Origin of the sequence: Photobacterium makurazakiensis, from assembly GCF_050336715.1 — a bacterium.
In the GTDB taxonomy this organism is placed as follows: Bacteria; Pseudomonadota; Gammaproteobacteria; order Enterobacterales; family Vibrionaceae; genus Photobacterium; species Photobacterium makurazakiensis.
The window spans coordinates 1-40,449 of sequence record NZ_JAKJSJ010000059.1 but is presented as its reverse complement, the minus strand read 5'-3'; the positions used below and the strand labels follow the sequence as shown (position 1 = coordinate 40,449).

Here is a 40,449-nt window from a genome sequence, read left to right as displayed (position 1 = left end):
CACATATTGAGCTATGATTATTTTGTTTTTAAATCATAAAAAATAGTGTATTTTTGTTTTAGGAAGATAATTTCACTATTTAACTCAGCGTACAAGCGTTAGCTAGAAATATATGTACACGTGTACGCTGAACGGCTAAGAAAATATAAACAAACGTGTACACGTGTACGCTGAAAATAACTTTTTCCTATTCACGTAACGACAAAGCAGTGTATTTAATGAGCATCTTTAGCGCTTTTACACTAATCACAAATTTTAAATAACATGCTGATATTTAAGGATATGATGTAGCTTAGCTCCACTAAAAACGAGATCTAGGGCACATTTTCCCTTTTCTTATTTTAATTAATCATTACAATACATCGCCTTGTTCCAGTTATGAACAGTATTTATTAAGGTTTAGCCATGAAAGTTGTCGATTTTTTAATGCAAAAACGTGATGGTCTGTCATTGCATTCGTTTGAGCTAAAAGATTTACTCTCACCGTCTCTTCGTGAACATTGGCTTGATTTTGTTAATAAAGCGAATAAGTCGCAGTTAGGGCTTTTGATTGCTGAAAAGAAATCGGCGTCTAATGATGATATCGCTGAAATCTCTACTGTTGAGCACCCCTCTCCTAAAGCAGAGTCAGCACCAAAAGAAATGACAATTGTCATGAAGCCTGAAGCTGAAACTCTTTATCATGAGCTAACAGCAACGCTTGGTGAAGTGATTCATACTGGCCAATGGCTAGCCGTTGATCAAGACCGTATTAATAGCTTTGCTGCTGTTACAGGTGATCACCAATGGATTCACACCGATCCTGAACGTGCTGCTGCTGAATCACCGTTTAAGACCACCATCGCTCATGGCTTTTTGACATTATCATTACTCTCGGTATTAACCGACAGCGTTGATCCAGAAAAGCAAAAGTTTCCAACGGCTAAAATGATGGTCAATATGGGCCTGAACCAAGTCCGTTTCCCTTACCCTGTAAAAGCAGGAAACCGCGTACGTGCAACGACTAAGATTGAGTCAGTTACCCCAATCAAACGTGGGTTAGAAATTGTGCAGGTTTTAACGGTTGAAATCGAAGGTGTTCGTCGCCCAGGCTGTGTAGCAGAATCTGTGATCCGCTTACACTTCTAGATATACCGTAGTTCACGCCCTCATTTTAGAACCAAAGGCCATGCCTTTGGTTTTTTATTTGCATGCTAAAAAAACCCGCAAATACGTTACTCCCTATCCAATCGCCTTCTCACAAATAAAAGTGCTATCAACACTTTACACAAGCATATTTTTTACTATTAAATCCCACGCAATAAAACAATATTCAAAACAAAGATAAAACAAGGAATCATTCACCAGGCTAATGCCAGAGTGATTTTTTAAAATTACAAAGGGAAGTCAATGATTCGACTTGTTATAGCCATTACAGTCCTCGCCATAGTTTCGTTAACCGCATATTTGAAAATGCTCAATATTCAATCAGATGCCAGGCGTGCAACATTACAGACAGTGGTAAGCAATATGCACACTATGTCATCAATAGTTTATACAAAATCACTGGTTAATGGCTCAGAGAGGCGTTGTTACAGTATTAGCGAAGATGCAACTGTCGAGAACAGTTTCATTTTCATTGATGATATCTATACCTGCAATGGGTATCCAACCGCTCATATTGATAACGTCAAAAGGGCTTTTGATATTGATGATGACCTTTTCATCACCAATAGAGGGGGTGACAGTGACGGCCGTACCGCCTCTATCTCATTTAATCAATCTGAATCACTCAACAATCAGTGTTTCGTCAGTTATACCGATGCTGTTAATACAGGCATGTACATTGTTAAATTTAAAGACAGTGGCTGCTAAAAACTTGCGCGCCTTGTTATGAGGCGCACATATAAGTCATCTTACAATTATGGCCATTAAGCAATGGCCTCTAACTGGGTAATAAATGATTCAGCATCTTGTTGGAAAAGTGGCAAATGTTGAGCGATCTTTTCATCAGGCCAATCCCACCAAGCTAATGCACTAAGGCGCTCCCCAATCGACTCATCATCAAATCGAAATCTCAATACACGTGCAGGATTACCAACAACTATCGACCAAGGCGGGACATCTTTAGTCACGACACTACCCGCTCCAACGATAGAACCATTACCGACAGTTACACCCGGTAAGATAATAGCACCATGACCAATCCATACATCATGCCCAATTATTACTTTGTCTTCAGCTCGCCAGGCGAATACATCGTCATCGAGATCGGTAGGATTGTCTCCAAGCTGGTATTTTCCTGGGCGGTAAGTAAAGTGGTGCAATGTTGGACGCCACCAAGGGTGGTTACTTGGGTTCACCCTTACGCTCGCAGCAATGGAAGTAAATTTACCAACCTCTGTAAACATCAAATTTGAATCATTTTGGATATAACTATAATCTCCAACTTCGACATTATTCAGAACACAGCGATCACTTATCTCGACCCAACGGCCAAGCTGAGTATTATGCATTTGACAGCTATCAGCCACCTTTGGCTCAGCGCTAAGTGTCGGTGATAACGGCTGAGATATTAGCCTATCCATAATTGAATTCCTGTCCATCGGAAACTAAGAAGAAGGTATGGTTAAAATATTGAGGGTTATCCATTGCCCAGCTTTCAAAGCTATGACCTATATGGATCAACCCCATTCTTGCTACATTGCATGAAGATTGAATCTGCTTAGCAAGAGTAACGTCATTATGATTTTGTGGTTGTTCGCCTACATCTCGGTTAACAGGGGGAAAGCTACAATCAATCAACACCAAATCAACTGGGTTTTCCAGTAGCCATTGTTTAACCTTTTCATGCAGATCAACTGTATCGGTCAAATACGCTATTCGCTTTCCCTGCCATTCAAAGCAATACCCCATACAAGGCTTTGAATGGATCATTGGCAATGGGGTAATACAAATACCTTGCCAATTGAATGGTTTAAAGGCCACTTTCGGTAATTGAAAATCTAAAATCCCCGGATGTTTAAACAGATCATCACAGCCCGCAGGATCATCAGGCCCATCGACAGGTATTGTTACGTTCACTCCCCATCGTAAGTCAAACAACGCATGAACATGATCCATATGGTAATGAGTCAGTAGGATTCTATCAATTTCACCAGCAGGAAAACGAGTGAGCAAGTTCTCAGCATTGGCATCAATCAATAACTGTTTGTTGTTAACACTCAATACTGCAGACGTTTTTCCGCGGCGATACTGAGGTTCAACTTTAGCTCTATGACAGGCTTTACAACTGCAACCGTAAACAGGCAACTGACTAGCATTTCCTGTCCCTATCACCGTTAATTTCATTTTGCCACTTCCCACAAATTCGTGACGTATATCGTCAGACATCCCTAATAGAAAGGCATTGAGTAAATTGCTTCATGGTACTTTCCAACGTGTCGCTGTTATCAATTACAATCCCTTCTTCAGGGCATTGTCGGCGATATTGCTCAGCCCTTGCCATCCGCTTTACAATTTCACTGTCACTTTCTCGCCCTCGTTTATAAAGCCGTTGCTCTAGCACCGCAGGCTTCACATCAATCACGACAGGAATAAGTTTATCGCCGTACAAAGAAATTGCGGTATCAAGGTAGGCACGCGAACCATTGACAATCACATCGACACCTTGCGACAGCCATATATCGATTTCTTTTCCCACACCGTAGCTATAACCATTTGCCTGCCAATCCATAGCAAAAAAGCCTTGCGATTTACGTTGCAAAAACTCGGCAACAGAAAGCTCAACATGGTTCTCGCCGCCCGCTTCGGCAGCACGTGTAATATAGCGATGTGCAACCATCATTTTATCTGGCCACAATTCACGTGCTGCTTGTAATACGCTATCTTTCCCTGCGCCGGATGCGCCAATTACATAAAATAGCCTTGCGCTTTTATTTCGCACTCTCACCCTCCCGATTTTGCCATCTCAAGTGATACTGAATCTAAAACACCTGACGGCCTTCTCGCCAAACACGTGTTACATAAGTATGATCATGCAAGTGATGAGCCAACACCAAATCTGCACGTTTTCCCTCAGCAATCACACCGCGATCATTAAGCTGCAAGGCTTGGGCTGGATTTAATGTTGCTAATTTTGTGGCCGCAGCTAGATCAAGGCTATTACGATCGTCTTCCACTAATTTGAAAATAGCATCGAGTAAGCTACTCGGGTAATAGTCTGACGATAAAATGTCTAACACCCCCTGTGCGGCAAGTTCATGAGCAGCCACGTTTCCAGAATGAGACCCACCTCGAACCACGTTTGGTGCGCCCATCAAAACTTGCAAACCGAGTTCATGAGATGCTTGAGCAGCCGCTACCGTTGTGGGAAATTCGGCGATAACCATGCCAAGATCATGCGACTCTTTTACATGTTCAAATGTTGCATCATCGTGGCTTGCCATTGGAATACTATGCTCACGACACTGGCAAGTAATTTCAGCACGATTAATGGCTGACCAACGCTCAGAACGTGCCCGTTGTTCAGCTTCGAACTGATGCATTTTCTCGTCGCTGAACTTATATTTGCCTTGATAATACTCACGGTATTTCTGAATATTGACGAACTGACGCTGCCCTGGCGCATGATCCATCAAAGACACTAAATGAACGGCAGGTACATCCCTATAACGTTCAAACATATCGACTGTGGTTTCATGCGGGACTTCACAACGTAGATGTAAAAAATGCTCTGCTCGATTAACACCACGTTTTTCACTTTCAACAACCGTATCAATTAAATGATCGAGGTTATCTTGTCGTTTTCCGCCTTCTCGGTAGTCACCCAAAGCAACGGCATCCAACACTGTGGTGATACCCGAACCAATCAACTGAGCATCATGAGCACTCATAGCAGAAAAAGGTGGCCAATCCACTTTAGGGCGAGGTGTGAAATACTTTTCTAAATTATCGGTATGAAGCTCAATTAGCCCCGGCATCAACCAACCCGCTTCACCATTATAAGCTTGGGGTAATTGACTTGGTGTATCTGACATTGCTTTGATAACACCGTTTTCCAACTCAACAGAGCCATTGACGACTTGATCTTCAAGTACTAAGTGTACATTGGTAATAATCATTGTTTTCCCTTTCTCAGACTATTAAGCAACCTGACCAGTCGCTGTCGGTTTCATTTCATAAAGACGATCTGCCACTTGGCTTCTGACCTCTTCATCATGAAAAATACCCACAATCGCGGCACCACGGGCTTTGGCTTCTTCAATTAAACTCACAACGACAGCACTATTTGTTGCGTCGAGTGAGGCTGTTGGCTCATCAAGTAGCAATACGGGATAATCAACAATGAAGCCTCTAGCAATATTCACACGTTGCTGTTCACCACCAGAGAAAGTTGCTGGAGCAAGATGCCATAAGTGCTCAGGTACATTCAGACGTGATAATAGCGTTGCTGCCTTTTGTTCTGCCTCTTGACGACAGCCACCGATTTCTAGCATCGGCTGCATCACAACCTCTAGTGCACTGATACGAGGAATAACACGCAAGAACTGGCTAACCCAACCAACAGTATCGCGGCGAACATTCAAAATTGCGCGAGGAGTTGCAGTGGCAAGATCGACCCATTCACCATGATGACTGATCGTTATCGACCCTTCATCAATGACATAGTTGGCATACAACGCTCTTAGCAACGTCGATTTACCTGAACCGGAGTGACCGTGAAGTACGACACACTCTCCTTGATTAACCGTTAATTCTGCGCCTGTTAAAACGGGAAGCTCAATGCCGTTTTGGTTATGCAGAATAAAGGTCTTACTGACATTTTTTACATTTATCATTGGCTTATTCATGTCTAATACTTCCTTTAATTCTGTAATACCGACGAAACCAGTAGCTGGGTATAAGGATGTTGTGGGTCATCAAGCACTTGGTCTGTTAACCCTGTCTCAACGACTTTACTTTGCTTCATTACCATCAAACGGTGAGCAAGCAAGCGGGCAACGGCTAAATCATGCGTTACGATCACCACAGCTAATTCTAAGTCAGTCACTAAGCGGCGGAGTAAATCGAGTAGTTTGGCTTGTACCGACACATCAAGCCCGCCAGTAGGTTCATCCATAAAGATTAATTTGGGATGGGTAACCAAGTTACGAGCAATTTGTAAACGCTGCTGCATGCCTCCCGAAAACGTTGTTGGCATATCATCAATACGTTCAGCTGGAATTTCTACATCACCTAACCATTGCTCCGCCTTCTCACGGATTTCACCGTAATGGCTTTCACCAACCGCCATCAAACGCTCACCAATGTTCCCCCCAGCCGATACTCGACCTCTGAGACCATCCATTGGGTGCTGATGCACCACCCCCCACTCTGTACGCAACAAATGTCGTCGTTGACTTTCTGCCATGGCATACAAATCTTCAATTTGACTGATTTGTGAAACGGCATTTCCTCGTAAATACAAAACCTCACCATCATCCGGCGCTAAACGCCCCGAAATGGACTGCAATAATGTACTTTTACCTGAGCCCGACTCACCAACAATCCCAAGTACTTCACCGGGATACAAGTCAAATGACACCGATGAGAAACCCTTCCCCGGCGCATAGAGCTTAGTGAGGTCTTTGACTGAAAGAAGCGGCTGTTCCTGATTATTCACTGTTTTTATTCCATCATTCATTACGTCTTACCCTATTGCGCCTGCGCTGATTGTAGCTGTGTTTGTTGTTCGTTATTTTGACGACAATAATCAGTGTCAGAGCACACAAAAACACGATTACCTTCATCATCAATAACCACTTCATCAAGGAAGGCGTCTGTTGCACTACAAATACTGCACGGCTCATCCCATTGCTGAATTTCAAATGGGTAATCATCAAAGTCCAAGCTTTCCACTTTGGTGTAAGGCGGAATGGCATAAATACGCTTTTCACGTCCAGCACCAAACAACTGCAGCGCGGCCATTTGATCCATTTTCGGGTTATCGAACTTCGGGATCGGGGACGGATCCATGATGTAACGATCATTGACTTTTACGGGGTAAGCATATGCTGTTGCGATATGACCAAAGCGCGCGATGTCTTCATACAATTTGACGTGCATGATCCCGTACTCTTGAAGCGCATGCATTTTTCGCGTTTCTGTTTCTCGTGGCTCAATAAATCGTAACGGCTCAGGAATTGGCACTTGATAAACTAAGATTTGATCTTTTTGTAATGTAATTTCTGGAATACGGTGGCGGGTTTGAATAATCGATGCTTCTGTTGTGGTTTCAGTCGTCTTCACATCTGCAACAGTTTTAAAAAACTCGCGAATAGAAACAGCATTGGTCGTATCATCGGCACCTTGGTCAATCACTTTTAAAGTGTCATCTTGCCCTACTATCGCTGCAGTTAATTGAACACCGCCAGTTCCCCAGCCGTAAGGCATTGGCATCTCACGTCCACCAAACGGTACTTGATAGCCTGGTATTGACACTGCTTTCAAGAGTGCACGGCGGATCATGCGCTTAGTTTGCTCATCAAGATAACCATAGTTATATCCATGATTGGTTGAGTTTTGCGTTTTTTGAGACGTTGTATTACTTACCTGAGACATTTATTTCCCCTCACTATCTGACTTCTGTGCCATCATCTCATCGTGCTCTTTATGCATTTTGCGTAAAAGTTCCAGCTCTGCTTGGAAGTCAACGTAATGTGGCAACTTCAGATGGGAAACAAAACCTGCGGCTTCAACGTTATCGGCATGGGCAAGGACAAATTCTTCATCTTGCGCAGGGCCATCAACAAGCTCACCATACTCTGCACCTTGTAGCGCCCTATCAACCAGTGCCATTGACATCGCTTTACGCTCGGTAAAACCAAATGTCAGGCCATAGCCTCTCGTGAGCTTTGCTTTCTCTTGCTTACTGCCGATAAAACCATTGATCATCTGGCACTCAGTCAGTTCGATTTCACCAATATCGATATCAAAGCCTAACTCCTCCGGAACGAGTGACAGCGTCACCTTACCTGAGCGCATTTCACCCGCAAATGGATGATTTCGGCCATAACCACGCTGAGTTGAATAGCCAAGTGCGAGTAAGTATCCTTCATCACCACGGGCCAACTGCTGTAAGCGAGCCGAGCGGTCACACGGGTAATTAACTGGCTCCATCGTAATATCTTCTGGTAACTGACCGTCGTCGTTTTCTGTCACCATCAAATCAAGTTTTTCTAAAATACCCAGCACTTGTGGACAGGGCTCTTGTTCGGTCTGAATACGCTCTGGTGCAGGATATTCACCTTCAGCGAGCAAGCTGAAATCAAGTAAGCGATGCGTGTAATCATACGTCGGCCCCAATAACTGCCCGCCAGGCAGATCTTTATATGTGGCAGAGATCCGTCGCTCTATTTTCATCGCTGAGGTATCAACTGGCATCAACACAGCCAAGCGTGGCAATGTTGTACGATAAGCTCGTAGCAAGAAGATGGCTTCAACTAAATCCCCGGCAGCTTGCTTAATTGCTAACGCTGCCAACTCTTTATCGTAGATCCCGCCTTCGGTCATCACCCTATCAACTGAACCTGTCAGCTGCTCGCTAATCTGGCTAACCTGCAACTCCGGTATTTCTGGATTACCGCGACGTTTATGTGCCTGAAGTTGGTGTGCGGCACTGATTGCTTTTTCACCGCCTTTTACTGCTACATACATGATGAAACCTCCACCGATGTTGAACGTGGAATAGCAACGACTTGTTGCCCTGACACAAAGATAAAATCTAACCCTAGTGGGAACTGTTTGCCCTGCTCACAAAGGCGGTCTACTAATGAGGCCGGTAAATCGCCAAGTTGAACTGTTGTTTGGGTTTGAATACCCGGCCCACTTAATACAAAACTTGTACCTGCGGTAACACTGTCGGTTTCGATAATCACAGTCGTACTGCGATCTGGATATTCTTCATCACCTTCGTTAAAAGACAGTGAATCAAGGTGCAATGTAGCCAGATCTTGTTTGGCAATAACGGCAAAATTGGCTTTATTCGGCTCTGCGTTGGTGACTGCACCACTATGAAAGTGGATATTTTCGGTTGCTGAAGCATCTTGACTCAGCGATGTTGATAGCCAAAGCGGCGTGCTATTATCCGCCATAGCAAGTAGCACTTGGCTTGACGCAGGCATCATCGAGCCAAAGCCGTGACAACGGTCAAGTGTTACCACCACACCTGGTTCAGACATTGCAGTTAGCAATCGACGGAAGCAGGCTTGGCTGTCGTGAACGGCATCTGTAAAAGCCGAGGTAATATTACTCATGTATTTCTCCGTTAATCCTTTTCGGCTTTTAGTCTTCGCCACGTACCATGGTAAAAAAGTCAACCTTACTGCTTGCAACTTGTTGTTGAACTAATGTTTCTTGCTCTTTTTTGTCTGCAGCCAGCGGTGTAATCACCTGATTCATAATGGCTTCTCGGTACTGATCGGTTTGCAGCAAAGCATCGATAACAGCGGCAAGTTCAGCATGTTGTTTATTTCGTCCTTGTAGATAGCTATAACCCAATTCACCACTGGCTATTTGCACTACGGCTCTGGTGATCGTGACATCACCAATATTGAACTGACGGCCTGTTCCTCCCATTTTGGCTCTCACTTGCGCAAGACCAATTTCAGCTGGGCGAATAGTCTGATATTCAAGCGGTAGTGTCTGCATTGAATTCAATGCTTTCCAATGCTGTTCCAGTGTTTCAAAACTTGCTTTCGCTAGCACTGACATCCAGTGTTTTCTCTGGTCAGTCGTATCCATTTAGTGCTCCATGACTAATTCAATGACATCAGAACGGGTATTTGAGCTGGAATATTCAGCAATAACCTCGGTTCCTTTAATGACATTTGTGGTTCGTATTTTCAGTAAGGGTATGTTGGAATTAATTTGCAGTAGCCGACAATATTCCGAACTCGGCATTTGCGCCCTAAGCCGCGTATTTTTTCTGATTAATTCCACACCCAGTTCTTTTTTTAAAAACTGATGCAGTGATCCAGATTTAAAATATTTTAATATTGGCCACCACGTATATTCAGGCAAATAATGGTCAATGACAGTACGTGGAACACCATCTATTTTTCGGAACGTGCGAATATGAATAATTTTCGTCTCTTGTTCGCAATTTAATTTTTTTGCTAATGACTCACTGGCTAACAAGATGCGAGATTGCAATACCTCGCATCGAGGCAGGGAGCCTTGCTCTAACAAGTTCCCGGTAAAATGAGCGCCAGCATGAAGGTAATAATCAGCTGGCTGACTAAGTACCATATTCCCCTTGCCTTGGTGTCGCATAATTAAACCAGCAGATACCAGTTCATCAATCGCACGCCTTACAGTGTGGCGATTAACGGAAAAGAACTCAGCCAATTTAGACTCTGATGGTAAATAATCACCGCGAGAGTATTTATTACGAACGTCATCCTCCAGTTTTTTGGCAATTTCTAAATACACTCGCATGAATCATCCCTGTTTTATTTCCCATTCACTTATCTAGACATGTAAGCGTAAAATTTTTATTTATTCATTAATCTTCCATGAAGATTAAATGAATTTCTTACGAATAATTTGAGAAATAAAATCAATAATGCTGACAGTAACAATTACAATAAACATAATGGCTGCCGTTTGTTGCATCTGAAACCCAGATATAGATTGCCAAAGCAATACGCCAATGCCACCAGCACCGACCATACCAACAACCGTTGCAGAGCGAATGTTTGATTCTAACCGGTAGAGCGAGTATGAAATCCACAGTGGTAATACTTGCGGAATAACACCGTATAAAATAACTTCTAAAGAATTAGCGCCAGTTGCTTTAATCCCTTCTATCGGACCAGGTTCAATGGCTTCTACTGCTTCGGCAAACAACTTTGCCAATACACCCGTTGTGTGTATAAACAATGCCATTACACCAGCAAATGGGCCTAATCCCACCACTACAACAAACAACATGGCAAACACCATTTCATTAATGGCTCGTAGTGCATCCATTAAACGGCGAACGGGAAATGTCACCCATGTAGGCATTAAATTTTCAGCACTCAATATACCAAACGGTATTGCCAGTAAAATTGACAGTAGTGTGCCCCAAATACCAATCTGAATAGTGACTAGCATTTCGGATAGGTATAACTCGAGATCAGTAAAGTCTGGCGGAAAGAAGTCATTGAGCAATTGCACCATATTTTCAGGATGCTCAAGAAACATCATCGGTGCCATTTCAGCACCACGCCAAGCCCACATCAGTACACTTAGCACGATGACAGCTATCACTGCATTTTTAATTGATAGCTTAGATTGTGGCATCATTAGTTGAGTTTGCATTTATATCTCCTTTTCCGCAGAAAGAGCCATATTTGTTAAGAGCAGCTCTCTCTGCATTAATTCCTAATTAGCCTTCAAGTGCTTTGATTTCTTTTTCAAGTGCCGCTAGCTCAGCTTCATATTTAGCAATGCGTTTCGCTTTCTCGCTGTCACTTAAACGCGGATTATCTTGGGTTTCAACCAATGATTTATAAGCTTCCATTTGGCGGATTGGCAACAATTGGTTATTGTCTGCAGCGGAGAAACCTGACCAAGAAAGTAGCTTAAGTTTCTCTAGCTGGTCTTTATTGTCTTTACCGTAAGACAAGAAGAACTGCCGGGTTTTCTCTTTTAAGTCCGGAGATATATCTTTGCGCCATGTCATAACATCAGAAGGGATCAACGCTGACTGCCAAACTACTTTCAACTTATTAAACAAATCAGGTGTGCTGCTTTCTAAACGCATCAAATTCATCGTGTGATTCGTCGCAACATCCACGCGCTTGTTCGCTACAGCAACTGCATTTGCTGCATGACCCGCCGCTATGGTGCGTTTGAAGTCATGCGCTGAAATATGATTCTGAGCTAACGCATAGTAATTGGGAACGAGGAAGCCTGACGTTGAGTTTGGCTCACCATTACCAAACGTTAGATCCTTACGATTATCAATAACATCTTGCAGTGTATTGATCTTATCGTTCTCGCTATTGACGAGTAGAACACTGTAATAACCTTCAAGGCCATCTATATCGATATAGCGAGCAAATATTTCTGCATTAGCCCGATCAACAGCTTCCATTGCCGATTTATTACCAAAGTAAGCGAAATCAACCTTTTTGAAGCGCATCCCTTGGATGATCCCTGCATAATCTGGAGCAAAATATGCTTTAACTGGAATACCAAGTTCTTTGCTTAAATCATTCAACATTGGCTCCCAGCGCTGCTTTAAGCTTTGTTGGGCATCTGTGGTAATAATGCCAAAGTTAATCTCTTCAAGTGCTTCTGCGAATGTCGTCATCGGGGCCATAATACTTGCTGTAAACACCAACGAGCGGCCTAAGTTTTTAATCGTGCGTAGCATGATTCTTCCTCTATTATTCCGTTAGATTAATATGAAGGTGCCAATTCGGTAACGGGTAGCAAAGTGTCTGTTTCTGGCTTTTTCGCTGCATAGAGCGCATTCAATTTTTGTTCACTCAAATCAGTCGAGGCACCTTGATAAAACACCTCACCATCGCGTAGTGCGATGATCTGCTCGCAATACTTCAAGGCATGGTCGACTTGGTGCAAGGTAACAATTACCGGAATGCCTTCTTTTTTATTGATGTCTTCAAGCAGCTCCATCACGATACGTGACGACTCAGGATCTAATGAAGCAATTGGCTCATCCGCGAATATGATCTTAGCTTCCTGCATCAGCGCCCTAGCGATAGCCACACGTTGCTGCTGACCACCTGATAAAGTAGAAACTCGCTGGTAGGCGAACTGCTCCATACCAACCCGCTTCAAGGCTTGAAGTGCCCGCTTTTTTTGTTCGGTCGTATAAGTACCTGTTAATGTACGCCACTTTGGGGTAGTACTTAGCGCTCCAACGAGGACATTGGTCATCACGCTCAAGCGATTTACTAAGTTAAATTGCTGAAATATGTAGCCTGATTGGGCGCGGCATTGCCTGATCTGCTTACTGGCTTTTCCCTGACCTTGAACAGTCTCACCTAATACTTTTATCTCTGAAGCCGTCGTTTTATCCGCGATAATAAGACCACTTAAATGACGTAATAATGTCGATTTTCCAGAGCCAGAAGGCCCTAAAAGTGCAGTCATCGAGCGATCATTTATCGTAAGATTAATATCTTTCAGCGCTTGCTTAGACCCAAAAGTCTTACTCACATTGCGTATTGTTATGATGGTATCCATGTCCGTCATCTCATGTCTGATTCGAGATACACAGTGCAGGTTTTATATGACTGTTTTATTGATAAGACATGTCAGAATCATGACTAACATTACAGCTAATCAACTTGTTGAGTGGTCTACCTTATTGTTTATAAAGTAGATAAGTCGTGATATGAAATGTAATGAGGGAACTTGTCTAGATAAGAGGTTAAAAAAAGGTTCATTGTTTAAGCCCTCTCTAATTATTCCAAATTATTAGAGAGGGGCTTCTTACAYTCAGTAATAAATAACTAACCACACTTAGTTATAGGTAGGGAGAATATTTTAGCCATTCATTGACTTCATTAACCTTAATGAATTTAACGTTACTAATATTGTTCCACCTGCATCTGACAGTACTGCCCCCATTAACCCAGTTATGCCGAAAAGTGTAGTGGCAAGGAAAAAGGTATTGATACCCAGTGCAATGACGATATTTTGCCTGGTGATAGACGCAGTATTTTTTGATAACTGAATCATCATTGGCAGCTTTGTCAGCTGTTCATGCGTAATCGCAGCATCTGCCGTTTCCAGAGCAATATCGCTTCCACGGCCCATCGCGATTCCCAATTCAGCTGTTTTCAATGCAGGTGCATCATTAATGCCATCACCGATCATTGCAACCGCACCCTGGGTTTCATCTTGCAACTGAATAATCGATGTCACCTTATCTTCAGGCAAAAGCTCAGCTTTATAATCAATCCCTAATTCATTCGCAATTGATGCAGCTGCTCGACGATTATCCCCCGTAAGCATGACGCTCGCGATCCCCATCCTCTTTAATTCATCGATTGCTTGCTTCGCATCGTCCCTTACCGTATCAGCAATCCCGATCAGCCCTAGAACATTCTGATCTTCTAATACAACAACGACCGTATTCCCTTTTGATTCGAGTTCTTGCACCGTACTTTCACAATCGCTATTTGAAAGCACACCCTCAGCAACATAACGCGGTGCCAAAATTTGTATCTTTCGACCCTCAACATCACCAATAACACCTCGCCCGTTAATGACCTGAATGTTATTCGCTTCTACACGCTCTACCCCATTATCCTGTGAATACTCGATAATGGCTTTTGCTAAGGGGTGGCTAGAACCCTGCTCTACAGACGTAGCCAGCTTCAACAAGGTCGGCAGTGTTTCACCATAGGGTAAAACCGCTGTTACTTTCGGCTTACCTTCAGTTAAAGTGCCGGTTTTATCAAAAGCGAGCTTAGTAATATCTTTTAATTGCTCAAGCGATGCTCCACCTTTAATTAATGCACCAAACCTTGAGGCTGAAGTCAGTGCCGATGTTACTGCCGCAGGTATTGAAACAACCAAAGCACAAGGGCATGCAATCAGTAGTAATGCCAACGCTTTATATACCCAAGGCATCCACTCTGCACCGAACAACATTGGTGGAATAACCATTACAAGAGCGGCAAGTGCCATTACCAAAGGTGTGTACCAAGCACTAAAGGCATCAACCATCCGTGCGATTGGTGCTCTACGCTCTTCTGCTTCTTCGATAAGGGTGATTATTCGGTCAATCGCATTATTGCCCGCTTCTGATTCAACGGTTAGCCTTACAGGCTGGTCTTCAACTAAACTACCAGCAAGGATTTTTTCTCCCTTGTTTCTGCTAACGGGAATAGATTCACCCGTTAACGCACTTTCATCAAAAATGCCTAATTGACTGTCAAGTATGCCATCAACTGGAAGTCGGCTTCCTGGAAGCACTTCAATGGTATCGCCCGGATTCAAGAAGTCTGCTTGTACCTCAAATCGTTCGCCATTCTCGATTTTTAGTGCCGTATCTGGCGTCAAGTTCATTAAGCTTTTTATGCCGGCTTTTGCTTTTTGACTCGCGAACCCTTCCAACATTTCGCCAATGGAAAATAATAGAAGCACTAATCCAGCTTCAACGGTTTCACCTAAGATCAAAGCACCAATAGCTGCAACAGTCATTAGCGTTTCTATGCCGAACCATGTGCCATTTTTCATTTGCATAAAAGATTTATAGGCAAAAGGAACAACACCGACCACGGTTGCAATATAGAATCCTATTTTACCAAAGCCCGAGTCAATGGCGGTTAGTATGGTAGCGATCGTCATTAATGAAGCTAAGAGAGAAAAAGTGGTATAGTTTTTCCAAAATGGCAGTTCTTCATCCGAGTCATTCGTTTTTAATCGAAACCCCAGTTGATTCACCGTTTGCTCTATCAGGTCGGGATCGGCATCTTCATCTAAAGTAGCAATGAGCCGCTCGGTAGCAAAAGTAACTCTGACTTGCCTAACGGGTTTCATTGATTGCAGTGCTTTTTCTATTTTGGCAGCACACGCTGCACAATCCATTCCAGTAACACTATAGCGATAGCTCTTATTGCCTTTAATAGAAACTGCATTCGATCTGGTTACGGCTGCAGAATTACAGCACGACTTGCTTGCACATTCACTCATTTGCTTACTCCTTTAAAAAACTAAAGCAAGCATAACCCTTGAGTCAACTCCAAGGTCAAGGGTGTATTATTAAAAAACTAAAATTCACCAAATCATTGGCAAAAAAAAGCTGGGATATCCCAGCCAAAAGTCACACACTATTGATTCATATGTTGCCGAATCGGATTATGTTTCCATGTTAACACGGGGTCTATCTGGCTAATTTCAAACGACAGAGCACAAATGACCGCCCCTGTTTGATTAATAGGCTCTAACCACGCTTCTAACAGCTGGCATATATCGTCGCCAGCATGCTTTAACTGCTCTTGCGTACGACCAGAACCTACCCGGAAATTAACATGGATATACGCATATAACGGGTTACCATTTGTCACTCTAAAATGATTAACCGCAGTAGCTCGACTACGGCAGCCCGTTATAGGAAAGAACTCTGATTGCTCGATAAACCCATGCAACGAATGGAACAGTTCATCAAAACTCACATGCTTTTCAAGGTTTGGTGAATAATCAATAATAAAATGTGGCATCCTTTTCCTTCCTAATTTCTTTTCCCTAGCAAATCACTTCGGGCATTAAACCCTATGCCTTCTGATGCATTATGAATACAACAATTGGGGCAAGAACAGTGATATTTCAGCAATTACCATAACAAGTAATAAACGCACAATATCAGCACACCAAAACGGTGTTACACCACGAAATATTTCACTGGTTCTAATATTCTTTAATACTGCTTTCAATACGAAGACGTTCATACCGACAGGTGGAGTAATTAGGCTAATTTCAGTGACAATCACCACAACAATACCAAACCACACTAGATCAAAGCCTAGGCTTGCTACCAAAGGAAAGAATACTGGTACCGTCAACATCAGCATCGACAAGGACTCAAATACCATTCCCAAAACAATGTACACCGCAATGATCATTAGAATAACCATGGTCGGCGAAACATCATACGCCGAAACAAGATTCAATAGGTCGTCAGGCAAACCTGCACGATTGATAAAGTTTGAAAATATAAGTGCCCCAATTAACACGCCAAATAACATGCCAGTTGTTCTAGACGAATCACTCAACACGTCAAATAGCACACGCCAGTTTAAAGATTTACGTAAAATCGCGATAACAAATGCACCACCAGCGCCAATTCCAGCCGCTTCAGTTGGTGTAAAGATGCCACCATAAACGCCGCCCATCACTAAAATAAACAGACCAACAATGCCACGTACTTTCTTAATTTCTTGCCAGCGCTCAGACCAGCTCATTAACTCACCGCGAGGACCTGCACTTGGGTTACGCCAGACTACGTATTGCACAGCAGCCAAATAAAGCAACACACCTAACAAGCCCGGAATGAGCCCCGCTGCAAATAATTCTCGAATGCTCGTTTCTGTTAATAGGCCATATAAAACCAAAATAACACTTGGCGGGATCAGTATTCCCAGCGTACCACCAGCCGCAATTGATGCGGCAGCAAGGGAATCAGAATAACCAAATTTACGCATGGGCGGCATCGCGACTTTGGCCATCGTAGCCGATGTTGCTAAGCTTGAACCGCAAATTGCCGAAAAGCCACCACATGCAAGAATAGTTGCCATCGACAGCCCACCTCGGCGATGGCCCAACAATGCATATGATGCGGTATATAACTCTTGCGATAACCCGGAACGTGTAATCAAGTTACCCATTAAAATAAACAGCGGGATAACTGACAAGTTATAATCTTGCGCAGTATCGATAACCCGCCGCGATGCCATGGTTAATACACTTTTCCAACGAAACTCATTGAACGTTGAAAAATCAAGCCCTTGCAGATAGGCAAAACCAAAGAACCCTACTACCCCCATCGCTAATGCAATTGGCATTCGCATAACAAGGATAAAAACCAACATAATGGCGAAACCAATTAGTGCAACTTCCATGTTTTATCCCTCAACCGTATGGGTTTGTTCTTTTTTATTAACTGTCCACAAACGGGTAATGCCCCAAGTTAATACACCCGCAGCGGTTACCCAGCTCATGATCGCTATGTACTGAACAATGATTCCGACTGAGAACCCTAAGTATTCTGTGGTTTCATTTCGTTTAATTGAACGAGCGGCAAGCTCCCAGATACGTACCGCCAAGAAATAAAATGAAGCGCTGATAATAATGGCTGAAAATGTGCCAAGTAGACGAATAACCACAGGCTTCATGAAGCGGTCAAGAATATCGACCACGACATGACCGCCACTCCAGGTTATTTTTGGCATTTGTGAAAACACCACTAATGCGATACCAATCTCAGTAATTTCACTCGCTCCCTGAATGGGGCTATCGAAAAAGTAACGACCGATAACATCAAAACAGGTTACTAGCATGAGCATCATTAACGCTGTACCCGCTAGACACTCAAGCAGAAACGAAACAATGCGGAGTGGCCCCGGCTCATCATAATTTTGATTTAACCATTCAGAGAAAGTCATAATTACAACTCGCTCTGGTAAGATTCTGCAATTTGACGATATTCAGTTAATGCCGCTTTTGCATCAAAGCCTTTATCATCGGCGCGTTCGACCCACTCATCACTAACACCAGCAATACGAGATGAAATATCTTTTGCCATGATGCTATCAGCTGCCAATTTTACATAATCAACATTACGTTCTTCTGCTGCAGCCAAGCCGACACTATCGGCCTTACTCCAAACTCGGCCAATCATGGCTGACAGTTTTTCACCAGAGACAGATGCTATCGCGTCACGGTCTTTTTTACTGATTTCATACATGAAATCTTCATTCATAAAGACCGAAAAGCTACCGCGAAATAAGCCACCTGGATAATCTATAACTTGTGTTGTGACTTCATTCAAACGCAGGGCTTTCTGATCAAGTAACGCAATGAATACGCCATCTACTACGCCTTGCTGCAACATTTCATAAATTTTAGGTGCAGGTGCATTTACATTGGTAACGTCCAACTCTTCGCCCACAGCGGCTGCGATACCACCTGGCGCCCGAATTTTTAGTCCTTTCAAATCGTCAATAGTGTTAACCGCCTCTCGCAAATGCAAAACGCTCGGGCCATTGGTAAAGAGTGCTAGCAGCTCTAGCCCATCATGCTCTTCAGCTTCTGCAAGGTATTTTTCATTCACTCGCCAGTAAGCAACCGAGCTTGCTTCAGCATCTGCATTAATTGCTGGCTGCTCTGCTAATTCTGTACTTACAAAGCGCCCTGGCACATATCCATGTAATGACCAGCCAGCATCAACAACACCATCTTCCACTAAATCGAAATAGCTTTTAGGGTGGCCCAAATCATATTCCAGCTTAACGACAACTCGACCCTCGGTTGCTTCTTCAACCCATTTAGCCCACGTTGGCAGGGCTTCTGCGTTCATTGGGTGTGTTGGAGGCAACCATGTTGCAACACGTAGCGTTGTTGCGGCAGATGCAGAAAGAGAGACACAGATTGCTGACAACGTCATGAAAAATGCTAATAAAATCCGTTTCATATTGACCTCTTGTTATTAGTTAAATGTAAGGTACAGATACTTCTTGTTATGTTATTCCCAACAGCTCAGCGACTACGCATTCTGCTCAACTGTCGGTCCAGTCTTTGGTTTTAATAAATTCTGAGTTTATTTGGAGATAGTTTTAATCGGTGGTGATTAATCGGTTACGGTTCTATACGCCCCACTTTGGAATATGGTGCTCACCGAGTGAAACGCAGATATTTTTAGGTTCAGTAAATACTTCAAAACTGTACAAGCCACCTTCACGGCCTGTCCCCGACCCTTTCACACCACCAAACGGTGTACGTAAATCGCGTACATTTTGACTATTAACAAACACCATACCGGCTTCAATTTGACGTGAGATACGGTGTACACGAGCACTGTTATTTGTCCAAAGGTAAGACGCCAAGCCATATTCATTATCATTAGCCATGCTAACGACATCGGCTTCATCATCGAATGGAATAATCACGGCGACAGGACCAAAAATTTCTTCACGTGCAATACGCATATTATTGGTAACATCACGGAAAACCGTTGGGGCAACAAAATGGCCGTTTTTCAAGTGCTCGGGTAAATAATCTGGCTTTTCTGGGCCACCAGCCAGCAATGTTGCACCTTCTTCAATACCCGTACGGATATAGCCTGTAACTTTGTCAAAGTGTTGCTGTGAAATTAGCGAACCTACCTTGGTGTCCATATCCATCGGGTCACCACAACGGATATTTTTAGCGCGATGTGCAAACTCTTCACAGAACTTGTCATAAATAGATGATTGAACAAAAATACGAGAGCCCGCAGTACAACGTTCACCATTGATAGAAAAAATACCAAACAAGGCGGCATCCATGGCACGTTCCCATTCACAATCATCGAAGATCATAACTGGCGACTTACCACCTAGCTCCATTGAAAACTTCTTCAAGCCTGCTTTTTCAATAATGCGCTTGCCGGTTGATGTACCGCCAGTAAATGAAATCGCATTAACTTCTTCATTAGTAATAAGCGCTTCACCCGTTACAGCACCATAGCCGTGAACAACGTTAAACACGCCTTTAGGCACACCTGCTTGCTCCATGATGCGGGCAAGAAAATCAGTCGTCAGTGGCGATAGTTCAGACTGTTTCATTACTGCTGTATTACCCAACGCTAAACAAGGTGCCGTTTTCCATGTCCCTGTCATAAACGGGACGTTCCAAGGCGAAATTAGTGCGCAAACGCCTGTTGGCTGATATAGCGTGTAGTTAAGCATTTGGTCATCAACTGGATAGGTATGGCCATTCATTTGCTTTGATGTTTCACTGAAAAAATAAAAATTATCAGCAGCACGAGGAACAAGTGCTTTACGCGTTTGGAATAATGGTAAACCGGTATCTTTCGTTTCTAGCGCAGAGAGCTCTTCTACATTTTCCGCAATCAAGTCACCAATGCGATCAATGATTTTAGCTCGCTCTTTGGTTGGCATATTTGCCCAAGCTGGAAAAGCTGCACGTGCCGCCTCACAGGCTTGAGCAACTTGCTCTGGCGTTGCCTGGGCAACGTCTGCTAGCACTTCACCTGTTGCAGGGTTAACCGTGGTAAAGGTCGTTGGGCTAGAAACCCATTCGCCATTAATGTAATTTTTAATCATGTTCCATCACCTTTTATGAATATTACAACCGCTAATTCCGTTTACTTTTTCAACTGGTAAAACATCATTTCGTTTACCACGGTATTCTCTAGCTTGCCGACTTTTTCAATTTCAATTTCTACCAAATCACCCTCATTCAGTTCAGCCAGTGCACAGGGCGTCCCCATAGCAATCATGTCGCCAGCTCTTAGTGTCATGAAACTACTGATCCACGTAATGGCATCCGCAACGCTATGTTTATAATCAGCAGTGCTGCCTATTGAAATGACCTCGTCATTAATACGTGTTGTAACAACAAGTTCATCGGGATTTCCCACTTCATCTGCCGACACGATCCACGGGCCAATTGGTCCAGTACCATCAAAACTTTTGGCTTTAACCGGTGGACGGTAATACTTATTGACGTAATCTTGGGCTGTTACGCCATTAAGTATTGTGTAGCCTTCAACATGGCCTAGCGCATCAGCTTTAGTCACACGATAGGCTGGCTTACCGATAACGACGACCAATTCAGCTTGTGGCGTCAGCCACTTAATTTGCTCTGGGCGTTGAATAACATCTTTATGACCAATTAATGTATTGGGTAACTTGTAATACAGCACAGGATTTTCTGGCAGTTCCATCTCAACTTCATCGGCATGGCGTGCAGTATTAACGGCCAAGCCCACAAGACTTCCCGATGCAGGCGGAAGCCAAGACACTCGCTGAACATCAATCGCCGCACCAGCCTCATCAACCCAATTGATGCCATCTTTACTTAATATTGTTTTTCTTTGACCTTGATATTCAACATGTGCTTTTTTCATCATATTCCCTCAATGCTGCCTTTCCATTCTCGGAGATTCGTCATCACCCAAAGTAGATAGTTAATGTATTAATTAATATATTAACTATTGTTACCCATAATTTTACATATCGTCAACCTTTGAATTTAATTTTTTCACCAACCACTGTAAATACAAGGGATAGAATCAAATTCAATTGTTAATCAAAAGATAAATTTAGAGATAAGCCTGATAGAAACATAGCTACACAAACGCTTGACAACTTAGAGAACAAACAACATAGTTAATGTATTAACTAGTTAGCTCAAGGATAGAGAGGGGTCAATGTTAACCGAACAAATCATTCAGCAAGCGGCAAATCAATTGCATAATGCCGAGCAACATAGAGAGCAAATCAAGCAGCTTTCTTTAAGCTATCCAACAATCACCATTGATGATGCCTATAAGATTCAAAAGTGCTGGGTAGAAAAAAAAATTGCAGAAGGAAGAAACGTGATTGGGCATAAAATAGGCCTAACATCAAAAGCCATGCAGTACTCTTCACAAATCGACGAGCCGGATTACGGCACGCTACTTGACGATATGTTGTTTGAAGATGGCGCGAAAATTCCAACAGATCGCTTCATTGTGCCAAGGGTTGAAGTTGAACTGGCTTTCATTTTGAAAAAGCCACTGAAAGGACCAAACGTAACCATTTTCGATGTATTAAATGCCACTGATTACATTACCCCTGCGATTGAAATTATCGATGCCCGAAGTCAATCCATCGATCCTGAAAGTGGTCGGCCGCGTAAAGTGTTCGACACTATTTCTGACAATGCAGCCAATGCAGGCTTAATTCTTGGCGGCCGTGTCATTAAACCAACAGAGGTCGATTTACGCTGGGTATCTGCCCTTCTCTATCGCAATGGCGTTATAGAAGAATCGGGGGTTGCTGCCGCTGTGTTAAACAACCCAGCAAATGGTATTGCGTGGTTAGCAAATAAACTAGCCCCCTTCGACGTCACGTTAGAGCCAGGACAAATCATTCTTGCCGGCTCTTTCACCCGCCCAGTACCGGCTCGTGCTGGAGATACATTTTCTGTTGACTATGGCCCAATGGGTTCAATTACTTGTCAATTTGTCTAATTTAAATATCTCAGGGAAAGAAGATGCAATTACCACCGAATACATTTAAACAATCATTAGCAAAGCAAGAACCTCAAATTGGTATGTGGCTTGGTCTTGCTAACAGCTATAGTGCAGAACTACTTGCAGGTGCAGGCTATGACTGGCTTTTAATTGATGGCGAACATGCCCCGAATGACATCAACAGTATGCTAGGCCAGCTTCAAGCCATTGCACCTTACCCATCAGAAGCTGTTATTCGTCCAGTATGGAAAGATATCGTACTGGTAAAACAAATTCTTGATATTGGCGCACGTACCATATTGATCCCGATGATAGAAACAGCAGAAGAAGCCAAACTTATGGTTTCAGCAACTCGCTACCCTCCGAATGGCATTCGTGGTGTTGGTAGCGCGCTAGCTCGTGCCTCGCGCTGGAATAGAGATAATAATTATCTGCATACTGCTGACGACGAAATCTGTGTTTTACTGCAAATTGAAACCAAAGAAGGACTGGATAACCTTGATGAAATTTTAGCCGTTGACGGTGTTGATGGTATTTTTATTGGTCCGGCAGATTTATCAGCAGCACTCGGTCACCTTGGTAACCCTGGACACCCTGAAGTACAAGCTATTATCGAAAACTCCATAATAAAGATATCTGAAGCAGGTAAAGCAGCCGGAATCCTAAGTGCGAGCCAGCCCCTTGCACACCGCTACCTCGAACTTGGTGCAAGCTTTGTCGCTGTAGGTGTTGATACAACTCTACTCGCCCGTGGAGCAGAACAATTAGTTAAGCAGTTTAAACCACAAACAAGCGATAATAGCGCCCAAAAATTAGAACAACCTTCTGTATATTAAGCATAAAGGATCAGTTTATTTAATCTTTGCTGCCAATTTTAAAATATGCGCACCCTTTACTTTTAATACGACTAAAACGTCTGCGGCAACAGTAATGCCGCTTTCATTACACGTTTGGGTCAGAAAAACGGTGCCATGTTTATTTACTGACAAATCAATAACCAGCACCTTAAGGTGGCCTTTAAACTATTTACATTATTACTGATCGCTATTAGGTAAGAATAATCATTTAAATCTATTGAACTCATATCAAATCAGGTATTCTCTGTGGTTAAATTACAAAAAAGAGTGGAGCTAATTCTACCGATGAGAAAGTTTGAAGACTCTCTTCCGCTACAGCTGCTTAGAGCGCGTGATAATGTAATGAACTTTTTTCGCCCTATGCTTCAAGAGCATGACATTACCGAGCACCAATGGCGGATTCTTCGATTACTTAACGAACACCGCTACTTAGAGCCAAAGCAAATCAGCGAACAGTGCTGTATTCTCGCACCAAGCCTAACGGGTATTCTCTCTCGTTTAGAATCTAGCGGTCATATTGCAAGGCAGAAATCAGAACAAGACCAGCGTCGAACACTTATTTGCCTTACACCGAAATCAAGAAAGTTTGTCAATGAGCTTACCCCAAAAGTTGATGCTCGTTACCAAGAGTTGTGCAAACACTACTCGCCTGAACTAATTGATAAGCTGTCGGAGTTACTTCACGAGATCAACATGAACAGTAAGTAGCCCTAAACTACCCTGCAACTACCTGTTATTGCCCGCCATACTGTCAGTGCGGGTAATAACTACAAATAAACACATTCACCATGCATACTGAATAAAGCCAAGCCCTCGCCAAGCTACGTTTCAAAAAAAACTGAAATGCCTAAGCAACAATTCCAATTTATAAACAAAATGCCTCGCAAATATAATATTAGAACAAATAAAAATTTGCGTCAAAAAACAAGTTATAACAAAGCAAGATCCAACACATTACTTCAATAAACACTTGGAGCAACTCACACCCAAGAGTTACACCCAAAAAACCATTAATAATCAGGATAAAGCACTACAATGAGTGTCAATCATGACTTTTGCTTAAGTTGTATATTAAGTCTGACTTGAATTGATCGCGAATCTGCTAAATCACACTCATTTAATAGATTAAATAAATGAACATTGACAAGGCAACTAGCGGTAGTAGTTCAAGAATACCAATATGTTTATCAATGGAATAAAAACATGTTAAAGACAAAATTCATAACGACATCGATTGGTCTTTGTTTGGCAACTAGCAGCCTAGCGATGAATATCCAACCTGATCCTGAAAATCCAGGGGGGTATCTTGTTGCTCGTGCTGATATTACCGCAGCAGAGAGCGCAAAAACCTCCGATCCTATGTATGCTATTTGGGCCAACGCATTAACTACTGCGCCAAACACCATTGTAGATGCCATTCGGCCAGGTCTTGCATCTAACCCTTTAAACGTTGCTCGTGCAGAACGTGTATTCCCAGAAACTGAGTGGAACTACCTCACTCAAATGGCAGCACCAGAATACACCTATACCCGCTTTTTACAGGCTATTGGTAAGTTTCCTGCATTCTGTGGTGAATACAATGACGGCCGTGATGCTGATGCAATTTGTAAACGCTCTATCATTACAGCTTTTGCACACTTTGCGCAGGAGACTGGTGGCCACATTGCGGTTGATAATACGTGGGACAACCCACTAGGTCTTGAAGAATGGCAACAAGCACTTGTCCATGTTCGTGAGATGGGATGGTCTGAAGGCCAACCTGGGTACACGACGGGGTGTGGCCAAAATGACTGGCAAAATCAACGCTGGCCATGCTCTCCGGGGCAAGGATATTTTGGCCGAGGCGCCAAGCAGTTATCCTATCACTTTAACTACGGTGCGTTTTCTGAAGTCATGTTTGATGGAGACGCTACTGTCTTATTGAATAACCCTGGCCTTGTCGCAGATTCATGGCTAAACCTAGCATCTGCGGTGTGGTTCTTTCTTACCCCGCAAGCACCAAAACCAGCAATGTTGCACGTTATAGACCGCACATGGGTACCGTCACAGCTTGAAAAGGATGCCGGTATTGGGTATGGGTTCGGAACAACAATTAATATCATTAATGGTGGTATTGAGTGTGGTGCGCAGAATGCCGATAAGGGCCAACCTGTTAACCGGATTCGTTACTGGCAAGGCCTCTCTAACTTTTATCAAATTCCTATTGAAACCGATGAAAAAGACACTTGTTGGCAGCAATTACCTTATGGCAGTTTAAATCTGTCTGGTGCGACGGATGTCTTATTTACTAACTGGGATGGCGATTGGAGCTACCATGCAGATCGTCCAGGTGGCGTATCATTTGAATGTAAACTAGTCGGCTATCAAACCGCGTATTCTGCACTTGTCCCTGGTGATTACGAGAAGTGTGTGACTAACCTCTATGGATCTCATGCCAATTGGCCGACGGTTCGCGCAGTAGATAGCCTTGAGCCAACCGATCCCGTCCCACCACCTGGTGGTGGAGCCTACCCTACATGGGAAGCTGGAGCGGTTTATGTTGCGGGAGATAAAGTCACTCACCTGAACGTTGATTACGTCGCAAGTTGGTGGACACAAGGCAATGATCCTTCAAAAGGTGGCCCTTGGGCAACGATTGCAGGTGACCCTATTCAGCCAGATCCCCCAGTCACCGAACCTCCAGTCGATCCTGAACCGCCCGTTACTGAACCTCCAGTCACTGAACCGCCAACCGGTAATGTGACCCCGTGGGTCGCAGGCCAAACACAAGTTACAAATGGCGATAAAGTCACCAACGGTGGCAAGTGTTTCGTCGCCAAAAATAATCCTGGCGTATGGGAAACCCCAACGTCATCAAATTGGTTCTGGAACGAAGTTACTTGCCAATAAGACGTCAGCCCCAGTCTGTGACTGGGGCTGTTTTTATACGTATAAACCAGCATTTCAACATCGATTTCAAGCTCTCCCTCATAAACCTTTCATAGAACCCATCCAGACTCCGACAATAGCCAGTCAATATTTCACAACAAAAAACCAACAAATAAGCATCAAAACCATTGACGTTAGTTAATATATTAACTAAATTAAAACTACTTAATACATTAACTATATAAAGACAATAAAGAGTACCCATTATGAAACATGGACGCGTAGAAATTGATGGTGTAGTAGAACAAGTAACATGCGGTGATGATTATTCTGTTACCACCACAGATGGCCGTATTTACCAAGAAAACGAGGTGCGTTGGCTTGCCCCTGAACATGGCGTATTAGCCGGTCTTGCCCTTAATTATGCCGATCATGCAGCCGAGCTAGACTTCGATAAACCAGAAAGCCCGATTATCTTCATTAAATCGCCAACAAGCGTTAATGCACATAATGAAAAAGCATATCGTCCAGATAATGTTAACTATATGCATTATGAGTCTGAGCTTGTTATTGTTATCGGTAAAACAGCCAGTAAAGTCAGCGTTGAGGATGCAATGGACTATGTCGGTGGCTATACCGTTTGTAATGAATTAACGGTTCGTGACTACCTGGAAAATTTCTCGCGTCCACCTGTAAAAGTGAAAAGTGTTAACAGTTTTGGTCCGCTTGGCCCTTGGGTTGTTGACCGTGATGATATTAAAGACCCACATAACCTCGCGGTAAAAACATGGGTAAATGGCGAACTCCGCCAAAAAGGGAACACTAAAGATTTAATCTTCAATGTGCCAGAATTGGTTGCTTATATGAGTGACTTTATGACACTGCAACCAGGCGATATGATCGCAACAGGTACACCAAAAGGACTTTCAGATGTTAAAGCTGGCGACGAGATTATTGTTGAAGTAGAACAAGTCGGCAAACTGCGTACTTGGCTTGTCTCTGAGTCTGAATATTTTGCTGAAAAAGAAGCTTGCTAATCAACAATAACGACTAAGGAAGGTAAATTATTATGGGAACTCTTGCCCTAGCAGCCAAAGTAACACATGTCCCTTCAATGCTGATCTCAGAGCGTCCAGGACCTCATCACGGTTGCCGAGATGCCGCCATTGCTGGTCATCACGAAATCAGCCAAATGGCGGAAGCACTTGGCGTCGATACCTTGGTTATATTTGATACTCACTGGTTGGTGAACGCAGGCTACCATATTAATGCAAATAGCCACCACCAAGGGGTATATACCAGTCATGAATTCCCCCACTTTATTCAAAATCTTGAGTATGAATATGAAGGGAATAGTGAATTAGCCCACGCCATTGCAGAAATAGGTCAAAGTAAAGGCTTAAACTCTATGTCACATGAAGTGGAGTCGTTAACGTTAGAATACGGCACATTAGTACCCATGCGATATATGAACAGTGAAAGGAAATTCAAGGTGGTTTCTATCGCCGCTTGGTGCAGTGTCCACAACCTAGAAGACTCTATGTTACTTGGTGAAGCCGTGAAAGAAGCGATTGATAACTATGATGGCAAAGTAGCCGTTATTGCATCTGGCTCTTTATCACATCAGATTTGGAATAACCGTCAAGTGGCTGATGGCATGTTCACTATCTCCAGTGAGTTCAACCGCCAAGCAGATCTTGCCTTTCTGAAGTTACTTGAAGAAGGTGATATTACAACAGCTCTCGATATGATGCCAGAGTACGCTAAATATTGTAGTGGCGAAGGCGGCATGCATGATACCGCGATGCTACTTGGCGTATTAGGCGGGCGAAATTATCAAGGTAAAGCGCAAGTACTTACACCTTATTTCCCGAGTTCCGGTACTGGCCAGTGCAACCTACTATTTAGCCTCTAGCACTTCTTCTTCACTTAGAACACCTAAACCGATCTCACCACAATAATGAGCTGGCTGCCCTTTTCTCAGGGTAGCCTTCTTCTTCGTCAGTATGAAAACATACAGCTTCAAATTCAAAGGTATCAAATATGGAAATCAGATCACCTGAATTAAAACAATCTGGCCTTTTTATAAATGGAAAATGGCTTGAATCAGAAAGACAATATCGCGTACTCAACCCAGCTAGCCGCCAAACTATCACATTTGTCCATAGTGCAGGGTTTAACCAAACAGTTGATGCTATTGAATCAGCCGAAATAGCCTTTAAAACATGGAAGAAACATACAGCCAAAGAACGCGCTACCATTGTTCAGCGTTGGGGCGAGCTTATGCTTACGCACAAAGAAGCTCTAGCAGAACTGCTGACTCAAGAGCAAGGTAAACCCATCGCCGAAGCCCGCATCGAGGTCGAATACGCCGCCAGTTTTCTTGAATGGTTTGCCGAAGAAGCAAAGCGGGCCTATGGCGATATTATCCCCAGCTTTAAACCCAATGCCCGAGTTATGGTAACCAAAGAGCCCATTGGTGTCGTCGGTGCCATTACCCCTTGGAACTTCCCATTGGCCATGATCACTCGTAAAGCGGGACCAGCCATTGCTGCAGGTTGTACCGTGGTACTAAAGCCATCAGAAGAAACCCCACTCTCTGCTAATGCCCTTGCCGTGTTAGCGGAAAAAGCCGGTATTCCAGCAGGTGTACTCAATATCGTATCAGGTGATGCGCCAGAAATTGGCCGCGCGTTAATGGAATCAAGCTCAGTAAGAAAGATATCATTTACAGGCTCGACTGCAGTTGGCAAACTCCTAGCACGCCAAGCCAGCAATACGTTAAAAAAATTAAGTTTAGAGTTGGGCGGCAACGCACCTTTTATTGTATTTGAAGACGCTGACATCGACCAAGCCGTTAAAGGTGCCATAAACAGTAAGTTCCGCAATACAGGGCAAACCTGTATTTCCGTTAACCGCTTTTATATCCATGACGATGTTTACCAAGAGTTCACCCAAAAGCTCGCTCAAGCGGTCAGCCAATTGAATGTCGGCAATGGACTTGATGAAAGTAGTAAACTTGGTCCGCTGATTAATGAACAGTCGCTGGCTAAATCACACCAACACGTTACTGACGCCATAAGCAAAGGTGCAACAGTATTAACGGGGGGGAAGCCCCACTCGCTTGGCCTTAATTTTTATGAGCCAACAGTATTAAGTGATGCCACCGAAAGTATGCTGATTGCTGTTGAGGAAACCTTTGGCCCTGTCGCTGCTTGCTTTAGATTCAGCAACGAAGAAGACGTTTTAATCCGCGCGAACGATACCAATACTGGGTTAGCAGGTTATTTCTATTCACGTGATTACAGCCGAATATGGCGAGTATGTGAAGCGCTAGAAGTCGGTATGGTGGGCATTAACGACGGCAGCATTTCCACCGAATCTATTCCATTTGGTGGAGTGAAAGAGTCAGGCCTTGGCCGTGAAGGTTCGAAATATGGAATTGAAGATTATTTAGAGATTAAATATTCGTTGTTTGGGGGGCTCGACTACTCGCCCCCACTTTAATATGACGATTATTACGATAACGGCTATTTATGCAGCCTGGTGAAGTTCGATCAGGCTGTTTTCAATTCAAACATCACAATACTGTCGATGAACGATTATCTATGGGTTAGCATTATGGTTTTTAACATGTAAATTTATCCAGAAAATTCAACTTAACGTCTGTCGATAATAACATCACCATATAGTTCAATGATATTTTTACGTGTTGGATCACCTAAATATTCATATTGAATTCGATAACTAAATTCAGTCACTAACTCACATTCCAGAGGATACGAATGGTCAAATTCAGCACCAGCCGTGAGTTCATTATTAATATAGATTGCGCCCAATTCAAAAAATAGTGAATAGTTATCATATTGAGAATTATCACACTCAATTGAGTTTATCCATAACCTATCACTAAAGCTTTGCCACTCCCCCCACATTTGACTTTCATTATCAAACCGTCGAGCTCTGCCATCTTCCATTGAAACCGGTAATTTATTCATGAATGAAATATAGTTGCTCGTATTTGAATAAGGAGGATTAACCGAGATACTGTTCAACTTTATAGGCTCATTACCTATTTGAGGAACTAACTCACCAGCTTCAATTCCATTCCCACTATAAGCCTGTCGTGAATAAAAAAAGCCATACGAGTCGCCTGGAATATAAATAGGATCACGAACTTCAACAGGGTTTATCTGTTGTAAATCTTGAAAAGAACTCGTCAACGACACTTCCCCAGCCGCCACACCTGTGACACTACTGCTATTAACTGACAACACCGATTCATCAGACGATTGGAGCTCAGTTTTGTCCGTTACTAAGACTTCATCACCATTTTCATATTGGGCTATGGTATTAACAAGGAAGGTCTGGCCAACATAAACCACTTCAGGCAATTGAGACTCAATACTAGCAATTAAATTTTCAATATACTTCAACACGATTACTTTGCTCTGACTGCCGTAATTGACAATCAAATCTGCGGTACCACCTATCAACCTTGAAATAAGAAACACAGCATTGCCTGATTCATCGGTCTGCAGAAATTGGTTATTGAAACGCAGGTTGTCATCCATTGAATAAGCAAATACCGATTGGCCTTCAAGTGAACTGCCATCGACCACATCCGAGACTGTTGCAGTTACCTCGTGCTCTTGAATGCCAGCAAAGATATTTTGCTGCTTTAGAGTCACGTCTAAACGTCCTTCCGGTACGCAGGTAAGGTTTCCTACTGCGGCTCCCATTGCAGGCTCATCTTCACCCGTCGACAAATTCACTCGATTATATCCTCCACCGGAAGCATCAGATGTCCAATAAGCGTAATTCGTCGGCCAATTTTCTTTTTCTTTTACACCTCCCAGCTCTTGATACACCGTTTTAAGCTGTTCGGTATTAGGTAGGTTCATGCCAGTGAGAGAACACACTGTTTGTGCAGTTTGCTGATCAAACAAAGCAATATAGACTTCCTCAGTCTCGGTTTCCCCTTCCTCATTGCTCGCTTTCATTAGCTCAGGTTCGGCTATTTGGTGAAAAATATTATAGGCATCGGCACTGTCTTTATCCCACGGCGCACTATAAAACGCACCATTTGCCAATGTAATATCATCCCATGGACGAGGTGGTCCAGTAACGCCAATGCTAATAACACCTACCGCCCAGCCACCTCGGTGATCAGTTATATAGTAAGTGACATAAAACACACCAATACTGTCAGCACGAAAAGTAAAACGGGTATTGTATATATCGCTTGGGTCACTTATTTTCACTGTTGCATCAAGGGTATAGACATCGGTGAGTTGAAGGTTATCTTCATCATCAGGGTCATCAATATATGGCGAAACATCAATGACAATCTCTTCGCCCATCGGTACCCCTTCAGGGCCTTTAATGCTCTCGGCGGTAGGCATGTTATTGCCCATTGCTGAAACGGCAACATCAATGTACCCCGCTTTTACATCGCTACCATCAGCACTGATGAGAGAATAAATTAACCGTGTCACCCCTTGGTCTTCTGCTTCATACTGAAATGTTGCACTACTAGTAGCAATATTAATGACAGTGCCTGTCCCCATCACTAACACATCAACATCTAGCAAATAGCCTTCAGGGTAGGTATACCCCGGCGCTTGATCTTCAGTCAGGTTTTTTAAATCAACCGCTAAGGTATCACCCTCTGTCGCCATTAACGCAACGGGTACTAAGTTTGCCGACTGGCTACTTGAACTCACGACAACATAGCTATCAGCATTTGCAGACTTACTATGTGCAGCGTTGGCAGCATGGTTGGTTACAGTATATTCGTAATAGCAACTTTCAGGTGTTGATGTGCTTACTGTAAAACTCAACCCCTGCTTATCGAGTTCTGAAACCCCACATTCGCCTGATACTGCACGTACAGACTCGAGTGTGACAGGTAACCCCTGCGGATCAGCGACATCACCTTTGAGTGATACTGTATTCGTCTCACCATCTACCTGAAGCTGGGTAAAATTATTCTCAACCCATGGGGCGCTTACAGTATCAACTGACTGATTACCTGTACCATTTTCTGCACTGCTATCACCGCCACAACCGCTGAGTAACAAAACAAGCTGAAGTGACAGGGTTATGAATAAATTCGTATTTTTCATCTATAGCGACCATCTTTTATTATCACGATTTACCAACCACTGCTAACGTTCATTGATGCCAATAAACGTCGCGTCTATCCGTATTTCTACTCGGCGGTTTTTCGCCCGACCTTCAAAAGTAGAATTGTCAGCAATTGGATGACGGGTCCCCATGCCCAGAGCGACTATCTGATTCGGCTCGATCCCATGCTGAATTAGATACTCTTTAACGACATCAGCACGTTGCTGAGTTAGCCGTTCATTCAGTCTTTGCGAACCCGTACTATCTGCATGACCCGTTATGATCACTGAAACCTTATTAGCATTTGAGAACTTTTCCACCAGCTCATCAAGCGTACCGATTGATTTAAGCGCACTTGTTCCACTACCAAATAACACGGTCTCAGTTATTATTTCCGTTCGAGTTTCTGGCTCTGGCGGAACAACAGGTTCAACTGTTGGGATCAACACTACTTCGTCCTCTGGAGGATTAAGCAACCAAGAAAATCCCAGGTAGTATTCATTGCGATTATCAAAATCATCGTCGAAATGAAAGCGATAACCAGCCTGAAGACGTACTGACTCAGTCACTTCAAAGTCCAAACCATAATCGGTATACATATCTGCCTCAAGAGCACCGATACCTAAGCTCATACTCAATTCATCAGTAATGGCAAATGGCTTTGCTACGCCATAATCCAACTTTGCATCTAAATCACCATCAGGGTTATCAGCTTCATCAAAAGGCAGGTAACCACCTAAATGCCAATCTAGTGACCAAAAATTTGTTGATATCGCCAAACCAAAAGCCGGATTATTTGTGGCATATATGCGGTTTTCTAAAAACCAAGGCTGTGTCTCCTGCTCTGCAGCCATTAAAGGGAATACCCTGAACAATAAAGCCATCAACACAGCGGCCAAAATTCCTTTCCGTTTCATTTACAGAGCCTCCTCAAAATACACTGTGAATTGGCCTCGATATTGACCTGTTTCTATTTCACTAGGCCCAACATCATCATAATGAGCACGAAGATCGAACTGGAACTCATCCAATCCATTATTACCAACGACGGTTTCGCCATCAGCAAGCTGTAACACCCCGTTCGTGACAATAGGGCTCTCATCACAAGCAGTACAAGAAATGCTGTACGGCAGCTTTTGTTGCGGATCTGATTCCAGACTCATTTGATAAGGCACATCATCAAAACTTAACTGCACCCCTTGGGTAAAATAACCTTTAGCCGTAACACGAAAAGACGTACTCCCCGAAACTGTATTATCTATCGTGTTATAGATAGGGAGCATATCCCCATTGCCTTCTACCGTCAGACTTTCTAACCTCGCGGCTTCATAACGAATTCTCACGATAACGGGTACGAGTAATGACTGACGGTATGTCCAAGTACCCGTCGGCGATTTAAAGTAATAGGCAGGTCGCACATTCACTGTTCCAGTGTATTGACCGCTACCGACCCCTTTACTGCGAAATGCCTGAGCTATTTGCTGGCTATCCGCTTCCAAAACCGGTCGGGCAAACTGAAATGGGGTGTACATTACTGACGAGGAAGATGTTTGGTAGCTTTCACTTGCAATACAACTATGACCGATAGCCCTTGCTGTTGTCGCTGTTTGCTCAACCGGAGGCGTACATAAGCCTGGCCCTGAAAACGTGGGGTTACCCCGATGTGGAAATTTATCAGCTGCCTGCCCTAAACCATAATCGAGGCCCACTACTTTAATTGGCACCGTCACTAATTCACCAATGCTGTTTTGTAAATCCACTTCAGTCGCAGGCTGAGTCATGAACGTGCCAGGTATCCATTCACTGGTTGGCTGCAATCCATTCACTGGTTGCCAATTACTCAAGGTCAAATAACTGCCACTGACTTGACCGTTTTGCCAGCGTAATGTTTCACCTTCAAGGGTGCCATTTAGCGTTGCCGCCTGAACCGAAGCCGATAACACTAAGCTTTCGACCAGCAACCCACTCACCTTAAAGAGTAAATTCATCCTCATACCCCTGATTATGATTCGCGACGGTCACCTGGACATTGCTACCTTGCAGCCCTTCCGGTAATTTGAATTCGAGGTAGCGCCCTGAAAGCACGTGATATACTGCTCGGCATGATTTTCGTGCACTGAATTCATTACAACTATCAAATTCAATTTTTAGATAGGTGTTGCCTGTATTGCTCACTTTCACAGTTTGAGAGGCTTCTTCATAATCCCATTCATAACTTACGTTCTGTTCTGCTGCAGGTATTACGTAATATGGCGCCATCCCAAACGCAATGGCGACTTCTTGTCCTTCAATTTTTTCAGGCGCACTAACCGGTGAAAAACGAATTTGATAAACCAAGTCTTCGCTACGATTACAATTACTTGAGCATAAATATTTCACGGCGACATCTCTCACTTCGCCCGGTAACAAGCGGAGCTTTGATGGATTAATGGCCAAATCCCAAATCATGAAATTATCACGGGTCAGTGGAATTTTATTTATTTCACCTTCTTCTATTTGTATTTGCAGCACTTCCCCTTTCACATATATCGTTTCTCGGTTGGTATTTGATAAAGTGAAAACGCCATGACCATTTTCATTACTGGTTAGAAATAACGTATCTAGTTGGAAGGTAGGGGCAGCATTTACTGACCAAGCGCTAAATATTAACGTGATAAACAATGTCCATAGACTTAGCGTATTGATAGCATTTTGATTCATGACTTTATTTTCTCTCAAATAATTAACGGGATACAAATGTCGGGGTATTGAGTGTTTCCTCAAGGGCATACTGACCCAATGCCGAAATAGTTTGGCGATGAACATTCGCTAGCCGTTCTGTCGTTTCAATAAATAAAAAAATACGCTTTCCGACCTGATGGCGAATAAATGTTAGCGGCTCCCCTTGTAGGGATTTCTCATAGGTTTCAATAACACTGGTATCATTAAATTCACCGACATAGTAGAAATACCCACCGCCGTCCCCTCGAGATAAGCGAAGACCACCTTCTTCCTCATCAAAGACAGGCATACAGAAATTCTGGCCTAAGTTTTGAGTGGAAAAAGTATCGGGCGATGGAATAAGGCAGCGTTGAGCACTGGTTCGAAGCTCAAACGGTAATCCAGCACTCACTCGAAACTTAAATACGCCTTCCGTTAACACTTCAACGCCAACACACCCTTCACCACGGCATTCAACCATATCAACAGGGTTACCTTCGATATCATTGAAAATCGAGATGTACGATTTAATTTCTCGCATATCGACATTAAGGCGGACCATAGTGCCTGGATAACTACTTGCAGAGGTACCAGATTCACCTCGGTTATGGTAATCACTCGCCGCTTCATCAAGTGTTACTTGGTATTCCTGATAACGTGCTAAAGGATATATCACTTCATCGCTATCCAAGAGCACACGTCCAGCGCTATCACCATTACCTTTTAGGTTAGCGACGGTCAGAAAGTCACTCTGCCCTTTATCGATACTTGCAGCACTTCCTGCACCTACGTTTTCAACCAATAAATAAGATTCAGCGCGCTTTCGGGTTTGGTAGATACCGTCTAACGTGACGACCGAACTGGCGTTTATATTGGCAGATACATTAAAGCTGTCATCATCACCATAAGTAAAAGCGCTACCCGATAAGTAGTCGTTGCCATAATAGCCAGAAGCTGAGGCATCAACACTCAGATCATCATCTCCCCCATCAAAGCCATCATAAATACTCCCCACTTCAAGGCTGACCGATGCATCAGGTGAAATGGTGTAAGAATTTCCCGCAGCAATGCGGTGACTTTGGCTGTTTTCATCAAGATTTAAACTATAAGAGGCATAAGCACTTCGGCTTAACGGCAAAGAAACCGACAGTGCAAATGCAAATTCATCACTTTCCATGCCCAAAGTATCTTCATCATCTGAATAGGTGACGCTGACATCAACGGTTGAGTTTTGCCATGCACTGAAGGTATAGCCTGCAGTTAACGATTCATATCGGCTGAGAATTTCATCGTCATTATCAAGCATGATGCTATCTAGCCCCTCACTTTCGAAATAGGAATAACTGATGTATGCCCTGCCGGCCCCAACAGGATGGGCATACCCCGCTGTCAATTGACTGTTCGAGCCATACCCAAATAAATAATTTGAAAACGTCATTTCTTGTGGCGTATCGGTACGGTCAGTGAAGCGACTGGCATTAAACCTCACCCCCCAAAATGTGAGTGTTGATTGAAGGTAGTAACTTTCATCACTAAAGTGGCCATAGAGGCCTTCCCAAGCAAAATCAGCAATTGGCTGGTAGGTAAAAGCCAGCTTGGCGAAATAATCTTGCGCCGTATTAAATACACCGAATCCCAGTTTCAAATCTTGTGTTAATTGAGTAGCTGCACGGGCTTCATTAAACGCTTCGTACTGATAGTCTTCTATTTGGTTTGCCACAAATTCGTTACTCACGACTTCTTGGTCATATAGTTTGCCGACCGCAAAGAAATAATCCCACTCACCGCTAGCCATTTGTGAACTCGTGGTGTTATATATTTTATGTACTTGTTCATATAGCACCCGCTCACCAGCCCTAACTTCAAATGTCAGAGTAGATATCCCATTAGGTAAATCATCATAAGAAACAAAGTTTTGACCTGCTGACACATTTTGCTCAAATACAGGTGTGCCGTCTTCACGACGAACAAAAAGTCGTCCGGCTTGAGTAATAGAAAAATAGATCCGAGGGCGTTGTGTTGAATTTTTAAATTTCAGCTCTCGCGTAGTGCCAGCGGAAGCCTCTAATACACTGAGATCTTCTTCAGTATCCAGAAAAGCCGTGCCATTCCATACTCTGGGTACATTCTCTGATGTAAAACCAAACTTAATTCGATGTTCACCAGTTAAGTAATTCGCGGCTAATTCATCAAGGTAAACATAGGCACCTTCGCTATTATCTTCATCGGTTGTGGCATTTAGATCTGCACGAATATAACCACCGTAGAGCCCTAACAAAGCTTCATTTTGGTAATATAACTGCGGGTTGCCTTCTGAGCCACCATTAGCACTTAGCCTATGGTGCATAACTAACGCATTTTCTCCCGTTTTATCGTCGATATAACGCTCTTGGCTTTGTACCGTTGCCATACCAGAATCAGGCACGATTACTCGTAATGTCTTTTGTTCTCTGACCACGACATACTGCACTGTATTCCACCCACTTTCCGCGATCTGACAAGTGGCACGTCGCCCCTTACAATGTACCGAATCATTCACCCCACGAACCAAATCTGACACAATTTGTTGCGATAGTTTGGCGTTTACATACTGACGCTCAAAAAACTCAGCCAGTGCCACTTTATCCTCTACGATTACTGTTACTGAACCTAGCCCCATCATCGCAGGCAAGGTTACCGATGCTTCATCATTTATAATAATGCGAGCATTGACCCTCTCCTGTTCAAACAGGTCATCGAATCCTTCTGGCACCTGAGCAAATAATAAAGACGGCATAACACATACCACTAGCCACCTTTTCATAACGCCAACTCAGCCTCAATTTTAATCGAACCATTACAGTCAAACGCCTCCTCCGTAATTTGGTGACTACGAAGCGTTAGCGAATTACGCCCCATACGCCGGCCGCCCTCGTCAATTTCATCTAATACTTGTAGCGATGACGAATCTCCCTCATCAATTTTTGTCCCATCGATCAACACGTCCATCACATTAGACAACACGGTATCCGTGCCAGTACTACCAACACGGCGACACTCAGACTGATTTTGGGTTAGCGTCAATTTATATGTAAAAGTGGCACTTTCTTCTGCTGGAATTTCGGTCTTAACTAGCAACTCGCTATGAGCGTCATAAAAACGATTTTGTGACTTATCGAATAACAATAAGAATGACGATGGAGTTGCAGTTAATGATAGTGAATAAGGATATAGCAATGCTTTATTGATATAAGTTGATACTGGTAATATTTCAGTAAATTGAGCAGCCAATAATACTTGAGAGGCGAACCCGCAAGCTATCGTGAATATCAATACTTTTAGTTGCATCGCCATTACTCTGCATACAGCATATAAAATCTAAAAAGTAGGCAACAAAGTTACACTGTTACCTTGTTGCCGATTTATCTATTGTGAATTATGAAGCTGGTGGAATTGGTAACCCTGCGTCACCTTCTGCGAACAAGGTCGCACGGACAGATATCGCATCATTCGGGGTTACAGTACCTGTAGGCGCCTGAGTATAAGAAACTGATACCAACATGTCTGGGCTGCCCGCTTCAGTATTCACCTGCTCATCTAAAGCGACATCCTTCCCATTAAGTTGAAATTGCAGGTTATCTGCGTCATAACCACCACTGCCATCAACACCATTGTGTGTCACAGCTGAATTACGAACCCACCAGTTAACCGCATCGGGGTACCAAGTATCTGGATCCAACACCTGCTCTCCATTATCGTCTTTCAATGCAAATGCACGCACCGGCACAATTGTTGATGAAAATGTACCATCTTCATTCGCATTCAGCTGCCCCTGTTGAATCGAATCACCAGTGGGACTACCTAACGCAATGTCTGAACCAATGAACCCACCTGGAATAGTACCAGCCCAAATCAACGTTTCTTCTGCTGCGTTTTCAGAAGCAAAAGCTGAAAGAGATAAAGATGCACCAAAGACTGCCGCAACAGCAACGGTCAACACTTGCTTTTTCATGTTATTTTTTTCCTTTTTGTTTACATAATGTATGTCGGCCATTCCGACAACAATAAATAGGCTTAACGTTCATTCGGTTATTCAAATTGTAAAGTACTCGACAAAATACAAATTAAATTTGTCAATAGCTCATCACGTTCGATATATAGCGAGTCTTTGTAAGTACAACTTGATGCACCTAACGCTAAAAATAAAGAACGAGAAGGAGGGTCAGGCACCTTGGCAAATACATGCAAGACTTCTGAGTTATAATCTAGCCGTTCTGCTAAATAGCGAAGTAAGCTCATCAGGCTCTTACGATCACGGTATGCAACATGTAATACTCTTAATACGTTCTTATCGTATACATAAGAGATGTACGCCATCGGTATTTCGTTTAAAACCAATACCGCTACCTTTGCTTGTGATAATAAAAGTATTTCTCCCGACCCCCACATCACCTGCGATTCAAGTTGCACGCGATAACGAGAAGCAATAGAGTTTTTATCACTTATATCCGTTATCCAAGTTGCATTAGCATTTTCTACTGGCAAATTAAATTGACCAAACTGACGTAAACAAAGTCGTTGTAAGTTATTAACAACGGTTTTACGCATAGGTAAATTAGCTTTTAATAATCGTCCTATGACCCCTTCTCCTAAGGCGTCAAGAATTTGCACCATCCGACGCAATGTCGGTGTTATTTGATCCTTCTCCCAACGAGAAAGAGTGACATTATCCACGCCATTCAATTTGGGAGAGGCCTCGCTAAGCATCAAGGCAAACTCTTGCTGCGTTAGCCCCTCTTTAAGACGGCGATTTCTGATAAAGTCGGAAAAAACAAACACATCGAACCTCATATCCATGAAAAACAATGCTTCATTTACTACTAATTATGTTCGTGAAATAAAAAGCTTTAAATACAAGACACTGAATTAATTATATTAATTAAAACACCAACTTCTGTTTCGAGGCTAATTTTGACGTTTTATGAATACCAATTCATTAGCATCCACACCTTATTCATTGGAACAACTGCCTAATTTCTAATTAAAGGCAAGAGTGTTTTAATACCTAAAAAGCATCTAAACAGCTGTTTTATAGAATAAACATATGTATTTTAATGCTTGTTAATACCGATTTTTGAGCACAAAAATTAATTTACGTTCAAATTAACCAGATAAGTTATTGGGATGAAT

38 protein-coding genes are annotated in these 40,449 nt (G+C 43.1%); 9 read left to right on the top strand and 29 right to left on the bottom strand.

Going from position 1 to position 40,449, the window contains the following annotated elements; all coding sequences use genetic code 11:
- The first annotated feature begins 405 nt into the window (after positions 1-405).
- Both L4D09_RS22725 and L4D09_RS22720 read left to right on the top strand, forming a co-directional pair.
- Positions 406-1,128, top strand: a complete 723-nt coding sequence (locus L4D09_RS22725; RefSeq protein ID WP_428459816.1) for a MaoC family dehydratase — start codon at positions 406-408, stop codon at positions 1,126-1,128.
- A gap of 261 nt (positions 1,129-1,389) precedes the next feature.
- On the top strand, positions 1,390-1,854 hold the full coding sequence (locus L4D09_RS22720; RefSeq protein WP_428459815.1) for a prepilin-type N-terminal cleavage/methylation domain-containing protein: 465 nt from the start codon (positions 1,390-1,392) through the stop codon (positions 1,852-1,854).
- 56 nt (positions 1,855-1,910) lie between these two features.
- Here the strand turns inward: L4D09_RS22720 and L4D09_RS22715 are convergent, their stop codons facing one another.
- The 21 genes from L4D09_RS22715 to L4D09_RS22615 all read right to left on the bottom strand — a co-directional run bounded on the left by L4D09_RS22715 (position 1,911) and on the right by L4D09_RS22615 (position 21,616).
- The gene (locus L4D09_RS22715; protein WP_428459817.1) at positions 1,911-2,555 is read right to left on the bottom strand and encodes a DapH/DapD/GlmU-related protein; all 645 of its coding nucleotides are present in this window, start codon (positions 2,553-2,555) and stop codon (positions 1,911-1,913) included.
- 4 nt (positions 2,556-2,559) lie between these two features.
- Positions 2,560-3,330, bottom strand: a complete 771-nt coding sequence (gene phnP / locus L4D09_RS22710; protein ID WP_428459814.1) for a phosphonate metabolism protein PhnP — start codon at positions 3,328-3,330, stop codon at positions 2,560-2,562.
- Between the two features lie 34 nt (positions 3,331-3,364).
- Positions 3,365-3,925 carry a ribose 1,5-bisphosphokinase gene (phnN, locus tag L4D09_RS22705; RefSeq protein WP_428459813.1) on the bottom strand — a complete coding sequence of 187 codons (561 nt, stop codon included), beginning with the start codon at positions 3,923-3,925 and terminating at the stop codon, positions 3,365-3,367.
- A 40-nt stretch (positions 3,926-3,965) separates the two neighbouring features.
- Positions 3,966-5,102 carry an alpha-D-ribose 1-methylphosphonate 5-triphosphate diphosphatase gene (gene phnM, locus L4D09_RS22700; protein ID WP_428459812.1) on the bottom strand — a complete coding sequence of 379 codons (1,137 nt, stop codon included), beginning with the start codon at positions 5,100-5,102 and terminating at the stop codon, positions 3,966-3,968.
- Between the two features lie 21 nt (positions 5,103-5,123).
- A complete protein-coding gene (gene phnL / locus L4D09_RS22695; RefSeq protein WP_428459811.1) occupies positions 5,124-5,831 on the bottom strand; it encodes a phosphonate C-P lyase system protein PhnL in 708 nt (235 codons plus the stop codon).
- Between the two features lie 14 nt (positions 5,832-5,845).
- A complete protein-coding gene (gene phnK / locus L4D09_RS22690) occupies positions 5,846-6,664 on the bottom strand; it encodes a phosphonate C-P lyase system protein PhnK (RefSeq protein WP_428459810.1) in 819 nt (272 codons plus the stop codon).
- Positions 6,665-6,675: 11 nt separating this feature from the next.
- Complete coding sequence (locus L4D09_RS22685; RefSeq protein WP_428459809.1) at positions 6,676-7,581, bottom strand: alpha-D-ribose 1-methylphosphonate 5-phosphate C-P-lyase PhnJ; 906 nt, start codon at positions 7,579-7,581, stop codon at positions 6,676-6,678.
- Positions 7,582-8,676, bottom strand: a complete 1,095-nt coding sequence (locus L4D09_RS22680) for a carbon-phosphorus lyase complex subunit (protein ID WP_428459808.1) — start codon at positions 8,674-8,676, stop codon at positions 7,582-7,584.
- Entirely contained in the window at positions 8,667-9,275 is a 609-nt protein-coding gene (phnH, locus tag L4D09_RS22675; protein WP_428459807.1) for a phosphonate C-P lyase system protein PhnH, read from the bottom strand. Before phnH ends, L4D09_RS22680 begins: the two co-directional genes overlap by 10 nt.
- Positions 9,276-9,303: 28 nt before the next feature.
- Positions 9,304-9,762, bottom strand: coding sequence for a phosphonate C-P lyase system protein PhnG (gene phnG / locus L4D09_RS22670; protein ID WP_428459806.1), 459 nt, complete (start codon positions 9,760-9,762; stop codon positions 9,304-9,306).
- Positions 9,763-10,458, bottom strand: a complete 696-nt coding sequence (gene phnF, locus L4D09_RS22665; RefSeq protein WP_428459805.1) for a phosphonate metabolism transcriptional regulator PhnF — start codon at positions 10,456-10,458, stop codon at positions 9,763-9,765.
- A gap of 84 nt (positions 10,459-10,542) precedes the next feature.
- A complete protein-coding gene (gene phnE, locus L4D09_RS22660; RefSeq protein WP_428459804.1) occupies positions 10,543-11,325 on the bottom strand; it encodes a phosphonate ABC transporter, permease protein PhnE in 783 nt (260 codons plus the stop codon).
- A gap of 67 nt (positions 11,326-11,392) precedes the next feature.
- Entirely contained in the window at positions 11,393-12,385 is a 993-nt protein-coding gene (gene phnD, locus L4D09_RS22655) for a phosphonate ABC transporter substrate-binding protein (protein ID WP_428459803.1), read from the bottom strand.
- A 26-nt stretch (positions 12,386-12,411) separates the two neighbouring features.
- A complete protein-coding gene (gene phnC / locus L4D09_RS22650) occupies positions 12,412-13,221 on the bottom strand; it encodes a phosphonate ABC transporter ATP-binding protein (protein WP_428459802.1) in 810 nt (269 codons plus the stop codon).
- A 303-nt stretch (positions 13,222-13,524) separates the two neighbouring features.
- A complete protein-coding gene (locus tag L4D09_RS22645; protein ID WP_428459801.1) occupies positions 13,525-15,681 on the bottom strand; it encodes a heavy metal translocating P-type ATPase in 2,157 nt (718 codons plus the stop codon).
- 137 nt (positions 15,682-15,818) lie between these two features.
- Positions 15,819-16,208, bottom strand: a complete 390-nt coding sequence (locus L4D09_RS22640) for a hypothetical protein (protein WP_428459800.1) — start codon at positions 16,206-16,208, stop codon at positions 15,819-15,821.
- A 69-nt stretch (positions 16,209-16,277) separates the two neighbouring features.
- On the bottom strand, positions 16,278-17,606 hold the full coding sequence (locus tag L4D09_RS22635) for a TRAP transporter large permease (protein ID WP_428459799.1): 1,329 nt from the start codon (positions 17,604-17,606) through the stop codon (positions 16,278-16,280).
- Positions 17,607-17,609: 3 nt separating this feature from the next.
- On the bottom strand, positions 17,610-18,149 hold the full coding sequence (locus L4D09_RS22630) for a TRAP transporter small permease (protein ID WP_428459798.1): 540 nt from the start codon (positions 18,147-18,149) through the stop codon (positions 17,610-17,612).
- Between the two features lie 2 nt (positions 18,150-18,151).
- Complete coding sequence (locus tag L4D09_RS22625; protein ID WP_428459797.1) at positions 18,152-19,177, bottom strand: TRAP transporter substrate-binding protein; 1,026 nt, start codon at positions 19,175-19,177, stop codon at positions 18,152-18,154.
- A 172-nt stretch (positions 19,178-19,349) separates the two neighbouring features.
- Complete coding sequence (gene hpaE / locus L4D09_RS22620) at positions 19,350-20,810, bottom strand: 5-carboxymethyl-2-hydroxymuconate semialdehyde dehydrogenase (RefSeq protein WP_428459796.1); 1,461 nt, start codon at positions 20,808-20,810, stop codon at positions 19,350-19,352.
- 41 nt (positions 20,811-20,851) lie between these two features.
- Complete coding sequence (locus L4D09_RS22615; protein ID WP_428459795.1) at positions 20,852-21,616, bottom strand: fumarylacetoacetate hydrolase family protein; 765 nt, start codon at positions 21,614-21,616, stop codon at positions 20,852-20,854.
- Positions 21,617-21,919: 303 nt separating this feature from the next.
- Here L4D09_RS22615 and hpaH point away from each other — a divergent pair, with 303 nt between their 5' ends.
- The 7 genes from hpaH to L4D09_RS22580 all read left to right on the top strand — a co-directional run bounded on the left by hpaH (position 21,920) and on the right by L4D09_RS22580 (position 29,958).
- On the top strand, positions 21,920-22,723 hold the full coding sequence (hpaH, locus tag L4D09_RS22610; RefSeq protein WP_428459794.1) for a 2-oxo-hept-4-ene-1,7-dioate hydratase: 804 nt from the start codon (positions 21,920-21,922) through the stop codon (positions 22,721-22,723).
- Positions 22,724-22,746: 23 nt separating this feature from the next.
- Positions 22,747-23,562, top strand: coding sequence for a 4-hydroxy-2-oxoheptanedioate aldolase (gene hpaI, locus L4D09_RS22605; RefSeq protein ID WP_428459793.1), 816 nt, complete (start codon positions 22,747-22,749; stop codon positions 23,560-23,562).
- Positions 23,563-23,868: 306 nt separating this feature from the next.
- Positions 23,869-24,291, top strand: a complete 423-nt coding sequence (gene hpaR, locus L4D09_RS22600) for a homoprotocatechuate degradation operon regulator HpaR (RefSeq protein ID WP_428459792.1) — start codon at positions 23,869-23,871, stop codon at positions 24,289-24,291.
- Positions 24,292-24,786: 495 nt separating this feature from the next.
- On the top strand, positions 24,787-26,472 hold the full coding sequence (locus L4D09_RS22595) for a chitinase (protein WP_428459791.1): 1,686 nt from the start codon (positions 24,787-24,789) through the stop codon (positions 26,470-26,472).
- Between the two features lie 245 nt (positions 26,473-26,717).
- On the top strand, positions 26,718-27,488 hold the full coding sequence (locus L4D09_RS22590; RefSeq protein WP_428459790.1) for a fumarylacetoacetate hydrolase family protein: 771 nt from the start codon (positions 26,718-26,720) through the stop codon (positions 27,486-27,488).
- A gap of 32 nt (positions 27,489-27,520) precedes the next feature.
- Positions 27,521-28,366 carry a 3,4-dihydroxyphenylacetate 2,3-dioxygenase gene (gene hpaD / locus L4D09_RS22585; protein WP_428459789.1) on the top strand — a complete coding sequence of 282 codons (846 nt, stop codon included), beginning with the start codon at positions 27,521-27,523 and terminating at the stop codon, positions 28,364-28,366.
- Between the two features lie 128 nt (positions 28,367-28,494).
- On the top strand, positions 28,495-29,958 hold the full coding sequence (locus tag L4D09_RS22580; protein ID WP_428459788.1) for an NAD-dependent succinate-semialdehyde dehydrogenase: 1,464 nt from the start codon (positions 28,495-28,497) through the stop codon (positions 29,956-29,958).
- 152 nt (positions 29,959-30,110) lie between these two features.
- Here L4D09_RS22580 and L4D09_RS22575 read toward each other — a convergent pair whose 3' ends face one another.
- From L4D09_RS22575 to L4D09_RS22540, 8 genes are all read right to left on the bottom strand, one after another.
- Complete coding sequence (locus L4D09_RS22575) at positions 30,111-32,579, bottom strand: adhesion domain-containing protein (RefSeq protein WP_428459787.1); 2,469 nt, start codon at positions 32,577-32,579, stop codon at positions 30,111-30,113.
- Between the two features lie 42 nt (positions 32,580-32,621).
- The gene (locus L4D09_RS22570; protein ID WP_428459786.1) at positions 32,622-33,497 is read right to left on the bottom strand and encodes an OmpA family protein; all 876 of its coding nucleotides are present in this window, start codon (positions 33,495-33,497) and stop codon (positions 32,622-32,624) included.
- Positions 33,498-34,568, bottom strand: coding sequence for a hypothetical protein (locus L4D09_RS22565; protein WP_428459785.1), 1,071 nt, complete (start codon positions 34,566-34,568; stop codon positions 33,498-33,500).
- Complete coding sequence (locus L4D09_RS22560) at positions 34,552-35,280, bottom strand: hypothetical protein (RefSeq protein WP_428459784.1); 729 nt, start codon at positions 35,278-35,280, stop codon at positions 34,552-34,554. The genes L4D09_RS22565 and L4D09_RS22560 overlap by 17 nt, the downstream gene beginning before the upstream one ends.
- Before the next feature lie 22 nt (positions 35,281-35,302).
- The gene (locus tag L4D09_RS22555) at positions 35,303-38,056 is read right to left on the bottom strand and encodes a CS1-pili formation C-terminal domain-containing protein (RefSeq protein ID WP_428459783.1); all 2,754 of its coding nucleotides are present in this window, start codon (positions 38,054-38,056) and stop codon (positions 35,303-35,305) included.
- A gap of 23 nt (positions 38,057-38,079) precedes the next feature.
- The gene (locus L4D09_RS22550) at positions 38,080-38,613 is read right to left on the bottom strand and encodes a hypothetical protein (protein ID WP_428459782.1); all 534 of its coding nucleotides are present in this window, start codon (positions 38,611-38,613) and stop codon (positions 38,080-38,082) included.
- Positions 38,614-38,695: 82 nt separating this feature from the next.
- Positions 38,696-39,271, bottom strand: coding sequence for a hypothetical protein (locus tag L4D09_RS22545; RefSeq protein WP_428459781.1), 576 nt, complete (start codon positions 39,269-39,271; stop codon positions 38,696-38,698).
- A gap of 77 nt (positions 39,272-39,348) precedes the next feature.
- Complete coding sequence (locus tag L4D09_RS22540) at positions 39,349-40,116, bottom strand: helix-turn-helix domain-containing protein (protein ID WP_428459780.1); 768 nt, start codon at positions 40,114-40,116, stop codon at positions 39,349-39,351.
- Positions 40,117-40,449: the final 333 nt, after the last annotated feature.

What these genes read in the sequence shown, in the direction of transcription:
- L4D09_RS22625 (WP_428459797.1), bottom strand. Translation starts at nt 19,177, where the DNA reads ATGAAACGGATTTTATTAGCATTTTTCATGACGTTGTCAGCAATCTGT.
- hpaE (WP_428459796.1), bottom strand. Translation starts at nt 20,810, where the DNA reads ATGATTAAAAATTACATTAATGGCGAATGGGTTTCTAGCCCAACGACC.
- phnG (WP_428459806.1), bottom strand. Translation starts at nt 9,762, where the DNA reads ATGGATACGACTGACCAGAGAAAACACTGGATGTCAGTGCTAGCGAAA.
- phnF (WP_428459805.1), bottom strand. Translation starts at nt 10,458, where the DNA reads ATGCGAGTGTATTTAGAAATTGCCAAAAAACTGGAGGATGACGTTCGT.
- L4D09_RS22720 (WP_428459815.1), top strand. Translation starts at nt 1,390, where the DNA reads ATGATTCGACTTGTTATAGCCATTACAGTCCTCGCCATAGTTTCGTTA.
- L4D09_RS22615 (WP_428459795.1), bottom strand. Translation starts at nt 21,616, where the DNA reads ATGAAAAAAGCACATGTTGAATATCAAGGTCAAAGAAAAACAATATTA.
- phnK (WP_428459810.1), bottom strand. Translation starts at nt 6,664, where the DNA reads ATGAATGATGGAATAAAAACAGTGAATAATCAGGAACAGCCGCTTCTT.
- L4D09_RS22575 (WP_428459787.1), bottom strand. Translation starts at nt 32,579, where the DNA reads ATGAAAAATACGAATTTATTCATAACCCTGTCACTTCAGCTTGTTTTG.
- phnE (WP_428459804.1), bottom strand. Translation starts at nt 11,325, where the DNA reads ATGCAAACTCAACTAATGATGCCACAATCTAAGCTATCAATTAAAAAT.
- hpaI (WP_428459793.1), top strand. Translation starts at nt 22,747, where the DNA reads ATGCAATTACCACCGAATACATTTAAACAATCATTAGCAAAGCAAGAA.
- L4D09_RS22680 (WP_428459808.1), bottom strand. Translation starts at nt 8,676, where the DNA reads ATGTATGTAGCAGTAAAAGGCGGTGAAAAAGCAATCAGTGCCGCACAC.
- L4D09_RS22635 (WP_428459799.1), bottom strand. Translation starts at nt 17,606, where the DNA reads ATGGAAGTTGCACTAATTGGTTTCGCCATTATGTTGGTTTTTATCCTT.
- phnL (WP_428459811.1), bottom strand. Translation starts at nt 5,831, where the DNA reads ATGAATAAGCCAATGATAAATGTAAAAAATGTCAGTAAGACCTTTATT.
- phnH (WP_428459807.1), bottom strand. Translation starts at nt 9,275, where the DNA reads ATGAGTAATATTACCTCGGCTTTTACAGATGCCGTTCACGACAGCCAA.
- L4D09_RS22565 (WP_428459785.1), bottom strand. Translation starts at nt 34,568, where the DNA reads ATGAATTTACTCTTTAAGGTGAGTGGGTTGCTGGTCGAAAGCTTAGTG.
- hpaR (WP_428459792.1), top strand. Translation starts at nt 23,869, where the DNA reads ATGAGAAAGTTTGAAGACTCTCTTCCGCTACAGCTGCTTAGAGCGCGT.
- L4D09_RS22590 (WP_428459790.1), top strand. Translation starts at nt 26,718, where the DNA reads ATGAAACATGGACGCGTAGAAATTGATGGTGTAGTAGAACAAGTAACA.
- L4D09_RS22570 (WP_428459786.1), bottom strand. Translation starts at nt 33,497, where the DNA reads ATGAAACGGAAAGGAATTTTGGCCGCTGTGTTGATGGCTTTATTGTTC.
- L4D09_RS22550 (WP_428459782.1), bottom strand. Translation starts at nt 38,613, where the DNA reads ATGGCGATGCAACTAAAAGTATTGATATTCACGATAGCTTGCGGGTTC.
- phnD (WP_428459803.1), bottom strand. Translation starts at nt 12,385, where the DNA reads ATGCTACGCACGATTAAAAACTTAGGCCGCTCGTTGGTGTTTACAGCA.
- L4D09_RS22580 (WP_428459788.1), top strand. Translation starts at nt 28,495, where the DNA reads ATGGAAATCAGATCACCTGAATTAAAACAATCTGGCCTTTTTATAAAT.
- phnM (WP_428459812.1), bottom strand. Translation starts at nt 5,102, where the DNA reads ATGATTATTACCAATGTACACTTAGTACTTGAAGATCAAGTCGTCAAT.
- hpaH (WP_428459794.1), top strand. Translation starts at nt 21,920, where the DNA reads ATGTTAACCGAACAAATCATTCAGCAAGCGGCAAATCAATTGCATAAT.
- L4D09_RS22640 (WP_428459800.1), bottom strand. Translation starts at nt 16,208, where the DNA reads ATGCCACATTTTATTATTGATTATTCACCAAACCTTGAAAAGCATGTG.
- phnC (WP_428459802.1), bottom strand. Translation starts at nt 13,221, where the DNA reads ATGGATACCATCATAACAATACGCAATGTGAGTAAGACTTTTGGGTCT.
- L4D09_RS22540 (WP_428459780.1), bottom strand. Translation starts at nt 40,116, where the DNA reads ATGGATATGAGGTTCGATGTGTTTGTTTTTTCCGACTTTATCAGAAAT.
- L4D09_RS22645 (WP_428459801.1), bottom strand. Translation starts at nt 15,681, where the DNA reads ATGAGTGAATGTGCAAGCAAGTCGTGCTGTAATTCTGCAGCCGTAACC.
- L4D09_RS22685 (WP_428459809.1), bottom strand. Translation starts at nt 7,581, where the DNA reads ATGTCTCAGGTAAGTAATACAACGTCTCAAAAAACGCAAAACTCAACC.
- hpaD (WP_428459789.1), top strand. Translation starts at nt 27,521, where the DNA reads ATGGGAACTCTTGCCCTAGCAGCCAAAGTAACACATGTCCCTTCAATG.
- L4D09_RS22545 (WP_428459781.1), bottom strand. Translation starts at nt 39,271, where the DNA reads ATGAAAAAGCAAGTGTTGACCGTTGCTGTTGCGGCAGTCTTTGGTGCA.
- L4D09_RS22595 (WP_428459791.1), top strand. Translation starts at nt 24,787, where the DNA reads ATGTTAAAGACAAAATTCATAACGACATCGATTGGTCTTTGTTTGGCA.
- L4D09_RS22560 (WP_428459784.1), bottom strand. Translation starts at nt 35,280, where the DNA reads ATGAATCAAAATGCTATCAATACGCTAAGTCTATGGACATTGTTTATC.
- L4D09_RS22630 (WP_428459798.1), bottom strand. Translation starts at nt 18,149, where the DNA reads ATGACTTTCTCTGAATGGTTAAATCAAAATTATGATGAGCCGGGGCCA.
- phnP (WP_428459814.1), bottom strand. Translation starts at nt 3,330, where the DNA reads ATGAAATTAACGGTGATAGGGACAGGAAATGCTAGTCAGTTGCCTGTT.
- L4D09_RS22725 (WP_428459816.1), top strand. Translation starts at nt 406, where the DNA reads ATGAAAGTTGTCGATTTTTTAATGCAAAAACGTGATGGTCTGTCATTG.
- L4D09_RS22555 (WP_428459783.1), bottom strand. Translation starts at nt 38,056, where the DNA reads ATGCCGTCTTTATTATTTGCTCAGGTGCCAGAAGGATTCGATGACCTG.